Source organism: Sphingomonas colocasiae (assembly GCF_019880585.1).
Classification (GTDB): Bacteria; Pseudomonadota; Alphaproteobacteria; order Sphingomonadales; family Sphingomonadaceae; genus Sphingobium_A; species Sphingobium_A colocasiae.
Window position 1 is genome coordinate 112331 of the sequence record NZ_JAINVV010000012.1, and the last position, 57435, is coordinate 169765.

Genomic DNA, 57435 nt, shown 5'->3' on the forward strand with positions numbered 1-57435 from the left:
CGCGCGCACCGGAATCCCGGCCGCGGCAAGCGCCGCGTGCGCCTCGGCGATGCTGTGCTGGCCGAAATGGAAGATCGAAGCGGCCAGCACCGCGCTGGCATGACCCTCGACGATGCCGGCCACGAGATGGTCGAGCGCGCCGACGCCGCCGCTGGCGACGACGGGCACCGTCACCGCATCGGCGATGGCGCGCGTCAGCGCCAGATCATAGCCGTCGCGCGTGCCGTCCCGGTCCATCGAGGTGACGAGCAGTTCGCCGGCGCCGAGTTCGGCCAGGCGGACCGCGTGTTCGAGCGCGTCGATCCCGGTTTCGCGCCGGCCGCCATGGGTGAAGATCTCCCAGCGGCCGGTCGCCACCTGTCGCGCATCGACCGATGCGACGACGCACTGGCTGCCGAAACGGTCGGCCATGTCGGCGACGAGTTCGGGCCGCGCCACCGCGGCGCTGTTGACCGCCACCTTGTCCGCGCCGGCCAGCAGCAGCGCGCGGGCATCCTCCGGACTGCGCACGCCACCGCCGACGGTGAGCGGCATGAAACAGACCTCGGCGGTGCGGCGGACCATGTGGAGCAGCGTGCCGCGCCCTTCGTGGCTGGCCGAGATATCAAGGAAGCAGAGTTCGTCGGCGCCCGCCGCGTCATAGGCGCGCGCAGCCTCCACCGGGTCGCCCGCATCGCGCAGATCGACGAAATTGACGCCCTTGACGACGCGGCCGTTCGCCACGTCGAGACAGGGGATGACGCGGGCGCGGACAGTCATGCGCGAAGACCCGCCCCATCCCGTTCGGGCTGAGCCTGTCGAAGTCCTGTTCTTGTCTTTTGTTCCGGCGCCAAGGAAGGACAGGGCTTCGACAGGCTCAGCCCGAACGGATTCGGGAAACAGATCATACCCGCGCGACCGACAATGCCGCCGCCAGATCGAGCCGCCCGTCATAAAGCGCCCGCCCGGTGATCACGCCCTCGATGCCATCGCGCGCATGGATGGCGAGCATCCGGATGTCGCCGATGCCGGCGACGCCGCCGCTGGCAATCACCGGAATGTCGCAGCTCCGCGCGAGATCGACGGTCGCCTCGACATTGCAGCCCTTGAGCAGGCCGTCGCGGCCGACATCCGTGAAGAGCAGCGCGGCGACGCCGGCATCCTCGAACCGGCGCGCCATGTCGACCGCCGAAACCGTCGAGACATCCGCCCAGCCCTTGGTCGCGACCATGCCGTCGCGCGCATCGACGGCGACGACGATACCGCCCGGGAAATCCTTCGCGGCGGTACGCACAAGCTCCGGATTTTCGAGCGCGGCGGTGCCGATCACGATGCGCGAGACGCCCAGATCGAACCAGCGCTCGATCGCCGCCCGGTCGCGAATGCCGCCGCCCAATTGCACATGGCCGGGAAAACGCTCGACGATCGCCTTCACCGCCTCGCCATTGACCGACTGGCCGGCAAAGGCGCCGTCGAGATCGACGACATGGAGATGTTCCGCCCCCGCATCGGCGAACAGCATCGCCTGCGCGGCCGGATCGTCGCCATAGATGGTGGCGCGATCCATGTCGCCTTCGGCCAGGCGGACGACCTGGCCGCCCTTCAGGTCGATCGCGGGAAAGACGATAAGGCTCATGGTTTCCAGTCCAGAAAACGTTCGAGGAAGCTGAGCCCGTAACGCTGGCTCTTCTCGGGGTGGAATTGGACGCCGATCATCGTGTCGCGCCCGATCGCGGCGGTCACCGGGCCGCCATGGTCGGTCAACGCCAGCACGTCGGTGCCTTCAAAGGCGAAACCGTGCAGGAAATAGGCTTCGCCGGCTTCCAGCAGCGTATGGCCGATCGTCGGCGAGACGCTGTTCCATCCCATATGGGGCACTTTCAGCGCGGGATCGGCGGGAGCGAGCGCGGACACCGTGCCCCGGATCCAGCCGAGCCCCGCATGCCCGCCCAGTTCCTCGCCATGGTCGGCCATCAGCTGCATGCCGACGCAGATGCCGAGAAAGGGCCGTGCATTGACGCGCACCGCATCCTCCAGCGCCTCGCGCATGCCGGCCACGGCGTTGAGCGCCGTGGCGCAGGCGGCATAGGCGCCGACGCCGGGCAGCACGATCCGATCGGCGGCGCGCACGATCGCGGGATCCGCGGTCACCACGACACCCTCGGCGCCCGCCGCCTTCAGCGCGTTGTGAACCGAATGGAGATTCCCCGCGCCATAATCGATCAGCGCGACGGTCTCAGTCACCGGTGGCCGAGCCCCCGAGCGTACCCTTGGTCGAGGGAATCGCATCGGCCTTGCGCGGATCGATCTCGACCGCCTGGCGCAGCGCGCGCGCCAGCGCCTTGAACGCGCTTTCGATGATATGGTGGTTGTTGCGGCCGTAAAGCGCCTCGACGTGCAGCGTGATGCCGGCGGCGCCCGAAAAGGCGTGGAACCAGTGCTCGAACAGCTCGGTATCCATCTCGCCCAGTCGCGGCTGGCTGAACGCCGCCTTCCAGACCAGGAAGGGACGGCCCGAAATGTCGATCGCAGCGCGGGTCAGCGTCTCGTCCATCGGCGCATAGGCGGTGCCGTAGCGGGTGATACCGCGACGGTCGCCCAATGCGCGGCTGATCGCCTCGCCGATCGCGATTCCCGAATCCTCGGTGGTATGATGCTGGTCGACATGCAGATCGCCGACGATCTTCACATCGAGATCGATCAGCGAATGCCGCGAAAGCTGTTCAAGCATGTGATCGAGAAAGCCGATCCCGGTCGAAACCGTATAGACTCCGGTGCCATCGAGATTGACGGTGACGTCGATCTCGGTCTCCTTGGTCTTGCGGGCTATGGTCGCTGTGCGCATGATGCGCCCCTATAGCGCGCCGGAATGCTGGCGCAATCACTTGACCAGCCGCGCATCAGCGTTCACCACGGCGCGATGAGCGACGAAACGCCCGACAGCCTGATTCCCTATGACGAGATCGTGCAGGAAGCGCTGCGCGCCGTCGTCGGCCGTGTGCTGGGCGAAGTCGAACGATCGGGCGGCCTGCCCGGCCAGCATCATTTCTACATCACCTTCAAGACCGGCGCGCCCGGCGTGGACATTCCCCGCCATCTGAGCGAGCGATTCCCCGACGAGATGACGATCGTCCTGCAGAATCGCTTCTGGGACCTGAAAGTGGCCGAAGACGGCTTCGAGGTCGCGCTGAGCTTCAACCAGGTGCCCGCGCATCTCGTGATTCCCTTCGCGGCGGTGACGGGCTTCCACGATCCCGCCGTCAATTTCGCGCTGCAATTCCAGGCGCAGGGCGACGAAGCCTCCGACGCCGAGCACGAAGCCGAGAACGACCGCCCGGTGGCGGTGCCGGTCGAGGACGGATCGAACGTCGTCACCGTGGATTTCGGGCGGAAGAAATAATCCGCGCCGGCCTCTTCGGGGCTGGCATATCCTTTCCGTAAACGCCATTTGCCCTCCGCAGCCACGACGGAGGATGGAATGACGGCCACGCGCACCGAAACCGACAGCATCGGCGCCATCGCGGTGCCGGCCCAGGCCTATTGGGGCGCGCAGACCCAGCGATCGATCGAGAATTTCCCCTTCGGCGAGACCGAGCGGATGCCGATCGGCATCGTCCATGCCCTGGCATTGGTGAAGCAGGCGGCGGCGCGGGTGAACCGTGCGCACGGCCTGCCGGGCGAGATCGCCGACGCGATCGAGTCGGCGGCTGCCGAAATCGTCGCCGGCGATCATGACGACCAGTTCCCGCTCGTGATCTGGCAGACCGGATCGGGCACGCAATCGAACATGAATGTCAACGAGGTGATCGCGGGCCGCGCCAACGAACTGCTGACGGGCACGCGCGGCGGCAAGAGCCCCGTCCATCCCAATGATCACGTCAATATGGGCCAATCGTCCAACGACAGTTTCCCGACCGCGATGCACATCGCCGCCGCGCGCGCCGCAACCACGGCGCTGATGCCCGCGCTCGCGCGGCTGCACGACGCGCTCGATGCCAAGGCGAAGGCGTGGGACCATATCGTCAAGATCGGCCGCACCCATTTGCAGGACGCGACCCCGCTGACGCTGGGCCAGGAATTTTCGGGCTATGTCAACCAGCTCTACCGCTGCCGCAACCGGATCGAGCCGGCGGTGACGCACGGCATGTGCCAGCTCGCCCAGGGCGGCACCGCCGTCGGCACCGGGCTCAACGCGCCGGCGGGCTTCGGCGCGGCGATCGCCGCCGAACTCGCGGGCCTGACCGGCCTGCCCTTCTTCACCGCCGAGAACAAGTTCGAGGCGCTGGCGTCGAACGACCCGATCGTCCATCTCTCCGGCACGCTTTCGACGCTGGCGGTGGCGCTCACCAAGATCGCCAACGATATCCGCCTGCTCGGATCGGGGCCGCGATCGGGCATCGGCGAACTGATCCTGCCCGCGAACGAGCCGGGCAGTTCGATCATGCCCGGCAAGGTCAATCCCACCCAGTGCGAGATGCTGACGATGGTCGCGGCGCAGGTGATCGGCAACCATCAGGCGATCACCGTGGGCGGCCTGCAAGGCCATCTGGAACTCAACGTCTTCAAGCCGATGATCGGCGCCAACCTGTTGCGCTCGATCCATCTGCTCGCGGTCGGCATGGAAAGCTTCGCCGAACGCACCGTCGACGACATGGAAGCCGACGAGACGCGAATCGCCGAACTCGTCGATCGATCGCTGATGCTGGTCACCGCGCTCGCGCCCGAGATCGGCTATGACAATGCCGCGAAGATCGCCAAGCACGCGCATCTGAACGGGCTGACGCTCAAACAGGCAGGATTGGCGCTCGACCTTGTCGACGACGAGACCTTCGACCGCCTCGTCCGCCCGGAAACGATGATCGGGCGATAAGAGAATCTCCCCTCCCGCGAGCGGGAGGGGAAAACACGATCACCGCACCGTCATCAGATGCGCGCCCGATTCGACCTGCTCGAACACGCACCGCCGCCCAAGGAAACGCTCGATGATGTCCGCCGCGGTCAGCGCGTGCTGGCTCGGCTTGACCGTGGTGAAGCTGCCGCCGCCCGCCAGCGCGAAGGGCAGCAGCAACTGATCCGCCAGATAGGGTCCGGCAAAGGCGTCGCTCGCCAGATACCCCTTCATGCGCGACGCCGCGGTCTTGGCGACCGTTTCGGCGGTAACGCCGAGCTTGCCGAAACCGCTGACGATCTCGGTCACATGTTCGAAGCCGGCCTCGAGCAGCAGGATATTGCCCGGCCCCTGCTCGGCGGGAAGCTCACGTACCGCGAAAACCGCTTCCGGCCAGTTGAGCAGCTTGCGCGCCGCTGAAAGCTCACGCTGGGCGATCTCGAACGGCAGAGCCGCGAACAGTGCGGTCGCCGCGCGGTGCAGCGATGCGCCGCGCGACAGGCAATCGATCGGCGACAGCGGCGCCGGCGTGATCTCCACCTCGATCCGGCCGCCGCCGCGCGGATAAAAGCCATGCCGCGCCAGCCGCGCCTCGACATGCGGGCCCATGCGGTTGACGATCGGCAGGAAGCTGCGTTCGATGAAATCGAACGGCGGCGCGAGCATGTTATGCGTGCCGCCTTCGAGCACGATCCGCGACGGCCCGTCCGCCAGCATCAGCGGCGGCAGGATCGTCTGAAGCACCAGCCCCGTGCTGCCGGCGGTGCCGACCGAAAAGCGATATTCGCGGGGCGCGACGCGGCCCGGGCGGAAGGCGATTTCGGATGCACCGACCGCCAGCCCCTCGCATTCCGCATTGCCGAGCGTGCAGGCCGCCTCGATCGCGGTGACATGCTGGCGCATCAGGCCGGGCTTCTCACGCCCGCCGCGTATATTGACGATGCGGAACGGCTGGCCGGTGACGAGCGACAGCGCGCATGCATTGCGCACCACCTGTCCGCCGCCTTCGCCCTCAGATCCGTCGATGATGATCATTGTCTGTTTTCCAAATGATAATTGATGTCGGGCATCCACCAGAACATCCAGGGATCGGCCTTCCGATCCTCCGAAGTGCGGACATCGAAATCGCCACCGCCCTTCTCGACCAAGGCGAAGGCCGAAGACAGCTTGTGTATCCGCCGATCACCCACGGTCATGAGCAACCGCTCATCCTCGGCCGCGAGATGCAAATCTTCGAAATCGGGCAGATACGAGATCCGCAATCTCTTGAAGTGCACCTCGATCTTCCGGCCAGCGTTCGGCACGCTCAAAATTGCGCCGGTGACAGGCGCAAGCCCAAACTTCCGCGAACATGCTTCACCTCCCTGCATACAATCGAGCAGCCTCCTCAGCGAGCGGCACCCCACCGGATCCGCGGCGAGATGCCAGCCTCGCCAGTTTCGCCCAGGATCGGCATAACGCCATATGCAGAGGCGCCCGTCCGGGTGCCATTCCTTGACCCAGTCTCTCATGGTGCCGAACGATGCGCGCGAAGGGAGCGTAGGGCCGATCGACATTCAGTTCAGACCGAGTCGAAAATGGTGGTTTTTCGTGACCCGGAGCGCAGCGTACTTTCTGTACGTGAGCACCGGAAGCGCGGGAAACCGCCATTTGCAGGCCGGTATGGGCTGAATGTCGATCGGCCCTAGCCCTTCACGCACACCACCTGCTTCAGCCTGTGGACGATCTCGACCAGATCGGCCTGCGCGGCCATCACCGCCTCGATCGGCTTGTACGCACGCGGCGTCTCGTCGATCACGCTTTCGTCCTTGCGGCATTCCACCCCGGCCGTGTCGGCGATGTGCTCGGCGAGCGACACTTCCTTCTTGGCCTGGGTGCGCGACATCACCCGCCCCGCGCCATGGCTGCAGCTGTCGAACGATTCGGCATTGCCCAGCCCGCGCACGATGAACGACTTGGCGCCCATCGATCCCGGGATGATGCCCATCACGCCCTTGGCGGCACGCACCGCGCCCTTGCGGGTGACCAGCACATTCTCACCGAAGTGATTTTCGCGCTGGACGTAGTTGTGATGGCAATTCACCGCTTCCAGCTCGGCATCGAATGGCTTGGCGATCTGCTTGCGGAGCGCACGGATGACATTGGTCATCATCATCCGCCGGTTGAGCGCCGCATAATCCTGCGCCCAGCCGACCGCCTCGACATAATCGTCGAAATGATCAGTGCCTTCGGGAAAATAGGCGAGATCCTGATCGGGCAGGTTGATGTGCCATTTGCGCATGTCCTGCTTCGCCAGTTCGATGAAGAAGCTGCCGATCGCATTGCCGACGCCGCGCGAGCCGGAATGCAGCATCACCCAGACGCGCTGTTCCTCGTCCAGGCACAGCTCGATGAAGTGATTGCCCGTGCCCAGCGTGCCGAGATGTACGAGGTTGTTCGTGTTCTTCAGCCGCGGATATTTGTCGGTGATCCGATCGAAGCGCGCGACGAGCGTCGCCCAGGCCTCGACGATTGCCGGGGGCGGATCGCCCCACGAACCCGTGTCACGCTTGCCGCGCCCGACCGATCGGCCATGCGGCACCGCCTGCTCGATCGCCGAGCGGATGGCTTCCAGATTGTCCGGAAGGTCGCTCGCGACCAGCGAGGTCCGTGCCGCCATCATACCGCAGCCGATATCGACGCCGACGGCGGCGGGAATCACCGCGCCCTTGGTCGGGATCACCGAGCCCACGGTCGCGCCGATCCCCACATGCACGTCGGGCATCGCCGCGACATGCTTGAAGATGAACGGCATCTGCGCCGCGCGCGCAAGCTGCGCGCGCGCCTTGTCGTCGACGGGCACGCCGCGCGTCCACATCTTGATCGGCACGCCGCCCTCGACATGCTGGTAATCGTACATCGTCTCGGTCATCGCGACCTCCCATTCAAAATCTGGCGCCCCGCGTACCGCAAGGCGAAAAACTGGTCAGAGCGGCTGGACTCGAACCAGCGGCCTCCGGCTCCCAAGGCCGGCGCTCTCACGCACCTGAGCTACACCCTGTTTGTGCGTCGATCATTGCCGGCGACGAGCAATGGCGAGACATTTCCCTGAGCTATCCGGTTTCCCGGAGGCGGAGTTGAACCGCCGGCCTCCCGCAAGCGGGCGCTCTGTCCTGTAGTCCCGCCGGCATTCGCCGGCGCGCATCCGATGGCGACGAGGATTTGACGGACGTTTCCCGCTCTACCGCTGAGCTACGGACCGATTGACGGCCCGGCGGGATTCGAACCCGCGACCAGGGGATTAAGAGTCCATGTAGTCCGTCAGGCATTCGCCTGGATGCACATTCGTTCACGGCGACGAGTTGGTCGTGAAACAGCCTCATGCTCTATCCACTGAGCTACGGGCTTTCGCCCGGCCGGAATCGAACCGGCGACACTGAAGTCCGTGTAGTTCCACTGGCATTCGCCATGATGTCGACAGGGCCGTGGCGACGAGTTTCGGCGAGACGGCGGTCCTTAAGCTACGTTTCAGCGGCGGGATTCGAACCCGCATCTCCCGTGATCGCATCGCTGCTTTCCCAGGCGCTTTACTCGTCGGACCTGTCTTCTGGTGGATGTAGTCCCGCCAGCATTCGCCACGACCCTGTTGATCAAACCTCCACTTGCTTGATGATGCCGACCCAGTCGCGCGTCTCGCCGGAGACGAAGCGCGCGATCGTGTCGAACACCGCGTCGGAGAAACCCCCGACATTGATGATGTCGGCGCGATCCCGGGCCTGGGTCGTGCCGTAAGGCTGGATGTCGATGCAGACGAGCTTCGCCGCCGGATTCCGGCGCTTCAGCACATCCCATTCGCGCATCGTCGCGGTCGCGCCATAGCGGCTGGCGTCGATCCAGGACTCGTTGTCCGAAACGATCACCACCAGATCCACCGCGGCCTTTTCCGCATTGAGCATCGCCAGCGGCGCCGAAACATTGGTTCCGCCTCCGCCGATCGCCGCCAGCTTCGCCGCATTGACCGCGACGCGGGCATGCGGCGCGAGCGCCAGCGGAACCACCCGCTGTTCGAACGGCATCACCCGCGCCTGGCGGTTGGTCCGCAGCATCGCCGCCGCGACCAGCGCCGCGACATCGATGCACCGCACCTTCGACGAAGCGCCCTTGCGGTACCCCGTCACCGGCGAACTCATCGAACCCGACACATCGGGACAGACGACGATCCGGCCCGGCACCTTGGGCACGCCACGGAGCGAAAGCTCCAGCGCATCCTCGAGCGCCGCCTGGATCTTGAGCGGCACACCCGCATCGACCTGGCCCAATGCCACCATCAACTGATAGGGCATGGGCCGGACCTTGCCGAGCGCCTGCGCGTCGGACAGCCGCGCGGCGACCCTATCGGCCACGCCCTCGACATCGAACGCACCCTTGCGAGCGAGCATGTTGAGGTTCATCCGCAGCGCCTGCCAGCCCATGCGGGCCGCCAGTTCGCCCCATTGTTCCGCGCCGAGCGGAAAAGCAGTCAGCCATTCGAATGGCACCGCCGGCAACGGCAACGCGGGATCGCGCTTCCACGCCTCGAACGCGGCGATCTCGACGGGCAGCGCGGCGACGTCATAGGGACGGCCGATCAGCCAGCCGTAAAAGGCGCGCCGCGCGGCATCCGCCGGCTTGGGGTGGACCATCCTGACGATGTCCGCGAGCGACGGATCGCCGCCGGTGGCGGCCGCCATCAGATCGCGCATCGACGCCTGTTCCAGCCAGCGCTGGACCAGCCGCTTCGGGCGCGAGCCCAGCGAGCTACGGCCGACCTGACCCGAACGCATGATCTGCACGAAGTTGCGCAGCATGCGGCCATTGTCGATCACGCGCCCGAAAACACGGACAGCGAGATCGGGATCGGCGACCGTCAGATACGCGGCCAGCAAGGCCGGCATATCCTTCATCGCACCCGATGTACGGGCGTAGATGGCGGCCTGCGCGACGAAATATGGATCGGCCGCGCGGGCCGCGTCCAGCACATCCGCAAGCTGGCCATCGGCCCGCCCGTAGAAATTGTCGGCCAGCGTGCCGGTCGCCGCGAGCTGGGCAAGCTTCGCCTCCGGCCCATAGGCATAGGCGGGCGCACCCTGACGGTTCACGGCATCCGCGCGCGGCAAAAGCATCGCGACGGCGGAAGCGAAAAGGCTCTTGTTGGCCATGGGCATCTTCCTTGTTCTTGGGGCGGCCGGCCGATTCCGGCCGCCCCTCTGGCTGCACTGTCGGCACCCGCATGACGCGCCGTCCGACATGCTCTTCATCAGCACATGCCGTGCCAGTTCGATCAGCCCCGCCTGAAAATTCTAATATCTATCTGATATAAATTGATATTTATTCCAGTTTCACTGAAACCCGCAAAATCGCGTCAGGCAGCAACTTCCAAAAATCCTATCGCTACCGATAGGATTTTATCCTATAGGATAGGCATGAGACCGCTTGTGGTGATCGGATTCCTGGGATCGACGCTCGATGCGAGCAAATTCGGCCCGTCGCGCTGGAACAAGTGGCGCCCGTCGGTCGGGCTCGCCATGCATGACGATCTGCGCGTCGATCGCTTCGTCATGCTGCATGGCTCCCAGCATGTGCGGCTGGCCGAATATATCGCGGAAGACATCGCCGCCGTGTCGCCCGAAACCACAGTCGATCGCCGCCTGCTGAGCTTCGACAATCCCTGGGATTTCGAGGAGGTCTACGGCAAGCTGCTCGACTTCGCGCGCGCCGAGCCCTTCGATCCGGACAGCGAAGACTATCTGATCCACATCACCACCGGCACGCATGTCGCGCAGATCTGCCTGTTCCTGCTGACCGAGGCGCGTTACCTGCCCGGCCGGCTCCTCCAGACCCAGCCCAAGCGCGGCATGCCCACGGGTGCGCCGGGAAGCTGGAACGTGATCGACCTCGACCTGTCGCGCTATGACAGCATCGCGACGCGTTTCGCGGCGGCGAGCGCGGAAAGCACCTCCTTCCTGAAATCGGGCATCGACACGCGCAATGCTGGCTTCAACCGGATGATCGACGAGATCGAGCAGGTGGCGATCCGGTCGCGTGCGCCGATCCTGCTGATGGGGCCGACGGGTGCCGGCAAGAGCCAGCTCGCGCGCCGCATCTACGAACTCAAGCGGCTCAAGCACCACGTGAAGGGCCCGTTCGTCGAGGTGAATTGTGCCACGCTGAAGGGCGACGGCGCGATGTCCGCGCTGTTCGGCCATCGCCGCGGCGCCTTCACCGGCGCCGCCGCCGATCGGCCGGGCCTGTTGCGCACCGCCGACACCGGCACGCTGTTCCTCGACGAGATCGGCGAGCTCGGGCTGGACGAACAGGCGATGATCCTGCGCGCGATCGAGGACAAGCGCTTCCTGCCCGTCGGCGCCGACAAGGAAGTGGGCAGCGACTTCCAGCTGATCGCGGGCACCAATCGCGATCTGGCGCAGGCGGTGGCCGAAGGGCGTTTCCGCGACGACCTGTTCGCGCGGCTCAACCTGTGGACCTTCACCCTGCCCGGCCTCGCCGAGCGGCGCGAGGATATCGCGCCCAATCTCGATTACGAGCTCGATCGCCATGCCGAGCGCGACGGCATGCGCGTCACCTTCAATCGCGAGGCGCGCGACCGCTATCTCGCCTTCGCATGCGGTGCGGAGGCGCGCTGGCCCGGCAATTTCCGCGACCTCGCCGCCAGCGTCACACGCATGGCGACCTTTTCGCCCAAGGGACGGATCGATCTGGATTGCGTCGATGCGGAAGTCGCGCGACTGGGACGCCTCTGGTCGTCCGGCACGCAATCAACGGATGATCTCGATCGGTTATTGACGCCCGACCAGATCGCGGCGCTCGATCCATTCGACCGCGTCCAGCTCGCCCATGTCGTCGAGACCTGTAGCCGTAGCCGATCGCTGTCGGAAGCCGGCCGCACCTTATTCGCGGCGTCGCGATCGCGGCGGACCTCGGCCAATGATGCCGACCGACTGCGCAAATATCTCGCCCGGTTCGACCTGTCCTGGCAACAGATCACCGAGCGGTAGCGCGCGGAAACCCGCGGTTCCGGCGGCAGAATGCCCCATGCGTGCGATTCAGAGCCTTCACACCCTTTCCACCCCCGAAACCCCCTGCTAAAGCCCGCGCGACTCCCGCATTTGCGGGCTTTTCCATAACCCGCACGGGCCGCCTTGAACGGCGTATCCCCGCCCGTGCCGCACAGCGAAGGGGCAAAAGCATATGACCGCCATTGGCCAGGACACGCTCTCCACCCGCACCGCGCTTTCCGCGGGCGGACAGACGGTTCATTATTATTCACTGGCCAAGGCGGCCGGCAAGCTGGGCGATGTGAGCCGCCTGCCCTTCTCGATGAAGGTGCTGCTGGAAAACCTGCTGCGCTTCGAAGACGGCGTGACCGTCACCGTCGAGGACATCCAGGCGATCGTCGACTGGCAGAAGGACCAGCGCTCCAACCGCGAGATCCAGTATCGCCCCGCGCGCGTGCTGATGCAGGACTTCACGGGCGTTCCCTGCGTCGTCGATCTGGCGGCGATGCGCGACGCGATGAACGCGCTGGGCGGCGACGCGCAGAAGATCAATCCGCTGGTGCCCGTCCATCTCGTCATCGATCACTCGGTGATGGTCGACGAGTTCGGCACGCCCAAGGCGTTCGAGGACAATGTCGAGCTGGAATATCAGCGCAACGGCGAGCGCTACGAGTTCCTGAAATGGGGTTCGAAGGCGCTCGACAATTTCAAGGTCGTGCCCCCGGGCACCGGCATCTGCCACCAGGTCAATCTCGAGCATATCGCGCAGGCGGTGTGGACCTCGGTCGACGGCGCGGGTGAAACCGTCGCCTATCCCGACACCTGCGTCGGCACCGACAGCCACACCACCATGGTCAACGGCCTGGGCGTGCTCGGCTGGGGCGTCGGCGGCATCGAGGCCGAGGCCGCGATGCTCGGCCAGCCCGTTTCGATGCTCATCCCCGAAGTCGTCGGCTTCAAGCTGAGCGGCACCCTGGCCGAGGGCGTCACCGCCACCGATCTGGTGCTCACCGTCACCCAGATGCTCCGCGCCAAGGGCGTGGTCGGCCGCTTCGTCGAATTCTTCGGCCCGGGCCTCGACGCGCTCAGCCTCGCCGACCGCGCGACCATCGCCAACATGGCGCCCGAATATGGCGCGACCTGCGGCTTCTTCGGCATCGACGACAAGACGCTCGATTATATGCGCCTGACCGGCCGAAGCGAGGAACAGATCGCGCTGACCGAGGCCTATGCCAAGGCGCAAGGCATGTGGTGGTCGGCCGATGCACCCGATCCGGTCTTCACCGACACGCTCGAACTCGACATGGACAGCGTCCGCCCCAGCCTCGCCGGCCCCAAGCGCCCGCAGGACCGCGTCTCGCTCGACGCGGTGGACGAAGTGTTCAACGGCGACCTCTCCAAGGTCTATTCCAAGCAGCGCCCCGCGCGCGTCGCCGTCGACGGCAAGGATCACGATATCGGTGACGGCGACGTCGTCATCGCTGCGATCACGAGCTGCACCAACACCTCCAACCCGTCGGTGCTCGTCGCCGCCGGCCTGGTGGCGCGCAAGGCCAACAAGCTGGGCCTGAAGCCCAAGCCCTGGGTCAAGACCTCGCTCGCGCCCGGCAGCCAGGTCGTCACCGACTATCTCGACAAGGCCGGCCTGACCGAAGACCTGAACGCCGTCGGCTTCAACCTGGTCGGCTATGGCTGCACCACCTGCATCGGCAATTCGGGTCCGCTCGCCGCGCCGATCTCCGCCGCGATCAACGGCAACGACATCGTCGCCGCCTCGGTGCTTTCGGGCAACCGCAACTTCGAAGGCCGCGTCTCGCCCGACGTGCGCGCCAACTTCCTCGCCTCGCCGCCGCTCGTCGTCGCCTATGCGTTGAAGGGCACCGTGACCGAGGACATGACCGAAACGCCGATCGGCCAGGGCTCGGACGGCCAGGACGTGTTCCTGAAGGACATCTGGCCGACCAATGCCGAGGTTCGCGAGGTGATGGACGCCAATATCGATCGCGGCATGTTCCAGGCGCGCTACGCCCATGTCTTTTCGGGCGACGAGAAATGGCGCGCGATCGAGGTCGAGGGTTCGGACACCTATACGTGGCGCGCGGGCAGCACCTATGTCGCCAACCCGCCCTATTTCGAGGGCATGAGCATGACGCCCGCCCCGGTGCAGGACATCATCGAGGCGCGTCCGCTCGCGATCTTCGCCGATTCGATCACGACCGACCACATCTCGCCCGCCGGCAGCATCAAGGCCGACAGCCCGGCCGGCATCTTCCTGCAGGAGCATCAGGTCAGCAAGGCCGACTTCAACAGCTATGGCGCGCGCCGCGGCAACCACGACGTGATGATGCGCGGCACCTTCGCCAATATCCGCATCAAGAACGAGATGCTGCCGGGCGTCGAAGGCGGCTATTCGGCCTATAAGGGCGAGCAGATGGCGATCTATGACGCCGCGATGCGCTACAAGGCGGACGGCACGCCGCTGATCGTGATCGCCGGCAAGGAATATGGCACCGGCTCCAGCCGCGACTGGGCGGCCAAGGGCACCAACCTGCTGGGCGTGCGCGCCGTCATCGCCGAAAGCTTCGAGCGTATCCACCGCTCCAACCTGGTCGGCATGGGCGTGCTGCCGCTGCAGTTCGCCGAGGGTGTCGACCGCCAGACGCTGGGCCTGGATGGATCGGAGAGCTTCACGATCGAGAATGTCTCCGCGCTCCGCCCGCGCCAGACCGTCACCGTCAAGCTGACGCGCGCCGACGGCTCGGAGGAAAGCTTCGAGACGCTGTGCCGCATCGATACCGTCAACGAGCTCGACTATTTCCTCAACGGCGGCATCCTGCCGTACGTGCTGAGGAAGCTCGCGGCTTAAAAGAAAAGAGCGGGTTCGAAAGATCGGGCCATAACGATGGGTGCGGGTGATGAACCCGCACCCGTTGTCATATCATCGACCGCGCTTGAGTGCGGAAACCAATAGCCTTATATGACATTGTCATAGGAGGCCGCATGACCGATCGCGCGATCAAGCCCATCACCGTAACGCTCGGCGAGATGACCAAGCGCGCCCAGGCGCATGTCGCATCGGGGCGCTATGGCTCGATCAGCGAAGTGGTACGCGCGGGCCTGCGCGCGCTCGATCGCGAGGAAGCTGCACTCGACGCGCTGATCAAGGCCAGGGTCGAGCAAGCGCTGGCCGATCCGCGCCCCTTGCTGTCCGGGGAGGACGTGTCGGCCTCGATCGCGGCGCATCATGCGAACCGCCGGGCACGTGACGCATAGCATCCTCTGGCATCCGGCAGCACGCGACGATCTGCTGGAGCTTTACGACTGGATCGACGAGCGTGCCGATATGGATGTCGCGCACGGCTATGTCCTGCAAGTCGAGGCATTTGCGAACGGGCTTGCCGATTTCCCGGGCCGTGGAACCCCGCGCGATCATCTCGTTCCCGGAATGCGGACGATGACGTTCAGGCGCCGGACGATCGTCGCCTATCGCGTGGACGGCGAGGTGGTCCATATCCTGCGTATCGTCCGCGCGGCACGCGATATCGCCGCATTGCTCGGAACGGAGTGAAACCATGCGCAAGCCCGCCAGCGTCGATGCGCTCAGCAACCTGGGCCGCGTCCGCCTGTCCCGCTCCTTCTTCATGCGCGATTTCCTGTTTTCGGAGATCGCGGCGATCCACGGGATCGCGAACGTGCCCGACGATCCCGATCTCGCCATCGCGGCGGGCACGCGGCTGTGCGAGGACTTGCTCGAACCGCTGCAAGACGCCTTCGGCCGCATCGCGATCCGTGGCGCCTATCGTTCGGTGGAGGTCAACGGGCTTGGCAACCGGCTGATGCGCAAGGGCGCCAAGGGCTATAATTGCTCGATGAACGAGGCGAGCGCCGCCGACCATATCTGGGACCGGCGCGACGCCCATGGCTTCATGGGCGCGACGGCCTGCATCGTCGTTCCCGGCTTCATCGAACGCTTCGACCAGCCGGGCGACTGGACGCGGCTCGCGTGGTGGATCCACGACCATCTCGATTATTCGAGCCTGTGCTTCTTCCCGATCAACCGGGCGTTCAACATCCAGTGGCATGAAATGCCCGTGCGGCGGATCACCAGCTTCGTGCCCCCGCGCGGCTGCCTGACCAAACCCGGCATGGCCAATCACCAGGGCAGTCATGAGGAAGCATGGGCGGGGATATTGCCCTGAATCTTACTTCCGCGCAGCCGCGCTCCGCTCGCGGAGCGCCTTGAATTCGGATCCGTCCTTCCAGCCGGGCCAACGGCTGGATCCCGCAAGCTCGACGGCGAGGCGGCGGACCAGATCGATATCCATCACCGCCCCATCGAGATTCCAGTCGGGCGTCCAGGCATCGCAGGGCTGGTGGTAACAGCGGCCGGTATAGTCATCCACCCAGCGCTGGCCCGCCGCGCGACCGCCATCGACCATGTCCGACGCGCCCGCCAGACTCATCATCAGCAGCACCGGCACACCGCGCTTGGCGAAGGGAAAATGGTCGGCGCGGTAGAACAGCCCGCGCTCCGGCAGGTTTTCGGGTGTGACGGTGCGGCCCTGCGTCGCGGCGAGACGGGCCAGATCGTCTTCGAGCACCGTCTGCCCCTGCCCGACCAGGATGACGTCGCGCGCACGGCCCGCGGTCTGGAGCACATCGACCGTCAGGTTCGCGACCGTCCGGTCGAGCGGATAGATCGGGTTCGCCGCATAATAATCCGAACCGAGCAGCCCGCGCTCCTCGGCGGTCCAGGCCGCGAACACCAGGCTGCGCGCGGGTGGCGGCCCGGCCTTGAGGGCCCGCGCGATCTCCAGCAACGCGGCGATGCCGATCGCGTCGTCATTGGCGCCCGCACGGATCGTCCGCCCCTGCGCATCGGGCGCGCCGATGCCATAGGCGTCCCAATGCGCACCGAGCATCACCGTTTCCTGCGCGCGGGCAGTACCGGGAATCCGCGCCAGCACGTTGCGGCTCCGGACCACCTCACGCGTGACCGGGATATCGGTGGAGAAGCTCAGGCCGGAAAGCGGCACGGGGCGAAAATCGGCGCGGCGCGCGGCGACGCGCAACGCCGCCAGATCGAGCCCCGCATCGCGGAACAAGGCCGTCGATGCGTCACCGCTCAGCCAGCCCTGCACCTTCAGGCTCGTCACCTCATGGGCGGGCCGGACGATGCCGTAATTCTCGCCCCCGGCGCTCACCACGACATTCCAGCCATAGCCGACGCCCGCCGTATCATGCACGATCAGCGCACCGATCGCGCCGCGCCGCGCGGCTTCTTCGAACTTGTAGGTCCAGCGCCCATAATAGGTCATGGTCCGCCCGCCGAACCTGCCGACGGCATCTTCGCCGGGAACCGCCTCGAAATCGGGATCGTTGATCAGGAAGACCGCGATCTTGCCCTTGAGGTCGGCGCCCTTGAAATCGTCCCAGCCGCGTTCGGCCGCTTCCACGCCATAACCGACGAACACCAGCGGCGCGCCATCGACCAGCGCCCGGTCCGTCGGTTGCAAGGTGCTGAGATAGATGTCCTTGCCGGTCGTCAGCGGACGGAACGCACCGCCGCGCGTGGTGCCGAGCTTCGCCGGCGTGCCCAGCCGGGTGTGGAGCAGCGGTACATCCTGCGTCCAGCCGCCGTCGGTGCCGCCCGGCTCCAGCCCCAGCGCCTTGAAGCGGCCGATCAGATAATCGATCGTCTTCGCCTCGCCCGGCGTGCCCGGCGCGCGTCCTTCGAACGCATCGGAAGCGAGCGTCTTGACGGTTTCGGTGATGCGGCCGGCGTCGATGGGATTGTCCGCGGCCATCGCGGGCGCGGACAAGCAAAGCGCGGAGAGGAACAGGGCGGCGCGGCGCAGCATGTGGAGAACCCTCGGAAAACGATGCCCGCCAGCCTTACGCCGCCCGCGACGCGGGGCAAGCATCATCGCCATGCCATGGGCCGTTCAGCCGCCATGCAGCACGCTTCATCCAGATACCGGCATCCATCCAGGAGATCGCCGATGATCCGCGCCCTGTTCATCCTGCTTCCGCTTGCCGTGGCGACGCCGGTGCTCGCCCAGTCGGACCGCAATCCCCAGATCGACTATCCGGGCTTTCGCGAGCTGACCATGAAAGTGGAGGCGCAGCGGCGAGACCGGCTGATCGACTTCGCGCGCTTCAAGGCGGAAGCCGCCAGGCCGGGCGTGCTGATCCTGGATGCGCGCTCCGCCGACGCCTATGCGCGCGGCCATATCGCCGGGGCGGTCAACCTGCCCTTCACCGATTTCACCGCCGAAAGCCTGGCCCAGGCGATCGGGCCGGATCGCGATCGCCCGATCCTGATCTATTGCAACAATAATTTCCGCAACGACCGGCCGCCGGTGATGCTCAAATCCCGCCCGCTCGCGCTCAACATCCAGACCTTCATCAATCTGGTCGGCTATGGCTATGGCAATGTCTGGGAATTGAACGACGTGATCGATTTCAACGATCCGCAAGTCGGCTGGGTCAACACGGGTGGGTGAATCCCATTCGGACTCCTACAATCCGTTCGTGTCGAGCGCAGTCGAGACACTTAGCGCGGGCCCCGAACGTCCCTCGACTTCTCCGCGAAGCGGAGAAGCCTGTCCTGAGCGCCTGCCTTGGCAGGCAGTCGAAGGGCTCGGGACAAACGGTGAGATTTAGCCGCTAACGCGCCTTACCCAGCCTGATCTGATACAGCACCGGCCAGTTCTTGCCGGTCACGAACAGCCGGTCCTTGCGGCTGTCATAGGCGATGCCGTTGGCGACATCGTCGCGCCCGCGCCGGCCCGAGGCGGCCGACAGCGCCGAAACGTCGATCCAGCCCTTCACCTTGCCCGTCACCGGATCGATCCGCGCGATCCGGTCGGTCAGCCAGATATTGGCGAGGATCTCTCCCTTCACCCATTCGAGTTCGTTGAGCCGGGGAACCGGGCGGCCGTCCGCCGTCACCTGCAACCGGCGCTTCTCCTTGAGCGTATCGGGATCGAGGAAGCGCAGGAACGGCGTGCCGTCGCTCATCACGATCTCGCGATCGTTGCGCGTCAATGCCCAACCTTCGCCGCGATATTTGAACGTGCCGATCTTCCTGAAGGTCGCACGGTCCCAGATGAAGCCGATGCCGTGCTGCCAAGTCAGGCTGATCAGCTTGTTCTTCCAGTCGACCAGCCCCTCGCCGAAATAGCGCGCGTCGATCTCCGCCTCGCGCAGCACCTTGCCGTCCTCCAGCCGCACTTCGCGGACGACGGACTGGCCTTCGAGGCCGGTGCTTTCGAACAGCCGGCCATCGAGATAGATCAACCCTTCGGTGAAGGCGGTGGCGTCATGTGGAAAGGTGGCGACGATTTCCGGCTGCTCGACGGGAATCGGCGCGGGCGCCGCGCCGAGCAGCAGAAGCGGCAGCAGCGCCGCGAACAGCCGCCTCATGCGACCGCGTCCGCCAGCCAGGCCGGCAGGATCACGCCCGGCGTCGCAGCCAGCGCCTCGACACGCAGCCGCATCACCGCCAGGCCAAGCGCGGGATACCAGGCCATCGCGGCTTCGCCCGGATCCGCATCAACGCGCACGACCGCCAGGCGACGATTGACCTTCTGCCGCCAGTTCATCCGCGCGGTATTCTCCTGGCCGACATAGCAGCCCTTGGTGAAGCTGACGCCGCCCAGTTCGGCGGCATTGCATTCCAGCCAGAGCGTCTTGTCCTGGCCCAGCTCCGCCGCGCCTTCGGCGACGCCCAGCGACAGGCGGTGCGCGTGCCAGCCCGTCGCCGGCTCGCCCGGCGGCGCGATCCAGCGATGGCCAAGGCCGCCCAGACGGGGATCTTCCGGCGCATCGGCCTGCAGCGCCCAATGGACGGCAAGCGATTCGTCGCGCGCGATCGCGATCTGCCGGCGCAGCCGATAGAGCGACAGGCGGCGAATCAGCGCATCGGCCTGCCCGGCTTCGCAATCGATCAGCACATCCTCGCCATCGGCCCACAGGATGAAATCGAACAGCGCCTTGCCCTGCGCGGTCAGCAGGCCCGCCCAGACCGGCAATGCGCCGCTGACGTCGTTGGTGACGAGGCCTTGAAGGAAGCCGCGGACATCGTCTCCGGAAAGACGGACCACGGCGCGGTCGCTAAGGGTGGTGCCGGTCATCGCCACTAGTTAAGGACGGTCGCGAAGAATCCCAAGCCGGAGCTGCAATGACCGCGACAGAAAATACGCGACTGGAAATCAGGCGCCCCGACGACTGGCACGTCCATCTGCGCGACGGCGAGATGCTGGCCGCCGTCGCCGGCCAGACCGCGCGGCAATTCGCGCGCGCGATCGCGATGCCCAACCTGTCCCCGCCGGTCACCACGGTCGCCGCCGCCGCCGCCTATCGCGACCGCATCCTGGCGGCGCTGCCCGGCGATGCGGATTTCACGCCGCTGATGACGAGTTATCTCACCGACGGCGCCGATCCCGACGAACTGGCGCGCGGTTATGCCGAAGGCGTGTTCGCCGCCGCCAAGCTCTATCCCGCGCATGCGACGACGAACGCCGCGCATGGCGTGACCGATATCCGCGCCATCTATCCCGCACTGGAGGCGATGCAGCGCATCGGCATGCCGCTGCTCGTCCATGGCGAGGTGACCGATCCCGATATCGACATTTTCGACCGCGAAGCCGTGTTCATCGATCGCACGCTCGCCGGGCTGGCGCGCGACCTGCCCGAACTCAAGATCGTGTTCGAACATATCACCACCGCCGAGGCCGCGGATTTCGTGCTCGCATCCGGCCCGACGATCGGCGCGACGATCACGCCGCAGCACCTGATCATCAACCGCAACGCGATCTTCGCCGGCGGCATCCGCCCGCACGCCTATTGCCTGCCGATCGCCAAGCGCGAGCATCACCGGCTGGCGCTGCGCCGCGCCGCGACCTCGGGCTCGCCCAAATTCTTCCTGGGGACGGACAGCGCGCCGCACGCGATCGATCGCAAGGAAGCGGCGTGCGGCTGCGCCGGCATCTTCAACGCGCCCTTCGCGCTCGAAAGCTATGCGACGGTGTTCGAGGAGGAAGGCGCGCTCGACCGGTTCGAGGCCTTCGCATCGGAGAACGGGCCGCGCTTCTACGGCCTGCCGCTCAACGAAGGCCGCGTCGTGCTGGAGAAAGCCGCCGTGGCGGTGCCCGAAACCATCGGCGCCGGCGTGACCTCACTCGTGCCCTTCCATGCCGGCGAAACGCTTTCATGGCACTTCATAGGCAGGGTCGAATAGCGCTCGGTGGATCGATCGCCATTCAGGTCAGGCCGGAGCGAAAATGGTGACGACCGAGAACCGGCGCGCAGCGTACTTCAGTACGTGAGCACCGGAAGCGCAGGGCAGCGCCATTTGCAGCAAGGCATCACCTGAATGGCGATCGATCCTCAGAACGGGACCCAGCGTCCCTTCTCGCTGAACTTCATATAACCGATATTGGCGCCGAGCCGCAGGCCGGCGCCAAGCCGGATCGGAATCAGCACGACATCGCCGCGACGCAGATAGCTGGCGGTGAAGCCGCCGACGAAATAGGCGGTGCCTTCGCCCTGCGGATAGCGGCGATACAGCTCCTGGCTGTCGTAGAGATTATAGACGAGCACGAAGCTCTTCGAAGCATTGCCGCCCATGTCGAAGCCGATCGACGGGCCGGTCCAATAGACCTTGCGCTCGCCCTCCACCTTGTGATGGAGCATGCCAGATCCGTAGCGCAGGCCGACGACGATCGCGCCCGAGGCTTCGGAGCCGGTGATATAGGCGTTGGGCTCGCCCTGATCCTTCAGGATATCCTCGATGATCTTGGCAAGGCCTTGGGCGCCGCGACCGAACACGCCTTCGGCGGCGCCGATCAGGTCGCCCTTCTGGAAGGTGCCCTGCTGCGTGCCCACCGACGAAGCCGTCGTGGCAGCGGCCGATGGCGACGCCGGTTCGGCGACCGAATCGGCGGGGAAGTCGTCACGCGCAGGCGCGGCCGGCGCGGTATCGCTCGGCAGCTGGGTCTGCTGGTCGGGGGGCAGCAGATCGGCGTCGATCGCCTCGTTGGGATCGACGTCGCGCACCTGCGCCGTGGCCGGCACGGCGGCGAAAGAGAAAGCCGCGGCAACGATGATCGAGCGCGCGAACAGGGTCTTCAACATCTTCTACCCCCGGAACTATCCATTCCGCAGGTTATCGCCCCGATGCATGAGCCTGCAATGAACGGGCGGCGAACCGAGTCGATCACGCGCCCACCCGAGTCGAAATAGATGACGGGTATCGCCAAAAACTCGTTTTACCCCAGTTGATCCCCGCACAACCGCCCGCTATAGCCGCGCTTCGCTGCTGCTTCGGAGACGTGGGTGAGTGGCTGAAACCAACGGTTTGCTAAACCGTCGTATGGAGAATTCCGTACCGAGGGTTCGAATCCCTCCGTCTCCGCCACCTAGTCCTAAGTATTAGAGAACGAAGGACTTTTCCTCGCAAGAGTGGCGTAAATTCGCGCCATTTCCGCATATTCCGGTAGCACGGAGAGCGTTCTCCGACCCTCAAAACAGGCAAAATCTCCCCGCTTTCTCCGCGGCCTTGTGATGCAGTACGGAATCGGCTTTCGGCCGGTTTCGCGGGTTCGATCGCGCCTGTTTCTGCGAGAATGACCGTTCCCTGATACCCTGCGATTTACAGGGAATCGCGCCCGTAAACAGGCACCGACTGACCGCGCCGTCTCTCGGAACCCGCGCATATCCGCGATTCTGGCAGGTATTTCCCTGGAACGCGGAACAGGGAATTTGCCCTCGCGAACAGGGAACCTCTCCTCCGCGATCAGCGAATGGGTGCCGGCGATGCAGCGAAGGCTGAGCCGATCCTCGGCGTCAGCATATTAACCATCGCGATTGACATCTCACGCGCTCTGCGCTCTTCTCGGCCTCACCGGGGAACTCACCGAGAGTGGCATCACCGGAGCATTGTAATCGCTCGTCGCGAGGCGAGGGAGGTCATGCTCTGTCGTGATGCTTCGCGCCCGAGCCCCTTCCGAACCTTCCGCGAGCCACGCGGAGGTTTTTATGGCTTATCCAAGGAATGCCCCGTTCGATGCCGATGCCATCCGGCTGGGTATCGAGTATATGGCCCCCAAGGCGCTGCAGCGCCCGAACCGGTCCACGCGCAAGCACAGTGACCGGCAGAGCAGCGCACTGGAAGCAGCGCTCGACACGTTCGGCGTCGTCGCTCCGGTACCCGTCGATGCGGACAACCGGATCATCGATGGCGATGCCCTCGTCCAGGCCGCGATCAGGCTTGGGCTGACCGAGGTGCCGGTGGTCAGGATCTCGCACCTGTCGCCGGCCCAGCTTAGGGCGCTGCGCCTGACGCTCAACCGCCTCTCCGAACTCGGCGCTTGGGATATCGATGAGTTGCGGATGGAGATCGGTGAGATCCTGACGCTCGACGTCGACTTCCCGCTCGAGGTGATGGGCTGGAACACGGCCGAACTCGATGTGCTGATGACGCCGCTCGCGTCCGCTGACGCGAATGAGCCGGAAGAGGTGCCGCCAGTGCAACCCGTTGCAATTTCGCAGGCCGGGGATGTCTGGCAGCTGGGGCGGCACCGGCTGATCTGCGGCTCGTCGCTGGAGCCGGAGGTCTGGCGGATCCTGATGCAGGGCCGCCGGGCCAGGATGGCGTTCAGCGATCCACCATTCAATTGCCCGGTGGCAGGCCATGTGTCCGGACTGGGCAAGAAAACCCATCGCGAGTTCGCGATGGCCAGCGGCGAGATGTCCGACGCCGAGTTCGAGGCGTTCCTGAACACCGCGCTGACCCGGATGGCCGAACAGGCCGAGGACGGCGCGATCCTCTCGGTCTGCATGGACTGGCGCGGACTGCCTATATTGCACGCCGCGGCGCGGGCAGTGGGATTATCGGTTCTCAACCTGTGCGTCTGGAACAAGACGAACGGGGCGATGGGGTCGCTCTATCGATCGAAGCACGAGCTGATCTATATCTTCAAGGTCGGCAAGGCCCCGCACATCAACAATGTCGAGTTGGGCAAGCACGGCCGATATCGCACCAATGTCTGGGACTATGCTGGCGCCAACAGCTTCGGCAAGGGCCGGATGGCGGATCTGGCCGATCATCCGACGGTCAAGCCCACCGCACTGGTCGCCGATGCCATTCGGGACGTCACCCGTCATGGCGACATCGTGATCGACGGCTTTATCGGCTCGGGCTCGACGATCCTCGCGGCCGAACGCGCGGATCGCATCTGCTACGGCGTCGAGCTCGACCCGCTCTATGTCGATGTCGCAATCCGGCGCTGGCAGGAGGCGACCGGCAAGGAGGCGATGCTGGAAGCCGGCGGCCTGCCGTTCAGCGCGGTCAAGGCGGAGCGCTGTCCCGAAGACGGTGCATCGGTTGACGAGCCGGACGTCGATGAGTGCGACGACGAGACCGTTGTGCCGATCGCGCCGCCCTTGTCGCGCCCGCGCCCGTTCCGCCGCGCAGCCTGATCATGCGCCCGCTGCGGCGCCCTGCCGCGGCGGGCCTTTGCAATGTGGATTTCGAAGATGACTGATACAGCACGCAAACCCATTTTCCGCCAGCGCCCCCGATTGTCGCAGCCAGCAGCCTCCGCCACCCAGGATTATGAGGTCGGCTACGGCAAGCCGCCCAAAACCACGCGCTTCAAGCCCGGCCAGTCGGGTAATCCCAGGGGACGCCCGAAAGGCTCGCCGAACGTCAGGACCATCGTCCGGGACCTGATGAGCGAGAAGGTCCTGGTCGAGACCGGCCGGGGCAAGCGCAAGGTGCCGGTGATCATGGCATTGATCATGCGCAAGCGCGCCGAGGCGATGAAGGGCGATCACCGGTCCGCCGCCTTCCTGCTGACTCTTTACAGTGAGGCCGTACCCGACACGACGGAACAGCACAGCAAGAGCCAGAGCGCGGAAGAGCTCAGCGAGAGCGATCGCGCGATCCTCGAAGCCTATGAAGCCGACCTCGCCAGGCGGCTCGGAAAGGACGGGGAATGAACCGGCAACGCATATTCGAAGCCCTTCTGCGCCGTGACTTTTTCGTCTTCCTCCAGAAGGTCTTCGCGACGCTTCATCCCGACGATCCGCCGCTCGAGCGCTCGCCCTATCTGATGGCGGTCTGTCATGTGATGATCCTCGCCTTCACGGGTGAGATCCGCCGGCACGCGATCAACATCCCGCCCCGGCATCTGAAGTCGATCACCGTGGCTGTCGCGTTCCCCGCCTTCGTCCTGGGGCACCGCCCCTCCGCCAAGATCCTGGTCGCGGCCTATAGCGAGGAGCTCTCGCGCAAGCATGCGAAGGACTTCCGGACGATCGTCCAGTCCGACTGGTATCGAAGGCTCTTTCCCGAGATGGTCATCGACAGGGGATCCGACCGGCAGCTCGAGGTCGTCACCACCCGGACCGGAGCACGCCGGGCGGTATCGGTGGGTGGCACGCTCACCGGTCTGGGAGCCGACTATATCATCATCGACGACTGCATGAAGGCCGAAGACATCAGAAGCGCGGCGGTCAAGGACGGGCTGCGCCACTGGTATGAGAACACATTGCTGACCCGGCGGAACGATCCTGCCAATGGCGTGGTGATCTCGATCAGCCAGCGGCTCAGCGAGGACGATCTGACCGCCTATCTGCTGGAGAAGGGCTATGGCCATCTCAACCTGCCCGCCATTGCCGATGAGCGTGCCGAGATCCCGATCGGCGATGGAGAGTATTTCGTACGCGCTCCCGGCGACCTGCTGTTCCCGACGCGGTTTACGCAGGCGGTGCTCGACGAGTTTCGGCGCGAGCTTGGGCCCCAGATATTCTCGGCGCAGTTCCAGCAGAACCCGGTCACGCCCGAGGGCAATCTCATCCGGATGGAGTGGTTCGGCGAATATGAAGGCGTCATAGACCCGAAGCACCGGCATCGCTGGCACAAGATCGTCCAGAGCTGGGATACGGCCGAGACCGCGACACCGACCAGCGACTGGTCGGTCTGCCACACCTGGGGTTACCGGGACGGCCACTGGTTCCTGCTCGACGTGTATCGTGCACGCGAGGAATATCCCGACCTCAAGCGCTCGGCACTCCGGCTGCGCCAGCTCTGGAAGCCCGAGCGCATCCTCATCGAGGCGGCAAGCGTCGGCAGGGCGCTGGCCCAGGAACTCCGCAAGGAGCATCAATGCCTGGAAGTGAAAGGCGTGACGCCGCGCGGCGACAAGCAGACGCGCGTGGTGGGGATCACGGGTCAGCTGGAAAGCGGCCGGTTCCTGCTGCCGGTCGACGCGCCCTTTCTGCGGGAATTTCGGTCGGAGCTGCGCGCCTTTCCGACGGGGAGCCGGCATGACGATCAGGTCGACGCGCTGGCCCAGTTCGTCAAGTTCCAGTTTGATCGCCGCGGCTGGGTGGAAGAGGAATATACCTCCACCGGACGCCCGACGGGCAGCAACCGGCCGCGGGGGCAGCGACTGAACCGCCGCTACTAGCCGGCGGCGGCACCGATATACGCATCATACCCCGCCAGCATGGTCGCCACGACCGCTGGCGGGGTAACTTGTTTGAGGGGCCCTGCTGGCGGCGTTGCTGCCTCGTATCCGGCGAACGACCATTTCCACCACTCGCCGCCCCGCCACATCCGGACGCCCGAGCGAGCGGCATCAGTGACCATCAGGCCATCGACCGGTGCATTGTCTTCGAACGGCACCAGCCGCCCGCGCTCCTCGCCGAGCACCGCATCGACCTCGGCCACTTTGGGTGGCAGGTTCAAATCATGAGCCCGCTGCCAGGCCAGCCTGAACGCCCGCCATCGCTCTGGCCGGCAGGATGCGCAGGGCCGATGCCCGGCGGCCAGCGATGTAGCCTCATCGAGAAAGAACAGTTCGGTATAATGGCCCGGCCGCATCAGCTGGCGCCGGATGCCCGGCCAGCGCGGCAGGCAGGTGATCCAGGCGTCCCTGGCGGCGTGTCTGACGATCTGTCGGTTCGCATCGTGCAGGCAGCCGCGATTGCCCATGAACATGCCTCGCTCGGGGGTGGCGACGATCTCGCCGAACGGGTTGACCCGGTTGCGCAGAGGTCGCTTCGCCTCAGGCATCAGCGCGGACAAGCAGGCGTGGCCGCAGGCTGTTGGCGAACTGGTTGGCCGCGCTGGCCAGCAGCGCGATCTGGCGATCCTCTTCGGCCCCATCCCATGGCGTTGGCGAGGACCATTCCAGCTCGATCGCGGCCTGATCGCTCTTCTCGCTCCAGACGGGTCCCGGCAGCCCTGCATCCTCGAACTCGCGGTCGATCGCCTCGCGATCGGCGATGAGCCGTTCGTAGAGCGCGAGCCCTTCCCCACCCTTGAGGCCAAGGAATATGCCGACCTTGCGTTGCGGCAGGCTGCGCCACAGCGTGACATGGACATCGCCGGGCAGGTCCATGCGCATCCAGTTGTGTCCGGCAATGCGTGGCGGGGGCTGGCCGGGATCGTCGAGCCTGAGCTCCGCCTGGAATCGCTCGGCGAATGCGCGCCATTGCTGAGCCATCTCGGGATCGGCCTTTGTGCCGGCCGCGCGCGGCCGGGTCTCCGGTTCGGGTTCGATCCGCGACACGCTGACGCCCATGGCTTCGTTGCGGATGACCAGCCGCTCGATATTGGTGGTCTTCACCAGCACCCGGGGCTGGACCACGACCCGTTCGCGATCCTCGCTGTCGGTGAAGCGATAGTGCGGCATCTCGATCATGCCGAAGGAGAAGCCGAGATTGGCGTGGCCGTTCAGATACTCGCCGATGCGCGAGGTGCCCTCGGTGATGCCGTCACCCACGATCAGCAGCAGGAAGCGTCCCGCCGCCAGATCGCGCGAGACCTGATCGACCAGCCGCGCCTCGTCGATGGTGGCGCCGCTGTCGCGGACCAGTTCGTAGAGCACATTGCCGGGCCGCTTGGTCGCCGCCGAGATCTGGCGCTGCAAATCCTCATAGGAGAAATGCGCGAGTTCGCGCGCATAATCGAGGATCTGGCCGACCACTTCCCTGCGCGCCTGCGGATTGCGCCAGAGCTTGCACTCGACGATCACCAGCCTGCCATGCTCGTCCACCAGCAGCGCGTCGATGCGGCCGACGCCGGGGATGACCAGTTCCTTCGCGACCGAGATCAGACTGCCATAGCCCGGATCGATATCATGGACCGGCAGCATCGCCGGATGGTCGAACAGCAGGTCGCGCAGCATGTCCTCGCGGTTGGCGACGCCGACGGCTTCGCGCTGGACGATCCGGGGCGGTGCGCCATCGTTCAGGATGACGAGGTTGCTCATGATGGCGTATCCGCTTTTGCGATCTCGATCACCCGGCCGTCGGTGAGGATGAGCTGGACGGTGCCGGTGGCGGCGCCGATCAGCTGGGAGACGACCGAAGCGCCAAGCCCCTGCAGCGCCACCCCGTTCATCTGGATGATCACCATGCCGGATTTAAGCCCCGCGACCTCGGCGCGGCTGCCGGGCCGGACCTCCGCCACTTCGGCGCCGTCGGCATGGGCGGCGACCGAGAAGCCGAAGCCGGAGGATTTGGCGGTGGCTGCCATCGTCGATGCGGGCGGGAGGCCGAGGCGCTTGCAGGCGTCGGGGAGCGTCGACCATTCGCTCTGTTCGACCACGGCGTCGATGACGCTGTCATTGTCGATGATGACCGCAAACTGGCGGCGTCCGACATAGCCGCCAAAGCCGTTGCGGGCATTGACATAGCCGCAGCTTACATAGCCAAATCTCTTGCCTGCCAGTGAGGTCTTGAGCCCGTCCGCCTTGTAACCGCTCGGCCATTCGAAGCGGGCGCTCTCGGGATCGAGAAGCTTCGCGCGGATCGCCTGTTCGCCGAGTTCGCGGTAGCGGTCCCAGTCTGGCGCGGGCCCGTATTGATGGGGCGGCTCGGGTGCTTTCTTCGCCTCGGCCGGCACGGCGATGAGCGCGGCCAGCGGGATTGCGCAGGCGCTGGTCCAGCGCCGCGCGGATAGCTTCATGAACGTCATGACGTCTCCCCGTTCGGGCGACGTCTTCAGCTCGGGCCTCTTTCGTCGCGCCTATGTCCTCTCGGGGCGACGGCCGAAGCCGGATGTTGGAAACCTGAGGTAGCCCACAGGCGCATGCGCCTTTACCGGCAAGCCGGCTGGACATGCGCGCATGCCACCCGGCCGAGAATTCGACCGAGTTGGCTACCTTTGGGGTTTCCACGCCCCACCTTCCGGCTTTCACGGAAGGCGGGGCCAGATTGCTTGGTTCGGACAGGAAGACAAGTCTTTTAGACGCCCCTGTGCACCGAAACGTCGGTCAAAACGGGGCAGGTCGGTTTGGATATTTGGTCCATTTTGGATAGAAACGGGGTCAAGCGAATATGTGGGGAGGCCAATCCATGTCCGACACCGAAAACAACGCCGAAACCAGCACCGAAACCAGCGCATCCAGCATCGATGCCGTCGAGCTTGCCGCCGATCTGACCATGGCCTGGCTGGCCAATCCCAATACCCGTGCCGATGCCGCGGACGTGCCCAGCTTCCTCAAGCTCATGCATGGCGCGGTTGCCGAACTGGCGGCGGCCCAGGCACCCGCGGCGACCGCCGCCGTTGAAGCGCAGCCCGACCATGCACCGGCGGTGACGGTCCGGAAGTCGCTGGGGTCGAAGGATCACATCATCTCGATGATCGACGGCAAGCCCTATCGGACGCTGCGCCGACATCTGAGCACGCATGGGCTGACGCCCGATGCATATCGCGAGCGCTACAATCTGAAGCCCGATTATCCGATGGTGGCCGAGAGCTACTCCGAAGCGCGGCGGGCGATGGCGATGAAGATCGGACTTGGCCGCAAGCCGGGTGAGAAGGCGCCGGTGAACAAGGCGCCGGCAAAGGCCACCCCTGCCAAACCCGCCAAACCTGCCGCAGGCAAATCGCCGGCTGCCGCAAAGAAAGCGGCGCGGAAACATCTGAGCGGAGAAGGCTGAGCGGCTCCCTCCGTCTCGTCTTTCCGGACATGACCTCCGAGCAGGAGCGCTGGGCGTTCGCCAGCCAGCTCATCGACATCCATGGATCCGACATCGGCCGGTTCATGACAAAGCGTTTTTACGCCATGCTTGAAGCCGGTGACGAGAGTGGTCGGCGGTTCTGGGAGGACATCGCCGAGCGTGTCCTGGCGCTCACCGGCCCCACCACCGGAGCGAAGCGGCAATAGCCCGCGATTCGAAAAATGTCGTTTTCTTACAATACCGAATCTGCTTGCCTGACTAGCAGCAACCCGCGACCCGAAGAGACCTTTTAAACAGGGGGCCTCTTCACTTGGAGGCCCGGGCGGCTTGCCGCTCGGGCCTCCCTTTATCTCGGCGCCGGCCCCGAACCGGCGATAACAGGCATTCAATGGGCGGGGGCCAGATGACCGGAGCATGGTCGCCCTGGTGGCGATATGCTTTGGTCATTCATATGGCGGTTGCATCACCCGGGCGTATCCTATCTGTTTGAACGCGCGATCTGGTTCGTTGGAACGTTACGCGCCTCTGCTCGCCTGGAGTGGGAAGGAGATGTTCATGAGCAATTGGATTGGTGCGTTGATCGGTGCGGCGATCGATCGCCGTGATGGCGACAGCGGGATCAAGGGCGCCGCGATCGGTTATGCGGCTCAGGGGCTTGTGCGTGTTGTCGCACCTCTGGCGGTGACGTTCGCCATTGGATGGGCCGTGCAGAAAGGCGTCAAGGCTGGCATCGGCGCATTGCGGGAGGGACGGTCGAAGACTGACGCGGAACAGTCGAGCGCGGACTGATCCGCGTCCGCACACGATGCCACTTCACCTTTAGCTCGCTCACTGCCTGGCTGACAGGCCGGCCCTGGTCTCCGGCCTGCTGGACATGCTGTGGGGCTGCATGCCCGGAAGCCAACGGCGTGGGGCACCGGTTGGCAACAGGGTCCAGCTAGCCGATTGACGGACTTTCGCAAAGATGATTGTCGAGCGCGGGCACCATGCAAGGGTCGGCCCGAAGACAATTTGCACCCCATCAATTGACGCTGCTTTCGTCTCCTTCTGGGCCGCGAGTTGCCTGTCCGCTTTGAGGACTACGCCCCCTGTGAAGCGGACATGCATCATCGCCGTCCCGACTCGAATCGCTCCGCCGCAATCACGTCCAGCCAGCATCGGTCAGTCGAAATCATCCTCTAGGTCGGTCCCGAGTCCGACCTCGGTCAACAGCATCCGCCCAAGGCCCGACACCTCGACAGAGTGCTTGAAGTCCCCGCTCCTCGGATCGAACTCGGGCACCTGCCCCTTCTTCACGTTACCGTAGTTCTTCCTGAGCAAACCAAGCCTGATCAGGTGCGCTCGGCCAAGATCGAAGAGATAATTCCGCTCGATCTCGTCGCGACCCGACTGCATGTGGACTGGGTTGGGACGGTTTACCCGCTCGAATGCGTCCCGGTCGCGTCCACCGTATGAACGACCGTAGGCGTTGAGCAAATTGAGCTCGTCGTCGTCTAGTTCCCCGAGCAGAATAAGAAGGCGCTTGCGGCGAACCACGTCGGCGTCATCCTCGGCAAGGCCGCGCTGCACGGCCGCCACGATGCGCTCGATACGCTCGCGGGAAGTCGCGCGGGCAGCCTGGTAGCCACCCTCCTCTATCAGGTCGATCTTCTCAGCGTTGGACGCGAGCCCGTCGCGCAGGTCAGCATCGATCTGGTCGAGCCTAACGGAGAGTTGGCGAACGTAAGTTGCGATCCGGTCGGCGCGCTGACCGGGGATGGCAACGCCAATCACCTCGGCAAGCGGGCCACCGAACATCGGCACGAGGCCCGCTGCGCCCTTCGTCGCGGCGACGGCCTTGTCGACCCAGTTGTCATCGAGGTCGTCATCCGGCCGTTGGTCGCTGTCGCTCACACGTGCTCCTTCATTTGGTCGAGATAGTCGCCATGGCCCTGCCCCTCCGTCTCGGCGCGCAGCTGCCGCACAAAGTGCATTCCAGCCAACGGTGGATCAATAGGCTGCCGGTATTGAGGCGCCGACAAACGACCGCAATCGGGGCAACCGTGAACCGCTAGTATCTCTGATAGCAGGGCGCGTTGCTGCCGCGATATCAGCGATTGCATAGCTCGGCAGCTCGCGACCAGAGCCAGTCTTTCGCCGGTCGGATTTTGAACGGCAGTTTCTGACACAACTTGCCATTCGCCGCTCGCGAAGCCGCGAGGCAGCAACGCGCCTCAAAGTCGCTCATTCGATGGGACTTACCAAAGCCTGAAAGCTGCCAAGCGAGGGTGGCCAGTTGTCAGGCCTCGTAACGACTTTTCCTGACCGCCATCGTCAAACTGATCTCACGATGTAACATGAAGCTGGCCATTAATTGAGGTTGGTGGACACAACGAGACTCGACTTTGGTGAGCCGATATGTTGCCTTTTGAACCTGGAGGGAGCCATGCCACTAGAAAATCTGACCATTCGTCGCGCGAGCTTGCACGAAGTTCATCGCCGTGCTGACGATCGTAACATCGTGCCTCCGACGTATGCCACCGAACTTTTCGAGTTGAATGCCGCTGGTCTCGCGACTTTTCAGAAACGAGTTCAACAGGCTTTCCAGAGCGACGCCAAGTGCCTCCGCATGACGATTAACGCGCATGCCGCGGGCTCAGTCGCGGCGATCGGCGTTGGCCTGATTGCCGCGAACGACGCGGATTTCGTGACCCAATCGCAGGCAATGGCGGATCTTCTTGCAGCTGCGCAGACTTCTCGCGGATACCCAGGCGGCCTGGTCGTAACGTTCGACGGAACTGTGGGGCACCCGGTGCGACGCTTCTTCGGCATCATGAAAGCTGAGATGCATGAGGCGTTTCTGAAAGGCGAGAATCTGCAGGCCAGTTTTGTGGACAGCGTCTTTCTCAGCCCGAAGACGAAGCTTTACAAGATCGGACTGTTCGTTGCTGCGAATGAGCCGCCTCGAGCGCTCCCCAGGGGCTGGAACGCAACCGTATACGACAGTCAGTTGACTGCGGCAGCCCGCGACGGCGCGGCACTTTATTTCCACGAGACGTTTCTCGGCCTAGCGTTTCCAGAGAACAGCGCCCAGCAAACTAAGCACTTCTACCAGAAGACGCGTGAGTTCATCGCCTCGGCGGCGTTGCCTGAGGAAGAGAAGGTTGATCTCTACAATGGTCTATATTCCTATTTGAAGCTCGACCGCGAGCCGACCGTTCAGGTGGCCACATTCGCCGAGCGCTTCATGTCGGAGGAAGTCGGGGACGACTATCAGCGACACATGCGTCGCGAGCGATTTCCTGAAGAGGCGATCCAGAAAGACATATCCGAAATCGCCGGTGGGATGCGCATCCGCAAGCTGCGGTTTGGTGGGCAGATCACCTTGTCGGGCCCAGCGCAGGCGATCAGCGATCAGGTGCAGGTCACACCGATCGATGGCCCGGGGGGGGAGCAGTGGACCCAGATCACCGTTCACAGTCGGCTGGAAAGCCAGCAGTGACAAAGGAAGACGCGTTCTTAGCGAGATGGCAGGCAGAACGTGCCGCGTATTTGGCCTGGGGACAGCACATTTCGTTGGTGATCAGCGAGGCGTTGATTCCGGTCATCGCACCGGTCAGCGTCGGCTACTTTCTCAAGGCGCCCCCGGCGCCGCGCCTTAAAGACGATCAGAAGCTTGTTGAGAAGGCCTTCTACCGAAACAAGCCATACGCCGATCCTTATACTGACATAACCGATAAGGTGGGCACCCGGTTTGTCGTGCTGTTGGGAACGCAGGTCAAGATTGTGACCGAGGTTCTGGAAGCGGTAGAGGGCTGGACATGGAGCCGGGATCGCGACTATGAAGAGGAACAGAGCAAGAACCCGGTGGCATTCGAATATGCTGCCGTCCACTTTGTCGTCCGCCCTAACGCCGACACATTGGTGGGCGACATCTTGGTTCCCGCTGGCACGCCCTGTGAAGTGCAGGTAAAAACGATTTTGCAGCATGCCTACAGCGAGTTAACGCATGACACGATCTACAAGCCTCAGATCCAGGCAACACCGGTCATGCAGCGTAACGCGGCGAAGGCTATGGCGCTGCTGGAAGCTACCAATGACTACTTCGAGCGTGTGGCAACCGATGTCGCCGCCGCATTGAGTGCTGTGAGGGACATCACCAACGAACTCTCCACCGTCTATCGCGACGTGATTGGTCTGGAGCCCAGCCCAACCCTGCTAGAGGGCCTACTGCTCGAGGCGTATGAACCAACCGCTGAAGGCGACTATGCCGATCGCGCCCGGGCGATGCTTCGGGAACGGCCATTCCTAATCGACAGCATCAAGGCTAAGGTCGCTGAGCGGAATCCAATTTTTTCTCAGCCGGCGGTGCTGCTGGCTTACATGGACGTCGTCGATCTCGGGAAGCGTGCTCTCCGTCGATGGCCCCTGACACCTGCGGAGATGGAGCCGATACTGTCGGATTTAGGTCAGACCATCCATTGATCAACCGACGAAAATAGCTTCGGCGATCACCGCATCAACACACCGCGCGGCACCGGGACTTCAGTGCACGATTCACGGCGACGTTGTAGGCGGCCGAACGCTCGGATGTCGCCTCGTGTCGGAAGCCGACATTTGACGAACCGGGAGGTAATGGCCGCTTTGTTCCAGCCCCCGTGCCCGGCTCTCCCTCGGACACGGGGCCATCGGGGTTAGATCTCCGTATTCTCGGCGAGGGCAAGGGCATCTTCCACGTCGATTCCAAGGTAGCGGACCGTATTCTCGATCTTGCTATGCCCGAGCAAGATCTGAACGGCGCGAAGGTTGCCGGTGGCCCTGTAGATTATCGATGCTTTCGTTCGGCGAAGTGAGTGCGTGCCGTACTCGCTTCGCATTAGGCCGACACCTGTCACCCATTCGTCGACAAGCCGAGCATACTGCCGTGTGCTCAGGTGTCCATTGTGATCAACCCGGCTTGGGAAAACATAGTCGTCCACCGTGCCGCCCCGGCGTTCGAGCCATGCCAGCAAGCTCGCTCGAGCATCTGGCAGCAATTCGAACTGAACGGGCCGGCCCGTTTTCTGCTGCATTACGATTGCGCGCGTTCGGATCTGCCCTCCGCTGACAAGGTCGCCGATCTTCATTTGTACCAAGTCGCAGCCTCGAAGTTTGCTGTCGATCGCCAGATCGAACAGCGCCCGATCTCGCAGGCGACGGTGCTGATTGAGGTAAAAACGGATTTCCCAAATCTGCTTCGGTTTCAGAGCCCGCTTTGCACCCACGGTCCTTCCGGCATTCCAAACCGGGCGCTTGGTGGCGGTGAGTTCTGTTTCAGGCGTCTCCATGATCGTTCTCCTATGGCCACATTGGCCATCTGGAGAACGCTTGCCGACGAGGATGCGCAGGATTTGCTGTGGGGCTCGTGCCGACCAACACAAGCCGTTCCACGGCGCGTGTGTAAATGGCCGCTCCTGCTGGAACCCGCCATTCCTGTCCCTTTAAGCGTTCCGGCACCAAAGCGCCCTAAAATCGGTCGTTCCGCTAGACCGTCGGCGACACCGGAAGCAGCCGTTGTTTATGGCGCACGACGACGGCTGTGAACGGCGACCTTTAGGAACAATCTAGGCTGTACGGGATAGTGGTTCCGGGCGAACTAATCCGACCTTAAATTTTATATTCGGGATGGTGCTGATCCGCAGCGAACCAAGCGCGCGAGTCAATCCGTTTTGGAGAGGAATTTACGTTATCGGAACAGTACTCAATCGCTAAGGAGTGAAACCGGATCGAACCTCCGATAGGATGGGCTACGGGGCGCCGATGCCCGCAAGGTCGACGGTATAAGCTCGGGCGCGCTTGAGGAGGGCAAGACAGCATTATGACGGCGATCGGGCTTTCCGCAATTCTTCCCAATATCGGCAGCGGCCTCAACAATAGCGGCTTCCTGTTCGGGGCCGGGACCTCGCTCGAGGCGGGCTATCCGATGATGGCAGGGCTCACCCGCGACGTGGTGGGCGCGCTGTCGAGCGACGAGCGCGCCGCTCTCGACGAGGCGTTGGCAGTCACCGCGATGGTCTATGACCCTGCCGCCGGCGAACCCAATATCGAGCTGATCGCGGATCGGGTGATCGCCCATTCGATCAATTCGGGCGAGCCGCGTTTCGCAGCCCTCGAGGCGCAGCTGCGGGCGCTGGTGACCGACGTCATCCTGAGCGTTGCGAGCCCCAAGCTCGACCATCATGTGCGGTTCCTCGAGCAGCTCAAGGCTCGGACCTATGGCCGTCCATGCTGCATCTACATCTTTACCACCAATTATGACGTGCTGTTCGAGCTGGCCGGCGCGATCACGGGAGTGGTTGTCGAGACTGGTTTCGTCGGCTCGGTCGAGCGCTTCTTCGACCCGCAGCGCTTCACCACCGCCTGCGGGTCTATGCTCGCCCATTCCCGGTTCAGCGAGCATCCCGCGCTGACTGTGCGGCTGGTCAAGCTGCACGGCTCGGTCTCCTGGTTCGCCCGCGATGGTGCGATTTTCGAGCGGCATCCCGATGCGATTGCGGGCGGCGACAAACGCATCATGGTGCTGCCTCGCCGGGGCAAGGTGATGGATACGCTCCAGCATCCCTATGACATGCTGTTCCGGGTGACCGCTCAGGCACTCGGTACCCACTGCAAATATCTGGCGAGCTGCGGCTTCAGCTATGGCGACGACCATATCAACGCCAATCTGCTCGTCCCGGCGGTGGTCGATGCCCGGATCCGGCTGTTCGCGCTCTCGGCGGCGGAAAGTGCGGGCATGGCCGCGATGAAGGGCGTGCCGGCGTTCAGCGCGGGCTTCGATGGCGCCGGCATCGCCCAGGGCGTCGCCCATGACACCGGCACCGACCTGTGGAAATTCAGCAAATTCGTGGAGCTGTTCGCATGACCGACCCGGCAAGCGCCTATCGCATCGGCAAGGTGATGGCAGTAACCGGCGACCAGGTCTTCGTGGCGTTGGCCGATCCGGACATGGCCGAGCCCGCCTCGGGCGTGCCGCCGACGATGACAGTCGACATTCCCAGCGCCGCGGGGCCGACACCGCTGTTGATCGGCCAGCCGGGGACCTTTGTGATGGTATCGCTGCCCGCGGGCTTCCTGCTCTGCATGGTCACCGGTATCGAGATGAAGGAAGAGCGGATATCGTCCGCCGACCTCAAGCAGGCCGACCAGGAGGCGACCCTGCTTCTCGACCGGGTGTCGCGCAGCCTGGCGACGGTGCCGGTCGGCACGATCGACACCAGCGGCCTGTTCGAGCGCGGCACCGACACGATGCCGACCGTCAATGCGCCGGTCTTCGCGGTCGATGCCGGCATGATCGACCGGATCTATGCCGGCTATGCCGAAGGCGACTTCTCGCTGGGCGCCCTGTCGCTGATCCCGGGCCAGGCGGCGAAGATCAATCTCGATGCCTTTCTCACGCGCCATGCCGCCATCCTCGGTCAGACCGGCGGCGGGAAGTCCTGGACGGTGGCCTCGGTCGTCCAGAAAATATGCGAGTTACCCCAGTCGACGATCGTGATGTTCGACCTGCATGGCGAATATGGCGCGACCTTCGGGGATTGCGCCGACGTGATCTCGGCGGCCGATCTCGAGCTACCCTATTGGCTGATGAACTCCGAGGAGTTGCTTGGCCTGATGGTCGACCGCAGCGAGTCCGCGGCGCCCAACCAGATCGCCAAGTTCAAGGAGCTGCTCCAAGCCGCCAAGGAAAGCCATGGCGAGAATCTGGCGCTTGGCATCCCCAAGATCACCATCGACACGCCGGTCTATTTCGATTTCGCCGCGCTGGTCGATCGGTTCCGAGCGCTCGATGTCCAGATGGTCCAGGGCTCGACCAAGGACATCAAGGGCCCGCTCCATGGCCAGTTCACCAGGCTATTGATGCGGATCGATTCGCGATTGAACGACCGGCGCTACGACCTCATCTTCAACCCAACGACCTATGCGACCAGCGCGTCGATGGACGTGCTGTTCCGCCGGCTGCTCGGTGAGACGACAGGCGCGCGCAAGAAGGTCGTGGTCATCGACATGAGCAACGTGCCGTTCGACGTGCGCGCCTCGGCAATCTCGCTGATCCTGCGCTGCCTGTTCGACTTCGCTTATTGGTACCGGCGTCTCAACCGGGTCAAATATCCGATCGCGGTCTTCGCCGATGAAGCCCATCTCTATCTGAGCGATCGCGACAGCAATGCCGAGGCGGCGCGCAGCTCGGCCGAGCGGATCGCGAAGGAAGGCCGCAAATATGGCATCAGCCTGACCGTGATCAGCCAGCGGCCGCGCGAATTGTCGAGCACGATCCTTTCGCAATGCGGCAGCTTCCTGTGCCTGCGCATCTCCAATCCCGACGACCAGGCCTATGTCCGCAACCTGCTGCCGGACTCGGTGCGCGGAATCACCGCGATGTTCTCGACACTGCGGCGTGGCGAGGCGATCCTGCTGGGGGATTCGGTGATGATGCCGACGCGGATCCGCATCGACCGTCCCGAACCCGCGCCCGAAAGCGACGATGCGTCTTTCGCGCGGGCCTGGGCGTTGCCGCCCGTCGATATCGACATGCCGGCGGTGCTCGCCGCCTGGCGCAACCAGAGCGTCTGAGCCGGCGATGACCGCCGACCTGCGCGCGCCGGGAGGACAGTGATCCGATGCGGAGCACTACCCAGAAGGGCAATGCGTTCCGCGATGCGGTCGCGCAATTACTGCGAACGGCGGGCTTCCGCGCCGAGACCGAAATTCAAATCGGCTACAAGAATGCCGATGTCGCGGGGATCTGGTCGCGCGACGAGATGGCGGGCGAGCAGCGCTATGCCTTCGAGGCGAAGGACTATGAGGGCACGCTGCCGCTCGGCCAATGCACCAAGTTCGCGCATGATTATGCGAACCTCGTCGCAGAGGACGAGATCGATCACGCCTGGCTCATCTCGAAAGGCGCGATCTCGCCCGAAGGCCGCAAGGCGGCGCAGAGCCGGCGCGGGCTCCAGGCGATGACCTTCGCCGAACTGCAGCGCCGGCTGCTGCTGCTCGATCCCTACCTGAAGGACCTGATCGGAGCGCACGATGCGAGCCGCCTGGCGGATTATTATATCCCGCCCGAGACCCCGCAGGGCGAGGATCTCGAGGCGCATGTCCGCGCCTGGATCCAGGCGGCCGATGCGCCGCCGCTGTTCGTGCTCGGGCCCTATGGCAAGGGCAAGTCCACCTTCGCCAATTATCTCGCGGCGACCTTCGCCAGAGAAGCGATCAGCGATCCGACCGCGCGCGCACCAATCCTGGTCCGGCTCGGGGAGATCGCCGACGAGCAGTCGCTCGAGGGGTTGCTCGGCAAGGTGCTGGCCAGCCAGCACCGCGTGCAGGGCTATCATTTCGAGACCTTCCGAGAGCTCAACCGCGTCGGCCGCTTCCTGATCATCTATGACGGCTTCGATGAGATGAAGCATGGCCTGACGCCGGCCAAGTTCCAGCAGGTGCTGACGGAGTTGATGAAGCTGGACGAGGGCGACGCCCGCATCCTCGTGCTGGGGCGCGATACCGCCTTTCATGACGAGGCGGAATTCCGCGCCGTCATCGACGGAATGGTTGTCACCGGCGCGGGGCGATCGGTGCCGGCGCTCGATCGCCGTCCCTATCGTCATGTCGACATTCGCGGGTTTACGCCCGAGGAGGCGCGCCGCTTCGTCGAGCGTTATCTGCCGATCCGGATCGAACGCGAGGGTCGCTCCCCCGATCCCGCCTGGATCGCCGGCCGGGTGGCCGAGCTTGTCTCCGGCCAGTATGATGAACTGCTCAAGCGGCCGGTCCATGCCCAGATGCTGTGCGAGATCGCGGTGCATCCCGACCAGCTGCGCCCCAATATGTCGGTCTATGAGCTGTTCGACACCTTCGTCCATTATCTGCTTCACCGCGAGGTCGGCAAACGCGGCCGCGACAGCGATTTCCCCATCGAGGTCCGGCGGCGCTTCAACGCCAGCCTTGCTTGGTGGCTGTGGGAGCGCGGCGGCGCCTCGACCACGACGCTGAGCGACATTCCGCAGGCGCTGTGCGACGATGCGGTGCGCGATATCCGCCACGGCCTCACCCGCGACGAGATGCGGCGCGAACTGATCCAGGGGTGCCTGGTCCAAAAAGGCGCCACGACAATCTATTTCCACCGCTCGTTGCAGGAGTTTCTCGCGGCCGAGCATCTGATCGAGACCGACCTGCTGATGCGCTCCACGCCGCCGATGGGCTGGCTGCAGGCGGTCACTTCGGCGCTAACCCCCGAGGTGATCGAGTTCATCGTCGCCGGGATCGATGTCTCGCCGGGACGGCGGCACCGGGCGGTCGACTGGATCGGTTCACTCGGCACGGCGGTGGCCTATCGCGTACCCTTTGCCGGCTTCGATCTATTCATCCAGCTCGCCCGGGTCACCGTCGCCGATCTCGGTGCGCTGCCATCGGCACCCTGGCTGATCTGGCTCGCTTTTTTCCAGCGTAGCGGCGCCAAGGATTTCACCCATCGCGGCCGCAACACCTTCGCGGTCCTCGCCGATTTCCTGATCGCCGCGCGCAGTGCGTCCCGTGAGCTGCAGGCGGCGGTGCTCTACGCGGTAGTGCGCACGCTGTTTCATCCGGTCGAGCGCAATGGGCTGGCAGCGGCGCCGGTGTTCGCCGCGATGATCCCCGTCGCGCGGTTGCGCGAGGCGGTGTCCCAGGCCCAGGTCAAGAAATCCGAACGGCAGATCATCAACTATGACGAGGATTTTCTGTTATGGGCGTTGCTGCGGAGCTGGAGCGTCACGACCGACGATCAGGATCGCCAGGTGCTGGTCGTCGACCTGCTCCAGCTGCATCAGGATGTGCTGGGGATTTCGCCCAACGGCTTCGCCCCGGATGAGGATCCCGGCCAGACCTCGATCAGCATCCCGGTGCAATCGCTGTATCGGGCGCTTGCCGCGCAGCGGCCCGCGGTGAGCGAGCGCGACATCGAGGCGCTGCGGCCCTTCTTCAACGACGCGGCGGTGCGCGCGGCTTTCGCGCCGATCCAGATCGAGCATCGCCAGGCGCCGCAGATCATCGAGGGCGCCCCGATCAACAAGCGCAAGAGCAAGCCTATCCTGGGCTTGCGCTAGGCCCGCCTGCAGGAACGGTCGGGAACTCCGCTTGAGCTCGTTTTTCACCGCGAGCGATGATGGCGTACTATTGGAGGATTTGATATTGAGCACGCGCCAATTCTGGCGGAACGAGCATAAGTTCGTTCTGGGACGCCGTCTCGCGTTTCGAAGAGCCGCTTCGCTTAGCTTTAATCTGAAACCTGCCATTCCGCTATCGGCCCAGCTTTACTCGTAATTCGTCGCTGCTGCGAACCAGCGGGAACGTCCGATTTTGACGAAGGCCGCCGTTCACGGAGGCCATCAGGAACGACCTTTGTTTCCCAGGACCTTCCGGCAGCACGCGACGGAAGCGCGGTCAGCGCGGTCCGGTCAGCGCGAGGATGTAATCGAGGGTGTGCCTATCGAGCTTGTCCGGCGTCGTTCGCAGAAGACCGGCAGCGGTGTCGAGCGAGATGAGATTCTCGACAAGCGCGCGCGCGACGACCCAGGAAAACCGTCCGACCACCGAAGGTGGGAGGTTGCCGATCGGAAAATAATCGACGGTGAAATCCTCCGTTGCCCGCATCTCGTCCGACGCTTCGGCCGGCTGGCCGGGGCGCGGCATGACGACGCGGACGCGGTTGACATTGCCGACATGGGCCTGGGCCGCGCTCACGGAGATGCCGAAATGCCGCGAGACCTCATAGACGGCGGAAGGGACGTCATTGGCGGTCTGGACGATCCGGTCGACAGCAGCCGGCGGCGCGAGCAACGCGATCGCGAAGGCATTCGCGCGGATTTCGACCGGATCGCGGCGTTCGGGGCTATTGACCTTGAGATCGTCGTACCGATCAACGGTAAGGCGGTTGAGGTGCTCGGCGGGATCCCAGAGGAGATGGCCGAGCTCATGTGCAAGCGTCATGCGCCGGACCCAGACGTTCTGGTTGGCGCCATCGATGTTGACGACAATGCCGCGCTCCGCGCCGTGCGCGATGGTCGCGCCGGCGAAGCTCGCGCCCATCTTGGTCTGCACAAGCGGAATGTCGAGCGTGTCGGACACCAGCGCCCGCATGCTCTCGATGGGAGCTTCAGGATCGAGGTTCAGCAGGTCACGGGTCTGGGCGGCCAAGCGGTAGCCGTTCAGATAAGTGGGATAGCCGTAATCGCCATCGGGCTCGAAGCGATCGCGCACGAAGATTGGTCCGCGTTTGAGCTGGGCCTCAAGCGAGCGCTGGCGCGCGATCACCCAGGCGCCTTCGGCAAGCGCCGCGACCGCGGTCGGTGAGAGCCGGAACGGGTAATCCTGACCATTGGCGAGTTCGCGTAAGCGGACCCCGAGATCCTCGCCGTTGGGCTGATCCCGCACGCCCAGGTAGCGCTCATCGATCGCAAGCGGGATAGCAAGCCGCTCCAAGGTCCAGATCGAGGAGATCTTGCCGGGCGTCTCGGCCCTGACGATATCGTCGACCGGCACCTTTGCCAGCCGCGCGAGATGCTCGCGCGCATATCCGAGCGCATCACGGTAGCGCGTCAAGGTCCGCGCGGGCTCAGCGCGTTCCCGCACGAGTACTGCCTGTCCCTTCTCGACGGCGGTCAGGAGGGTGCCGAAACCGTAGTTGTAAAGCGCCTCCGCCGCCGCCATGCGATGCCCTGTCGCTTCGGGACTTGCCTCGGCAAGCATGGTCTGTCCCCGCACGAATTCGCGGCGCGAGTTCATGGCGCGCGCCTCGGCGGTATCGCCGGCAACGTCGGCACCGAATACCTTGTCGAGATCGGCTGATGAGACAGCGGTCATAGCGAGATCCATTCAGGATCGATGTCGGTTTCGAACGTATTCGGGCGATTGGTATCCTGATTGTACCCCATAGACCACACATTGTAGCCGGATTCGGCGAACGCAATCTCGATGGCTTTCAGTTCCTCAGCCGAACGCAGGCGATAGCGTCCCGAACTGCCAGTGATCGCGATGGTTCTCTCGTCCAAGACCGCGACCTCTCCACCAACAAAAGCTGAGCCGCCGCCGGTAAGATTGCTGTGCTTGGCGAAGCCTGCGCCGCGCTGCTGACCGAAGATGCACGCTTCGGGGGCATGAAGAACATCGTCCGCCGTCACGATCCAGAGATGCTGACCAGCGGGTTTTCCACCGAAGACCGGGCGCGCGGCGGGCTCCTCCAGGCGGTCATCGACCGGCCCGTCGACCCAACTTTCCAAGCCATCCTCCGCAACCATCTGATCGGTGTCGCCGGCAAATCTGGCGGCATTCGGGTTCATCGGCTGATCGGGCTGATGCGCGGCGCGATACTTGCCGAAAGAAATGACCGTGCGCGCATTGGACGCCATCAGCGAATCTGCTCCCCAGAGCCGTTCAAAATAAAAGCCTGTCCGCTCGGTAGCTAACGTCGCCCGCACAAACAATCACCTGCAAATCGCTAATATCCGATTTCGATGAGATCAATCCAAGATCCGAATGACGATCTTGCCGAGATGATAAACGGCTTCCATCCCGAAATAGGCATCCTCGGTCTCGCTGGAAGAGCCGGTCGATTTCCGACTTTATGCCCGTGGAGACGACCGACTTCAGCGCGGCGACAGGGCCGACGTCGATACGCTGCTGGGTGATGCGCTTGCGCAGATGACGCGGGTGTCGATTGGGCCATCAAATTCGGTAAGCCTCCCATAAGTAATATGCGCCCGTCGCCGCGCACCGCTCGGAGCATGTGATTGAGTGTGGGGGGGGCCGCGACGTTCGCTGCAATGTCCGCATCTGGGACGAAGGCCAACCGCCAGTATCAGTTAAAACGTGACCGCACGGTATTGCGGCTGCTTTCTCGATTCTTCGCCTTAAGAACTGCCCAGGAGGACGCGGCCCATTCTCTGTCGTTCTGACGTGTCAGTCAGATGGACACACGGCGTGTCTGCTCTTGGCATAACCTGCCGTCTGAGACATCGCATGAGAACGATGGCTTCGTCCCCAATTACAGCCTTCCGAACGCATTTCGCCCAGCGTCCGCTTTCAGGCGATCGGCACGAGAGCCTAAGCGACCGGCATTAGGGCGCGTTGCGGTCCGAAAGCTTTTGCATAACAAATGGAAAGTGCGTTCCTTTGACAGTCGGTGGCGGCAGAAGATGCAACATTCACCGGGGCCAAGCGCTTGAGACACGCCGGGATGATGCGACCGCATTACGCACACAGCAACCGAGCGGACGCAGGGCTTCGATGAGGCAAAGCTGAGGGTACGCTCCTATTCGGCCGTCCAGCCTCCATCCACGAGCAATGAGCTTCCAGTCACAAGCGCCGAAGCATCGCTCGCTAGGTATAAGAGCGCGCCCATCAGGTCCTCCGGTCGGCCAAACCTGCCGACCTTGATTTTCTGCAGGATGCCGGCCCTGAATTCGCTGTCTGCCAGAAAAGGTTTGGTCATTGGCGTCTCGATAAAGGTCGGTGCAATCGTGTTGGATCGGATACCGTGCGGGGCCAGGTCGAGCGCGAAGGCCTTGCTCATCCCCTCGATCGCCCATTTTGACGCGCAATAGAGCGAGCGGTTCGGCGCACCGACATGGCCCATCTGACTGCCGATATGAATCAGGCTGCCGGGGCCTCCTGCGGCGATCATTTGTCGCACGCAGGCCTGGCTGACAAAGAACACCGATTTCAGGTTGAGATCGAGCACCGCGTCATAGTCATCCACGTCTACATCGGCCACCGACATTGGCCGGTTCGTTCCGGCATTGTTGACGAGGATATCAAAGGCAGGGCGATCGGCGAAGAAGGCCGTGACGGCGGCCAGATCGGTGACGTCGAGTACCGCCGGCACGGCTTGGCCACCCGCATCCCCAATCGCGCGCGCCACGCTCACGATCTCGTCGACCGAGCGTGCAGCCAGCGTCACCTGCGCGCCGGCTTCGGCGAGGGCGGCCGCCAAAGCGACACCAATGCCGCGGCCCGCGCCAGTGACCAGCGCGCGGCGCCCGTCCAACCGAAAGCTCGGCGTTGCAGGCAGCACCATCTCAGGCGGCGACCGGTTCGGCGCGACCGGCATAGGGTACGTCGCGGTGGCCATAGCGGCGGACGCGGATATTGGCCTGTTCGCCATGGCCGGCAAAGCCCTCCAGCGCGCACAGCCGGCTGCAATATTCCCCGACCAGCGCGGAGGCTTCGTCGGTCAGCACGCGCTGATAAGTGCAGGTCTTGATGAACTTGCCGACCCACAGGCCGCCGGTATAGCGCGCCGCCTTCTTCGTCGGCAGCGTGTGATTGGTGCCGATCACCTTGTCACCGAAGCTGACATTGGTGCGCGCGCCCAGGAACAGTGCGCCGTAATTGGTCATATGGGCCAGGAAATAGTCGGGATCGGCGGTCATCACCTGAACATGCTCGGACGCGATCTCGTCGGCGATGCGCACCATCTCCGCATCGTCCTCGGCAACGATCACCTCGCCGAACGCATCCCAGGCGCGACGCGCGATATCGCGCGTTGGCAGGATCTCCAGCAGCCGCTCGACCTCCGCCATGGTTTCGCGCGCCAGTTTCTCCGACGTGGTGAGCAGCACCGCCGGACTGTCCGGCCCATGTTCGGCCTGGCCGAGCAGGTCGGTGGCGGCAAGCTCGGCATCGCAGCCGATCTCGTCGGCGATCACCAGCGTCTCGGTGGGGCCCGCGAACAGATCGATGCCGACGCGGCCGAACAACTGGCGCTTGGCCTCCGCGACAAAGGCGTTGCCGGGGCCGACCAGGATGTCGACAGGGGCGATCGATCGGGTGCCGATGCCCATCGCCGCCACCGCCTGGATGCCGCCCAGGCAATAGATCTCGTCGGCGCCGGCCATCGCCTGCGCCGCGACGATCGCGGGGGCGGGCTTGCCCTGGAAGGGCGGGGCGCAGGTGACGACGCGTGGCACGCCCGCCACCTTGGCTGTGATCACGGACATATGGGCGGAGGCGAGCAACGGATATTTGCCGCCGGGCACGTAGCAGCCCGCCGCGTTCAGCGGCAGATGCCTGTGGCCGAGCACGACGCCGGGCAGCGTCTCCACCTCGACATCCTTCATGCTGTCGCGCTGGATCCGCGCGAAATTGCGCACCTGTGTCTGGGCGAATTCGATGTCGCGGATATCCTGCGGGTTCAGCGTGTCGATGCACGCCTGGATCTCGTCATCGGTCAGGCGATAGCTGTCGCGATCCCATTGATCGAAGCGGATCGAAAGCTCGCGAACCGCATCGTCGCCGCGTGCCTCGATATCGGCAAGGATCTCCTCAACTGTATCGCGTACCTGGCGGCTGGTTTCCGCCTTCGCTTCAGCGCTCGCGCCGCGCTTGATCCAATGTGCCATATGATCCTCGCTGATCTCGAAATACGGAAAAAAGAAATGGGCGGTCAGGCCTTCATCCGCCGCCATCCCCAGACCAGGCAGATGACGGCGGGGATAAGCGCCAGTTGCGACAGAAGCAGCGCCTGTTGCACCGATTGTTCGGCGCTGACGCCCCAGACCATCAACTGGTCGCTCAGCGCGCCCACCACGAACGGCGCCATCGCGGTGCCCAGGAAGACTTGGGTGACGATATAGATGGCCGATGCGGTGGCGCGGATATTAGGTGGCACCTGGCTGCTGACATTCGCTGCGGCCGGCGCCAGCCACATCGCGCTGAAGAAATTGAAGGGCACCGTCCAGGCATAGGCGACGCTGGTCGAAGCGGTGAGCAAGCAGGCAATCAGCGCCGCCGACGCGCACGAGATGGCCGCCGCCGAGAAGACCAGCCGGACCCGCTCGCCATGACTCAGGATCAGTCGGTCGGTCAGCATCGCTCCCAGCGTGATCCCACTGAACCCGGCTACCGCATAGGAGAGGCCGAGCATCAACCCGACATCGGACGGCGTCGCCCCCAAGGTGCGCTGAAAATAAACCGCCAGCCATGCGAGAGGACCGATCGTCAGGAAGCAGCATCCGGCAAAGCCGCCAAAGCCCAGCAGCAGCGACCGATTGCCGAAGATCGACTTGAACCCGTCCGGATCGACCGCGCGGAATTTCTGGGTCCAGGTGCAGACGGCATAAAGGCCGAAGGCCAGCACGCCCCATTGTAGGTGATCACCGGTCAGTCGTCCGACCAGCGCGCCGCCAAGAGCGGTCGTCAGCGCGATGGCGAGATTGGTTAACAATGCCCGCCGCCCGGCCACACGGTACAGCACCATCGCGCCGGTTGCGGGGAGCATCGTCAAAGTCTCAATCGCGATGGCGCGCATCGGCCGTCGCTCCGGCGCGATAGTTTGCCCGTCGAGCGCGCCGCGTATCGGCTCGCGCAGCGCCGCAACGAACAGCGCGAGCAACAGCCCGGGGCAGCCGACGATCACGAACGCCGCCTGCCATGCCTTCAACTGTAACGGCGCCAGGGCGGGATCGGGATAGGCGCTGGTCCAGGCCGAAAGCACCCAACCGCCCAAGGTGAGGCCCAGGCCCGCGCCGATGAACAGACCGCTGGTATAGATAGCGATGGCGGTGGTGCGCTGGTGCTTGGGGAAATAATCGCACAGCAACGAATAGACCGCGGGTGAGGCACTGGCCTCGCCCACCCCCACGCCCATGCGGCACATCGCCAGGAAGCCGAAGCTGCGCGCCGCGCCGGACAATGCGGTCATCACGCTCCAGGCGGCAAGGCCGATGCTGACCAGCCGGGTGCGGTTCACGATGTCCGCCGCCTTGCCCAGCGGGATGCCAAACACCGCGTAGAACACGGCGAAGGAGATCCCTAGGAGGAAACCGATCTCGGAGTCCGAGATGCCGAGATCATGCTTGATGCTTTCGGCCAGGATCGAAAGGATCTGCCGGTCCAGCAGATTGAAGACATAGACCAGCATCAGGATAAAAAGCACATAGGCCTTGTAAGCGCCGCTGGCCGGCCTTGGCTGGTCGACATTGGTCGTCAAATCACGCGCTCCAAACCTGGCGGGCGGCGGCCGTGCGGCCGGCCACCCGCCTATCTGTCAGAATTGGAAACCGAATGTCACGCCGATGGTGCGGGGGGCACCAAGATAGGCCGCCCGGAACGTGCCGATATCGGTCCCGGACGAATAGAAGATCTTGTTCGTCAGGTTCTTGGCGTACAGCGAGATGCGATATTTCCTGTCGGCAGTGGTGAAGCCCAGATTGGCGCTCAACAAGCCGTAAGGCGCGAAGAAGAAGGTATTCGCATCATTGCCGGCCCGTTCGGCGGTGTGATCGAAGGCGATCTGGGCATTGATGCTTCCTGCGGATCCGATCGCCGTTTCATAGGCGGCGGCGAGCGAATAGACCCATTTGGGCACCCTGGTGAGCTTCAGATTGCGCGCCAGCGCCGGATCCGGAATGCCGTCCCCGGTCAGATCCAGGCCGTTATATTCGCCGTATTTGGCATCGGTATAGGCCAAGCTGCCGCTCAGCGAGAGACCGTCCACGGGCACCACCACCAGATCCGCCTCGACACCTTGGATGCGTGCGCTGGCCGCGTTGATCGTGCGTTGCCGTGCCTGATCGTCGAGCACCTGGCGCTGCAGGTTGCGGAAGTCGTTGCGATAGAGCGACAGGTTGGCGCGGACATGCCGGTCGAGCCACTCGCTCTTGATGCCCAGTTCATAGGCATCGACATTTTCCGGATCATAAGGGCCTGCCGGGCCGATCGAGTTGCGCAGGTTATAGCCGCCCGAACGGAAGCCGCGCGTATAGGACGCGTAAAGGGTCAGATCGTCGGTCGGCTGGAATTTCAGCGCCGCTTTCGGGGTGAAGTCGCGCCAGCTGGTGCTGTCGTCGGTACCGATATTGCACACTGTGACCGTCGCGTTGCACTGGCCGAAATTGGCGACCCGGGCATGTTTACGTTCGATCGTGTAGCGCCCGCCGAGCGTCAGGGTGAAGCGATCGATGAAGCGCCAGTCGGCCTGAGCGAACACGCCGCCCGCCGTGTGGTTCAGCAGGCCGCGGCCGCTTGGCGTGCTGCGGCCGGTATTGCTGGTGATGACGCGCGCTTCCTTATAGTCGATCGTCTGGTGGAAGATGTTGGCGCCGACCGTCAGATCGATGCGCGATCCGATCTCGCCGGCATAGACGATCTCGCCGACCAGTTGCTCCTGCCGCAGCCCGGTGGGATCGACGAAGTGGAACAAGGGGGCCGCAGTGCCGTCCAGCTCGGCCTGATTGTCCACCTTCAGCTTGCGATAGCCGGCATTGGCGGTGATCCTGCCGCTGCCCACATCGAACACGGCCTCGCCGGTCACTTGCCGCCACTGGGTTTCGGTATGGGTGTAGAAATCGGTGACCAGATCGAACTTGCCGGCCGGCACCGGCGGGGTGATGCTCGCGGCCGGCGCCTTGATCAGCAGGTTCTTGATCGGCGTACCCTGGTCGGTTTGCTTGCCGACCTCGCCGATCAGCGTGACGGTGACGCCGTCGTTCGGCTTCCATTCCAGCACCGGGCGGATGATCAGGTTATCCATTGCCGCGATGCGCTTGCGGGGATTAGCCGCGTTGGAGAAAAGTCCGTCACGATCGCGATAGAGGATCGCAATCTTGCCGTTTAGCGCCCCTTTGACGATCGGCGCCTCGATCGAGATCTTCGCCGACTTGTCGTCGAACGAAGCATAGCCCAGTTCGCCGCGCACCTGGAATTCACCCGATGGGCGCCGCGTGCGCACCAGCACGGCGCCGCCCGTCACGTTACGGCCAAACAGCGTGCCTTGCGGGCCACGCAGGATTTCGACCGAGTCCAGATCGAACAGATCGGTGAGAGCGCCGATGTTGACGCCCTGATAGATGCCATCGACGAACACGCCCACGGTCGGATCGTCCGACGGATTGGTGGTGTTTATGCCAATGCCGCGGATGTAGAAATTGGCGGAGGCGGGGAAAGTGCCGTTCGTATCGAGTTGCACGCCCGGCGAGCGTCGGCCCAATTCGACCAGATTGACGATATGGCTGGATTCTATCTGACTGCCGGTGAAGGCAGAGACTGAGACGGCGACGTCCTGCAGCGCTTCCGCCCGGCTTTTGCGCGTGCCCGTTACCACGATCTCTTCAAGCTCGCCGCTCCGCGCGGACGCCTCGGGCGCCGAAGCCTCCTGCGCCCATGCCGGCCGCGCCAGCAGCATCGGCGCCAGCGCCACGCTTGCCGCCAATGCGGCCCGGATCAGGTTCGCACGATAATGCCCCATGTAATCTGTCATCATAACCCCTTCCCTTTGTCTATCATTGTCGGTTTGAATTGTGCTTCATGATTCATGATCACCTCCGAAAACGCCGCGCGTGATCGCGCCGGCCAGCCGGAAATGCAGTTCGGTCGCGGCGATCTCCATGGCATCGGCTGCGTCGTGCAGGCCGATTCGCTCGCCCCCCTGCGTGCCGATCACGGTCACCGCCTCCCCGATCGCCGGCGTGTCGATGCCGCTCAGATCGACGATCGAATGGAACAGGGTACGGGCAATCACCGGCGCGCGGCGACCGCGCACCAGCACGCTGCCCAGCGCGGCGCCGGTGGACAAGCCGTCATTCCAGCCCAACGGGAACACGCCGGTCGCGCCGCCGGCCGGCAGCATCACGCCGGATCCATAGCCCACCGACAGGCTTTGCGCCTCAGCGATGCGGTTCACCTGGATGATCGGGCTGGTGACGCTGCGCAGCACCGGCGCGAAGCCCGGCGCCACCGCTGCCGGCACCATGCCATAGAGCAGGCTGCCGGGATGGGCCCCCGGATAGGGCAAGCCGGGTCGCCAAACCAGGCCATGGCTGGCGGCCGCCATCAGCAGCTGATCGTCGCCGAAGGCGGCCCGCAGCATCGCGCCGAAGCCGTCGAAACGCCGCAGCCCTTCATCGAATGCCGCGCCGGCACGACTGCCGAAATGGGTGTAGCCACCCAGGCATCGTGGCCGGGTGCGTTGCCCCTCGCGCGCTAGCAAAGCGTCGAAGGCGGCATGGTCCAGTCCGAACCGGCCGAAGCCGCAATCGAATTCCATCATGAAGCGGGCGCCTTCCAGCCCGTCCAGCGCCTGATAGGCCGCAACGCTGTTGACCGTGACGATCACGCCTTGGCACGCGACCCCAGCGAGCAGCGCCGGTGGACAGGCCGTGAACAGCAGGATGGGATGGGCGGGTGCGAGAGCCTTGGCGCGGAGCGCTTCCTGGATCGTGCCGACGCAGAAGCCATCGACCCCGGCATCGAGCCCGAGGCGGATCGCCCGCTCGATGCCGAAGCCATAGCCATCGGCTTTCACGACCTGATAGAGCGCGGCCCCCGGCGCCATCAGCGTGCGGGTGCAGTCGACATTACCGGCGAAGGCGCGCACGTCGATCGCGATGACGTTGCCGCGGCCGTCAGCGTACTCGTCCTTTCGCGACTGGAGCAGTGCCTGCACTATATCCTCCCATAACAGCCGTGAGACGTGAGCCATGACTCATGCCTCACACCGATTTGTCATACGCACTGTCGTTGCGCAACTCATTTCTGGAAGCTGCGCATTTCCGCCATTCCTAGATAACATCGCTACCTCTCTGCCAAAACCCTCTTGCGTGCGACCGCGATTTCTGCGAGCGAATCTATGAGTGATGATTCACAGCTCACGCTCGAATCGCAAAAATCTTTTCAGGAATCGCCATGACGCAACAACGAAGCTACCGGGTAGGTGCGGATATCGGGGGGACGTTCACGGATATCGTGATCATGTCGTCCACGGGCGAGATCTTCAAACGCAAGCAATCTTCCACCCCGGATGATTACTCGCGCGGGATCGTGATCGGCCTTGGCGAACTAATGGAGGCGGAGGGCATTCCCGCCGACGCCATCGTCGAGTTGGTCCATGCGACGACGGTGGCGACCAACACCGTGCTGGAAGGCAAGGGCGCGCGCACCGCGCTGATCACCACCCGGGGATTCCGGGATGTGCTGGAGATCGGCCGTGTTCGCGTGCCTCGGTTGTACGATCTGGATTATGAAAAGCCCAAGCCGCTGGCGCTGCGCCGCCACCGTTATGAGGTGGACGAACGGGTGCTGGCCGATGGCGGGATCCTGACCCCGCTGGACAGCGATGCGCTGGGCGCCATCGCTGAAGACATAGTAGCCGAGGGGCTCGAGGCAGTCGCGATCTGCCTGCTCAACAGCTACGCTAATCCGGTTCACGAACGGGCGATCCGCGACGCACTGGAAGCGCTGCTGCCGCCTGACATCTTCGTGACCTGCTCGTGCGATGTGCTGCCCGAGATCCGCGAATATGAACGCACCAGTACCACCGTGGTGAACGCCTATCTGGGCCCGATCGTTCGGAAATATCTCGATGCACTGTCGGGGCGGTTGCGCAAGATTGGCGTTTCCTGCCCGATCCGCATCATGAACAGCGCGGGCGGGCTGATGAGCATCGACGCCGCGTCGCGCAAGCCCGCCTATATCATCGAATCGGGCCCCGCCGCGGGCGTGATCGCTGGCGCCTACATGGCCAATCTGGCCGGCTATCCCGATGTGATCACGGTCGATATGGGCGGCACCACCGCAAAGGCGGCGCTGATCGAGGCGGGCCAGCCGGCCCGCACCACCGAATATGAAGTGGGCGCCGGCATCAACGTGTCCAGCAAGCTGGTGAAGGGCGGCGGCCATTCGGTAAAGCTCCCCTTTATCGACGTGTCGGAGATCGGCGCGGGCGGCGGCAGCCTGATCGGCTTCGACGGCGGTGGGCTCTTGACCGTGGGCCCGGAAAGCGCGGGGTCCGTGCCCGGCCCGGTCTGCTACGACAAGGGCAATGACACGCCGACACTGACCGATGCCTTCATTACGCTGGGTTATCTGAACCAGGATGCGATTGCGGGCGGCGCAGTACGACTGAACGCGGCCAGGGCGCGCATGGCGCTGGACAAGGTCGTCGCCCAGCCGATGGGGCTGAGCACCGAAGATGCAGGGCTGGGCGTGCAAGCGATCGCCACGGCCACGATGTCGCGCGCGGTGAAGGCGGTCTCCACCTATTGCGGGCGCGATCCGCGCGATTTCGCGCTATTCGCGTTCGGCGGCAACGGCCCGATGATTGCCAACGAGATCGCCCGCACCATGGGCATCCGCACCGTGATCATCCCGCCCAGCCCAGGCGTATTCAGCGCGATGGGCTTGTTGTTCTCGGCGATCGAGCATGAATTCACCGCCACCGATTTCCGGCTACTGGTGATGGATGCGGGCGACAGCTTCCTGGCGGGCTTCAACCGCTTGGACGGCCGCGCGCGCGATGCGATGTTGGCGGAAGGCTATGCGGACGCGGCGCTGGAAAGCGAATGGTTCGCCGACCTGCGCTATCAGGGCCAAGCCTATGAACTGACCACGCCGGTTCCCGCGGGCCAGGACGGCGCGGCGTTGCTCGCCACTGCGCTCGACAATTTCCATGCCGAGCATAAACGCACCTATGGCCATGCCAATTCCGCCAATCCAGTGGAACTGGTCAGCTACCGCGTGAAGATGCGCGTGGTGCGCGATCAATCTGACGATATGGACCATTGGGCGGTGGCGCCCAACGATGCGCCGCATGACGCGCGGCGCGCGGTCTTCCCGGACGAACCCCATCAGGAGATCCCGGTTTTCAATCGCGGCCATCTGGTTGCGCAAGCGCGGCCAGGGCCATTCATCGTGGAAGAATATGATTCGACCTTCGTCGTTCCGCCCGGCTGTACTGCACATGTCGACAGCTTCGGTAACATCGTCGTGACCCTGGGGAGTGAAATCCGATGATCGCATCCGATCCGATCACGCTGGAAATCGTGAAAAATGCGCTCAGTTCGCTGGCAGACGAGATGGCGCTGGTGATCCTGCGCAGCGCCTATTCGCCGATCGTGCGCGACTCCATGGATTATTCGACCGCGATCTGCGACCGCAATGGCGAGATCGTGGCGCAGGGGCTGACCAATCCAATCCATCTGGGCGCGTTCCCCGATGTAATGCGCATCCTGGTCGAACAACATCTGGACGGCATGAAGCCTGGCGACGCCTTTCTGGTGAACGATCCCTATGGCGGCGGCGGCATGCATTTGCCCGACGTGTTCCTGATCAAGCCGCTGTTCATCGACGGGGCGCTGGAAGGGTTCGCCGGAACGTTGGTCCATCATTCCGATATCGGTGGGCTGGCGCCGGGTAGCATGGGCCTGCAAGCGACCGAGATCTTCCAGGAGGGACTGCGTATCCCGATCGTGAAACTGTTCGACGCGGGCACGATCAACGGGACCACGATCGCTTTCCTGAAGGCGAATTCGCGCACACCGATCGAATTGATGGGCGATCTTTCCGCGCAGATCGCCTCGGTAGACGCGTGCGAGCGCGGCTATGTGCAACTCGTGCGCAAATACGGCAGCGCGTCGTTTCGTGGCTTCCTGGTCGAACTGCACAACTATGCCGAACGGCTGATGCGCCAGCAGATCGCCGCGATGCCCGACGGGCGCTACGACTATGTCGATTATGTCGACGGGCTGGGCGATGATCCCCGGCCGATCCGCTTCGAAGTGTGCATCACCATCGCCGGCGACAGCGTGAACGTGGACTGGACCGGCACGAGCCCCCAGGTTCAGGGCGCTATCAACGGTCCGATGCCGACCACTACATCTATGACCTATGTCGCGCTGCGCGCGGCGATCCATGCCGATATTCCAAATTTCGCCGGCTATATGCGCCCGGTGCGGGTGAGCGCGCCTTTGGGCACGATCGTCAACCCGACGGCGCCCGCCGCCTGCGCCGCGAGAGGCGTGATCGCATATCGCATGCTCGACACGCTGTTCGGCGCGCTCAACAAGATACCGGGCAGTCGCATTCCGGCGCTGGGCGAAGGCGGCCCATCCGTCGTCTCGTTCAGTGGGTGGGACGAAGGGAAGGCGTGGATCATCACCGACGGCATCCTCGGAAGCTGGGGTGGCCGATCGGGCAAGGACGGGGTGGATGGGATATCCAGCCCGGGCACCAACCTGTCCAACCAGCCGATCGAACTGATTGAGGCGCGCATGCCGCTGCGCGTGCTGAGTTATGCCTTTGCGCAGGACAGCGGCGGCGCCGGCAAATATCGCGGCGGTCTGGCCATGGTCAGATCCTATGAGATGCTGGCGGACGAGGGGCTGGTGCAGCTCCGTTCGGATCGGCGCGATCATTTGCCGGTCGCCTCCAGCGGCGGGCTGCCAGGCAGCCCATCCTACACTTGGCTGGAAGATGGCGGCGCGGCGCGGCTTTTGCCGGTGATGCCGATGGGCCCGATCGCGATCTCGGCCGGCGCCCGGCTAGTGCATCTGGCGGCTGGCGGCGCGGGGCTGGGCAATCCCTTCGATCGCGATCCGCAGGCGGTGCTGGGCGATGTGCTGGACGAGCGGATCAGCCCGGACATGGCACGCGATGCCTATGGCGTGGCTCTGGATACGGCCGGGCGATCGGTGGACGCGGCCGCAACAGCGGTGCTGCGCGCAGCGGCGACCACGGCCGAGCAACTGACCGCTCAGCAACAGGCGATCTTTGCGCGCACGAACAACGCGGCACGGCTGCTCGGCTGACCGGAGATGGGCGGCCGATTGCGGCCGCCCCCTTCGCATTTGACATCTCATGAGCCGCCGTTCACGACGCTCTGCATGACGTCCAAGAAACCGTTCACCGTTGCCGAGCATCAGTCGTTCGACACCCTGATGATGGCTGCGTGCCAGGTGATCGGCCGACACGGATACAAAGGCGCGTCGGTTGCGCGGATCGCGGAAGAGGCCGGCATCTCGCAGGGCCATTGCTACAAGTTTTTCAAGTCCCGCGACGATATCCTTGATCACGTAATCATCTGGATTATGGCGCAGTTCGAGAACTGGTCGCGCAAGCCCTCGCGCGAGGGGCTGGGTTATCTGGAGAGCGAGCATCACGCGCTCGAGCAATTCTTCTCATACCAGAAGAAATATCCCTTCTTCTTTCGCATCATGCACGAGGCAGAAGTTGAAACCCCGACTGCTTGGAAAAGCTTCGCCGATCGGCGCCATGCTCAATATGTCGACTCATTGCGATCGGCGATCGATAGCGGCGAGATCCGGGGCTATGGCCCCGATCAGGTCGACGATTTAGCGCGCTTCCTGTCCGCCGTTCGTCGAGCCATCGTCTTTGGCGCCTATGAAGGCACGATCACGGATAAGATCAAGGTGATCGCGAATTACGACCTATTCCTTCGACAGGCATTAGGATTCCCGATCTAGGTTGTGAGCCCAACCACTGGCCTCCGACTTGCAACTTTCGTGCGAACGCAGGCAGGAGAGGACATGCAGAAAAGCATTTCCCAAGATCTCCGCGAACTGATCGCCAAAATGCCCCAATGGCTTCGAACTGATTTGTCGTCAGCCGATCCCGGGTTACGCGAGCGCGCGGAGGACACGCTGCATGCCATGCTGACTGCGGCTCTGGATGCGGGACAAGCGCCCCTGCACGAACATCACGCTCCGCGCTAAGCTCGTCCAGCGAGATACAGCTTGGCCTGTCCATCCCAATCGACAGGCACGCCCGCGGGAGCAGTGAGCGATGCACCATCCACGCCGGCCTTGGCAGTGCCTGCCATGATCGCCTCGACCACCGCCGGCGACAGAAATGCCAATCTCACAACGCGCGTCATGTAAGAGGCGGTCACGCCTTCCCGCACCGCCAGCACATCGATCGTCATATCGCCTTGCCGCAACACACGCCACCAGCGCCGAGCCCGCCCGATCAGCCGCAACAGCTTCTCGTCCGTAGGCGCAGCGCTAGCCGCGACGCCATTGTCCTGCACAAGCTGCACCACCCGCCCGGTCCGCGTCAGCCGCACCGAGGTGCCGAGCATGATCATGGGTGTGGCGGGATCGGCTTCGATGCCCAGCCGGTTCGCGATTGCCACAGGATCGACGTCGATCTCGACACGGCTGGGCAGCACACGCACCTGCATCAGCAGTTCCGCCAGCCCGGCCCGCACCTTGCCCGAGAGCGCCTGCGTCACCTGAGCACAGGCCTCCTGCATCACACCGATCCGATGCGGCGCGATATCGACTTTGAGCCTCGCCATGAGGTTGAGCGGATCGGCGAACAGGGATTTCACTTCGTTTACGACCAGCGCCTCGATCTCACGCGCCGGGATGCGCAGACCATGGTTGCTGATCCTGGCTGTTTGACCACCATGCTGAAGCGCCCGGCTCACATAATAGCGATAGCTGACGTTGTTCTTGCGCGCATGGGCCGCCACCAGCGGGTCCCCTGCCTCATCGACGATCCTGCCGGCGAGGATGCTGGGACTGGCCTGCCTGATCCTGCGCTTGCCCCTGACATTGTCGGCAAGCTTCGCCTGTACCGCGTCCCATAGATCGCGCTCGATGAGCGGCGGGTGCTGGCCGGTATGGGATTTCCCCCGGTGCCGGATCTCGCCGATATAGATGGGATTGGAGAGGATCGCGTAGATCTGTCCCCGGGTGAACCGGCACCCGCCGAAGGTGGCGCCCGATTTCCGCGCGCGGATCGGCGAGAGGATGGTCTCGCGAT

At 64.2% G+C, this 57435-nt stretch carries 49 protein-coding genes and 4 tRNA genes (2 of these 53 only partly in view); 25 read left to right on the forward strand and 28 right to left on the reverse strand.

Features of this window, described 5'->3' with window-relative positions; translation table 11 throughout:
* The 4 genes from hisF to hisB form a co-directional block, all read right to left on the reverse strand.
* Window positions 1–759: the 5' portion of an imidazole glycerol phosphate synthase subunit HisF gene (gene hisF / locus K7G82_RS24385; RefSeq protein ID WP_222992571.1), read on the reverse strand. Its footprint begins 42 nt before the window's first position; only the first 759 of its 801 coding nucleotides appear in the window; its start codon is at window positions 757–759; its stop codon lies off the left edge, out of view.
* Between the two features lie 124 nt (window positions 760–883).
* Window positions 884–1615: a 1-(5-phosphoribosyl)-5-[(5-phosphoribosylamino)methylideneamino]imidazole-4-carboxamide isomerase gene (hisA, locus tag K7G82_RS24390; RefSeq protein ID WP_222992572.1), complete on the reverse strand. Its 732-nt coding sequence runs from the start codon at window positions 1613–1615 to the stop codon at window positions 884–886.
* Window positions 1612–2223: an imidazole glycerol phosphate synthase subunit HisH gene (hisH, locus tag K7G82_RS24395; RefSeq protein ID WP_343228636.1), complete on the reverse strand. Its 612-nt coding sequence runs from the start codon at window positions 2221–2223 to the stop codon at window positions 1612–1614. Before hisH ends, hisA begins: the two co-directional genes overlap by 4 nt.
* The gene (gene hisB / locus K7G82_RS24400; protein ID WP_222992574.1) at window positions 2216–2824 is read right to left on the reverse strand and encodes an imidazoleglycerol-phosphate dehydratase HisB; all 609 of its coding nucleotides are present in this window, start codon (window positions 2822–2824) and stop codon (window positions 2216–2218) included. The genes hisH and hisB overlap by 8 nt, the downstream gene beginning before the upstream one ends.
* A gap of 75 nt (window positions 2825–2899) precedes the next feature.
* Between hisB and K7G82_RS24405 the strand changes: the two genes are divergently transcribed.
* Together K7G82_RS24405 and fumC are read left to right on the forward strand one after the other, a co-directional pair.
* Complete coding sequence (locus K7G82_RS24405) at window positions 2900–3379, forward strand: SspB family protein (protein WP_222992753.1); 480 nt, start codon at window positions 2900–2902, stop codon at window positions 3377–3379.
* 78 nt (window positions 3380–3457) lie between these two features.
* Entirely contained in the window at window positions 3458–4849 is a 1392-nt protein-coding gene (fumC, locus tag K7G82_RS24410; protein WP_222992575.1) for a class II fumarate hydratase, read from the forward strand.
* Between the two features lie 39 nt (window positions 4850–4888).
* On the opposite strand, the gene rtcA is transcribed toward fumC, so the two are convergent.
* The 7 genes from rtcA to K7G82_RS24445 all read right to left on the reverse strand — a co-directional run bounded on the left by rtcA (window position 4889) and on the right by K7G82_RS24445 (window position 10044).
* Window positions 4889–5902 carry an RNA 3'-terminal phosphate cyclase gene (rtcA, locus tag K7G82_RS24415; RefSeq protein WP_222992576.1) on the reverse strand — a complete coding sequence of 338 codons (1014 nt, stop codon included), beginning with the start codon at window positions 5900–5902 and terminating at the stop codon, window positions 4889–4891.
* Window positions 5899–6378, reverse strand: coding sequence for a hypothetical protein (locus K7G82_RS24420; RefSeq protein WP_222992577.1), 480 nt, complete (start codon window positions 6376–6378; stop codon window positions 5899–5901). The genes rtcA and K7G82_RS24420 overlap by 4 nt, the downstream gene beginning before the upstream one ends.
* Window positions 6379–6551: 173 nt before the next feature.
* Window positions 6552–7778 (reverse strand): RtcB family protein, encoded by a 1227-nt coding sequence (locus K7G82_RS24425; RefSeq protein WP_222992578.1) that lies wholly within the window; start codon window positions 7776–7778, stop codon window positions 6552–6554.
* A gap of 51 nt (window positions 7779–7829) precedes the next feature.
* Window positions 7830–7907: transfer RNA gene (locus tag K7G82_RS24430), tRNA-Pro, on the reverse strand.
* 61 nt (window positions 7908–7968) lie between these two features.
* Window positions 7969–8105: transfer RNA gene (locus K7G82_RS24435), tRNA-OTHER, on the reverse strand.
* 10 nt (window positions 8106–8115) lie between these two features.
* Window positions 8116–8254: transfer RNA gene (locus tag K7G82_RS24440), tRNA-OTHER, on the reverse strand.
* 242 nt (window positions 8255–8496) lie between these two features.
* A complete protein-coding gene (locus K7G82_RS24445) occupies window positions 8497–10044 on the reverse strand; it encodes a vWA domain-containing protein (protein WP_222992579.1) in 1548 nt (515 codons plus the stop codon).
* 264 nt (window positions 10045–10308) lie between these two features.
* On the opposite strand from K7G82_RS24445, the gene rtcR reads away from it, so the two are divergent.
* The 5 genes from rtcR to K7G82_RS24470 all read left to right on the forward strand — a co-directional run bounded on the left by rtcR (window position 10309) and on the right by K7G82_RS24470 (window position 16100).
* Complete coding sequence (rtcR, locus tag K7G82_RS24450; protein ID WP_222992580.1) at window positions 10309–11901, forward strand: RNA repair transcriptional activator RtcR; 1593 nt, start codon at window positions 10309–10311, stop codon at window positions 11899–11901.
* 193 nt (window positions 11902–12094) lie between these two features.
* Entirely contained in the window at window positions 12095–14767 is a 2673-nt protein-coding gene (acnA, locus tag K7G82_RS24455; RefSeq protein ID WP_222992581.1) for an aconitate hydratase AcnA, read from the forward strand.
* A 134-nt stretch (window positions 14768–14901) separates the two neighbouring features.
* Complete coding sequence (locus tag K7G82_RS24460) at window positions 14902–15174, forward strand: type II toxin-antitoxin system ParD family antitoxin (protein ID WP_222992582.1); 273 nt, start codon at window positions 14902–14904, stop codon at window positions 15172–15174.
* Window positions 15164–15469: a type II toxin-antitoxin system RelE/ParE family toxin gene (locus tag K7G82_RS24465; protein ID WP_222992583.1), complete on the forward strand. Its 306-nt coding sequence runs from the start codon at window positions 15164–15166 to the stop codon at window positions 15467–15469. Before K7G82_RS24460 ends, K7G82_RS24465 begins: the two co-directional genes overlap by 11 nt.
* Before the next feature lie 4 nt (window positions 15470–15473).
* The gene (locus K7G82_RS24470) at window positions 15474–16100 is read left to right on the forward strand and encodes a hypothetical protein (RefSeq protein ID WP_222992584.1); all 627 of its coding nucleotides are present in this window, start codon (window positions 15474–15476) and stop codon (window positions 16098–16100) included.
* Window positions 16101–16103: 3 nt separating this feature from the next.
* Here K7G82_RS24470 and K7G82_RS24475 read toward each other — a convergent pair whose 3' ends face one another.
* Window positions 16104–17762 (reverse strand): M28 family metallopeptidase, encoded by a 1659-nt coding sequence (locus K7G82_RS24475; protein WP_222992585.1) that lies wholly within the window; start codon window positions 17760–17762, stop codon window positions 16104–16106.
* 141 nt (window positions 17763–17903) lie between these two features.
* Between K7G82_RS24475 and K7G82_RS24480 the strand changes: the two genes are divergently transcribed.
* A complete protein-coding gene (locus tag K7G82_RS24480) occupies window positions 17904–18407 on the forward strand; it encodes a rhodanese-like domain-containing protein (RefSeq protein ID WP_222992586.1) in 504 nt (167 codons plus the stop codon).
* A gap of 163 nt (window positions 18408–18570) precedes the next feature.
* Here the strand turns inward: K7G82_RS24480 and K7G82_RS24485 are convergent, their stop codons facing one another.
* Window positions 18571–19329, reverse strand: a complete 759-nt coding sequence (locus tag K7G82_RS24485; RefSeq protein ID WP_222992587.1) for a glutaminyl-peptide cyclotransferase — start codon at window positions 19327–19329, stop codon at window positions 18571–18573.
* Window positions 19326–20039 carry a CAF17-like 4Fe-4S cluster assembly/insertion protein YgfZ gene (gene ygfZ / locus K7G82_RS24490; protein WP_222992588.1) on the reverse strand — a complete coding sequence of 238 codons (714 nt, stop codon included), beginning with the start codon at window positions 20037–20039 and terminating at the stop codon, window positions 19326–19328. The genes K7G82_RS24485 and ygfZ overlap by 4 nt, the downstream gene beginning before the upstream one ends.
* Before the next feature lie 47 nt (window positions 20040–20086).
* Between ygfZ and pyrC the strand changes: the two genes are divergently transcribed.
* Complete coding sequence (pyrC, locus tag K7G82_RS24495; RefSeq protein ID WP_222992589.1) at window positions 20087–21145, forward strand: dihydroorotase; 1059 nt, start codon at window positions 20087–20089, stop codon at window positions 21143–21145.
* Between the two features lie 149 nt (window positions 21146–21294).
* Here pyrC and K7G82_RS24500 read toward each other — a convergent pair whose 3' ends face one another.
* Window positions 21295–22041, reverse strand: coding sequence for a DUF1134 domain-containing protein (locus K7G82_RS24500; protein WP_222992590.1), 747 nt, complete (start codon window positions 22039–22041; stop codon window positions 21295–21297).
* A gap of 191 nt (window positions 22042–22232) precedes the next feature.
* Here K7G82_RS24500 and K7G82_RS24505 point away from each other — a divergent pair.
* From K7G82_RS24505 to terL, 4 genes are all read left to right on the forward strand, one after another.
* Window positions 22233–22324 (forward strand) — tRNA-Ser (locus K7G82_RS24505).
* Window positions 22325–22944: 620 nt separating this feature from the next.
* Window positions 22945–24387 (forward strand): site-specific DNA-methyltransferase, encoded by a 1443-nt coding sequence (locus K7G82_RS24510; protein WP_222992591.1) that lies wholly within the window; start codon window positions 22945–22947, stop codon window positions 24385–24387.
* 57 nt (window positions 24388–24444) lie between these two features.
* A complete protein-coding gene (locus K7G82_RS24515) occupies window positions 24445–24909 on the forward strand; it encodes a DUF5681 domain-containing protein (RefSeq protein WP_222992592.1) in 465 nt (154 codons plus the stop codon).
* Complete coding sequence (gene terL / locus K7G82_RS24520; RefSeq protein WP_222992593.1) at window positions 24906–26381, forward strand: phage terminase large subunit; 1476 nt, start codon at window positions 24906–24908, stop codon at window positions 26379–26381. The genes K7G82_RS24515 and terL overlap by 4 nt, the downstream gene beginning before the upstream one ends.
* Here terL and K7G82_RS24525 read toward each other — a convergent pair.
* The 3 genes from K7G82_RS24525 to K7G82_RS24535 are packed head-to-tail and all read right to left on the reverse strand — an operon-like array spanning window position 26378 to window position 28897.
* The gene (locus K7G82_RS24525) at window positions 26378–27001 is read right to left on the reverse strand and encodes a hypothetical protein (RefSeq protein WP_222992594.1); all 624 of its coding nucleotides are present in this window, start codon (window positions 26999–27001) and stop codon (window positions 26378–26380) included. The two genes, terL and K7G82_RS24525, sit on opposite strands and share 4 nt — an antisense overlap.
* Complete coding sequence (locus tag K7G82_RS24530; RefSeq protein ID WP_222992595.1) at window positions 26982–28190, reverse strand: PDDEXK family nuclease; 1209 nt, start codon at window positions 28188–28190, stop codon at window positions 26982–26984. The genes K7G82_RS24525 and K7G82_RS24530 overlap by 20 nt, the downstream gene beginning before the upstream one ends.
* Window positions 28187–28897: a PDZ domain-containing protein gene (locus K7G82_RS24535; protein ID WP_222992596.1), complete on the reverse strand. Its 711-nt coding sequence runs from the start codon at window positions 28895–28897 to the stop codon at window positions 28187–28189. Before K7G82_RS24535 ends, K7G82_RS24530 begins: the two co-directional genes overlap by 4 nt.
* Before the next feature lie 380 nt (window positions 28898–29277).
* Here K7G82_RS24535 and K7G82_RS24540 point away from each other — a divergent pair, with 380 nt between their 5' ends.
* From K7G82_RS24540 to K7G82_RS24550, 3 genes are all read left to right on the forward strand, one after another.
* On the forward strand, window positions 29278–29865 hold the full coding sequence (locus K7G82_RS24540; RefSeq protein WP_222992597.1) for a Ros/MucR family transcriptional regulator: 588 nt from the start codon (window positions 29278–29280) through the stop codon (window positions 29863–29865).
* Between the two features lie 29 nt (window positions 29866–29894).
* Window positions 29895–30092 carry a DUF6961 family protein gene (locus tag K7G82_RS24545; RefSeq protein ID WP_222992598.1) on the forward strand — a complete coding sequence of 66 codons (198 nt, stop codon included), beginning with the start codon at window positions 29895–29897 and terminating at the stop codon, window positions 30090–30092.
* Window positions 30093–30435: 343 nt separating this feature from the next.
* Window positions 30436–30675, forward strand: a complete 240-nt coding sequence (locus K7G82_RS24550) for a hypothetical protein (RefSeq protein WP_343228637.1) — start codon at window positions 30436–30438, stop codon at window positions 30673–30675.
* 372 nt (window positions 30676–31047) lie between these two features.
* Here the strand turns inward: K7G82_RS24550 and K7G82_RS24555 are convergent, their stop codons facing one another.
* Window positions 31048–31779 (reverse strand): hypothetical protein, encoded by a 732-nt coding sequence (locus K7G82_RS24555; protein ID WP_222992599.1) that lies wholly within the window; start codon window positions 31777–31779, stop codon window positions 31048–31050.
* A gap of 532 nt (window positions 31780–32311) precedes the next feature.
* Here K7G82_RS24555 and K7G82_RS24560 point away from each other — a divergent pair.
* Window positions 32312–33367 carry a nucleoid-associated protein gene (locus K7G82_RS24560; RefSeq protein WP_222992600.1) on the forward strand — a complete coding sequence of 352 codons (1056 nt, stop codon included), beginning with the start codon at window positions 32312–32314 and terminating at the stop codon, window positions 33365–33367.
* Window positions 33364–34350 (forward strand): GTP pyrophosphokinase, encoded by a 987-nt coding sequence (locus K7G82_RS24565; RefSeq protein ID WP_222992601.1) that lies wholly within the window; start codon window positions 33364–33366, stop codon window positions 34348–34350. The genes K7G82_RS24560 and K7G82_RS24565 overlap by 4 nt, the downstream gene beginning before the upstream one ends.
* Before the next feature lie 209 nt (window positions 34351–34559).
* On the opposite strand, the gene K7G82_RS24570 is transcribed toward K7G82_RS24565, so the two are convergent.
* A complete protein-coding gene (locus tag K7G82_RS24570) occupies window positions 34560–35192 on the reverse strand; it encodes a tyrosine-type recombinase/integrase (protein WP_222992602.1) in 633 nt (210 codons plus the stop codon).
* Window positions 35193–35722: 530 nt separating this feature from the next.
* Here K7G82_RS24570 and K7G82_RS24575 point away from each other — a divergent pair.
* Genes K7G82_RS24575 through K7G82_RS24585 form a run of 3 tightly spaced genes read left to right on the forward strand, consistent with a single transcriptional unit; the run spans window position 35723 to window position 40985 of the window.
* Window positions 35723–36766 carry an SIR2 family protein gene (locus K7G82_RS24575; protein ID WP_222992603.1) on the forward strand — a complete coding sequence of 348 codons (1044 nt, stop codon included), beginning with the start codon at window positions 35723–35725 and terminating at the stop codon, window positions 36764–36766.
* Window positions 36763–38475: an ATP-binding protein gene (locus K7G82_RS24580; protein WP_222992604.1), complete on the forward strand. Its 1713-nt coding sequence runs from the start codon at window positions 36763–36765 to the stop codon at window positions 38473–38475. The genes K7G82_RS24575 and K7G82_RS24580 overlap by 4 nt, the downstream gene beginning before the upstream one ends.
* A 47-nt stretch (window positions 38476–38522) precedes the next feature.
* Entirely contained in the window at window positions 38523–40985 is a 2463-nt protein-coding gene (locus K7G82_RS24585; protein WP_222992605.1) for an NACHT domain-containing protein, read from the forward strand.
* A gap of 337 nt (window positions 40986–41322) precedes the next feature.
* Here the strand turns inward: K7G82_RS24585 and K7G82_RS24590 are convergent, their stop codons facing one another.
* The 7 genes from K7G82_RS24590 to K7G82_RS24620 form a co-directional block, all read right to left on the reverse strand.
* Window positions 41323–42741, reverse strand: a complete 1419-nt coding sequence (locus tag K7G82_RS24590; protein ID WP_222992606.1) for an ImmA/IrrE family metallo-endopeptidase — start codon at window positions 42739–42741, stop codon at window positions 41323–41325.
* Window positions 42738–43286: a hypothetical protein gene (locus tag K7G82_RS24595; RefSeq protein ID WP_222992607.1), complete on the reverse strand. Its 549-nt coding sequence runs from the start codon at window positions 43284–43286 to the stop codon at window positions 42738–42740. The genes K7G82_RS24590 and K7G82_RS24595 overlap by 4 nt, the downstream gene beginning before the upstream one ends.
* 902 nt (window positions 43287–44188) lie before the next feature.
* Window positions 44189–44986, reverse strand: a complete 798-nt coding sequence (locus tag K7G82_RS24600) for an SDR family NAD(P)-dependent oxidoreductase (RefSeq protein WP_343228638.1) — start codon at window positions 44984–44986, stop codon at window positions 44189–44191.
* On the reverse strand, window positions 44955–46277 hold the full coding sequence (gene hisD / locus K7G82_RS24605) for a histidinol dehydrogenase (RefSeq protein WP_222992608.1): 1323 nt from the start codon (window positions 46275–46277) through the stop codon (window positions 44955–44957). The genes K7G82_RS24600 and hisD overlap by 32 nt, the downstream gene beginning before the upstream one ends.
* Before the next feature lie 44 nt (window positions 46278–46321).
* Complete coding sequence (locus tag K7G82_RS24610; RefSeq protein WP_222992609.1) at window positions 46322–47866, reverse strand: MFS transporter; 1545 nt, start codon at window positions 47864–47866, stop codon at window positions 46322–46324.
* A gap of 57 nt (window positions 47867–47923) precedes the next feature.
* Complete coding sequence (locus tag K7G82_RS24615; protein ID WP_222992610.1) at window positions 47924–50137, reverse strand: TonB-dependent receptor; 2214 nt, start codon at window positions 50135–50137, stop codon at window positions 47924–47926.
* A 42-nt stretch (window positions 50138–50179) separates the two neighbouring features.
* A complete protein-coding gene (locus K7G82_RS24620) occupies window positions 50180–51355 on the reverse strand; it encodes an alanine racemase (RefSeq protein ID WP_222992611.1) in 1176 nt (391 codons plus the stop codon).
* A gap of 203 nt (window positions 51356–51558) precedes the next feature.
* On the opposite strand from K7G82_RS24620, the gene K7G82_RS24625 reads away from it, so the two are divergent.
* The 4 genes from K7G82_RS24625 to K7G82_RS24640 all read left to right on the forward strand — a co-directional run bounded on the left by K7G82_RS24625 (window position 51559) and on the right by K7G82_RS24640 (window position 56381).
* Window positions 51559–53664, forward strand: a complete 2106-nt coding sequence (locus K7G82_RS24625; protein ID WP_222992612.1) for a hydantoinase/oxoprolinase family protein — start codon at window positions 51559–51561, stop codon at window positions 53662–53664.
* Window positions 53661–55457: a hydantoinase B/oxoprolinase family protein gene (locus K7G82_RS24630; protein WP_222992613.1), complete on the forward strand. Its 1797-nt coding sequence runs from the start codon at window positions 53661–53663 to the stop codon at window positions 55455–55457. The genes K7G82_RS24625 and K7G82_RS24630 overlap by 4 nt, the downstream gene beginning before the upstream one ends.
* A 75-nt stretch (window positions 55458–55532) precedes the next feature.
* Window positions 55533–56132 (forward strand): TetR/AcrR family transcriptional regulator, encoded by a 600-nt coding sequence (locus tag K7G82_RS24635; RefSeq protein ID WP_222992614.1) that lies wholly within the window; start codon window positions 55533–55535, stop codon window positions 56130–56132.
* Between the two features lie 63 nt (window positions 56133–56195).
* Entirely contained in the window at window positions 56196–56381 is a 186-nt protein-coding gene (locus K7G82_RS24640; RefSeq protein ID WP_222992615.1) for a hypothetical protein, read from the forward strand.
* Here K7G82_RS24640 and K7G82_RS24645 read toward each other — a convergent pair.
* On the reverse strand, window positions 56378–57435 hold the 3' portion of the coding sequence (locus K7G82_RS24645) for a recombinase family protein (protein WP_222992616.1). It continues 613 nt past the right edge of the window; only the last 1058 of its 1671 coding nucleotides appear in the window; the start codon falls outside the window, past its right edge; the stop codon is at window positions 56378–56380. The two genes, K7G82_RS24640 and K7G82_RS24645, sit on opposite strands and share 4 nt — an antisense overlap.

What these genes read in the sequence shown, in the direction of transcription:
- hisA (WP_222992572.1), bottom strand. Translation starts at nt 1,615, where the DNA reads ATGAGCCTTATCGTCTTTCCCGCGATCGACCTGAAGGGCGGCCAGGTC.
- hisB (WP_222992574.1), bottom strand. Translation starts at nt 2,824, where the DNA reads ATGCGCACAGCGACCATAGCCCGCAAGACCAAGGAGACCGAGATCGAC.
- K7G82_RS24405 (WP_222992753.1), top strand. Translation starts at nt 2,900, where the DNA reads ATGAGCGACGAAACGCCCGACAGCCTGATTCCCTATGACGAGATCGTG.
- fumC (WP_222992575.1), top strand. Translation starts at nt 3,458, where the DNA reads ATGACGGCCACGCGCACCGAAACCGACAGCATCGGCGCCATCGCGGTG.
- rtcA (WP_222992576.1), bottom strand. Translation starts at nt 5,902, where the DNA reads ATGATCATCATCGACGGATCTGAGGGCGAAGGCGGCGGACAGGTGGTG.
- K7G82_RS24420 (WP_222992577.1), bottom strand. Translation starts at nt 6,378, where the DNA reads ATGAGAGACTGGGTCAAGGAATGGCACCCGGACGGGCGCCTCTGCATA.
- K7G82_RS24425 (WP_222992578.1), bottom strand. Translation starts at nt 7,778, where the DNA reads ATGACCGAGACGATGTACGATTACCAGCATGTCGAGGGCGGCGTGCCG.
- K7G82_RS24445 (WP_222992579.1), bottom strand. Translation starts at nt 10,044, where the DNA reads ATGGCCAACAAGAGCCTTTTCGCTTCCGCCGTCGCGATGCTTTTGCCG.
- rtcR (WP_222992580.1), top strand. Translation starts at nt 10,309, where the DNA reads ATGAGACCGCTTGTGGTGATCGGATTCCTGGGATCGACGCTCGATGCG.
- acnA (WP_222992581.1), top strand. Translation starts at nt 12,095, where the DNA reads ATGACCGCCATTGGCCAGGACACGCTCTCCACCCGCACCGCGCTTTCC.
- K7G82_RS24460 (WP_222992582.1), top strand. Translation starts at nt 14,902, where the DNA reads ATGACCGATCGCGCGATCAAGCCCATCACCGTAACGCTCGGCGAGATG.
- K7G82_RS24470 (WP_222992584.1), top strand. Translation starts at nt 15,474, where the DNA reads ATGCGCAAGCCCGCCAGCGTCGATGCGCTCAGCAACCTGGGCCGCGTC.
- K7G82_RS24475 (WP_222992585.1), bottom strand. Translation starts at nt 17,762, where the DNA reads ATGCTGCGCCGCGCCGCCCTGTTCCTCTCCGCGCTTTGCTTGTCCGCG.
- K7G82_RS24480 (WP_222992586.1), top strand. Translation starts at nt 17,904, where the DNA reads ATGATCCGCGCCCTGTTCATCCTGCTTCCGCTTGCCGTGGCGACGCCG.
- K7G82_RS24485 (WP_222992587.1), bottom strand. Translation starts at nt 19,329, where the DNA reads ATGAGGCGGCTGTTCGCGGCGCTGCTGCCGCTTCTGCTGCTCGGCGCG.
- ygfZ (WP_222992588.1), bottom strand. Translation starts at nt 20,039, where the DNA reads ATGACCGGCACCACCCTTAGCGACCGCGCCGTGGTCCGTCTTTCCGGA.
- pyrC (WP_222992589.1), top strand. Translation starts at nt 20,087, where the DNA reads ATGACCGCGACAGAAAATACGCGACTGGAAATCAGGCGCCCCGACGAC.
- K7G82_RS24500 (WP_222992590.1), bottom strand. Translation starts at nt 22,041, where the DNA reads ATGTTGAAGACCCTGTTCGCGCGCTCGATCATCGTTGCCGCGGCTTTC.
- K7G82_RS24510 (WP_222992591.1), top strand. Translation starts at nt 22,945, where the DNA reads ATGGCTTATCCAAGGAATGCCCCGTTCGATGCCGATGCCATCCGGCTG.
- K7G82_RS24515 (WP_222992592.1), top strand. Translation starts at nt 24,445, where the DNA reads ATGACTGATACAGCACGCAAACCCATTTTCCGCCAGCGCCCCCGATTG.
- terL (WP_222992593.1), top strand. Translation starts at nt 24,906, where the DNA reads ATGAACCGGCAACGCATATTCGAAGCCCTTCTGCGCCGTGACTTTTTC.
- K7G82_RS24530 (WP_222992595.1), bottom strand. Translation starts at nt 28,190, where the DNA reads ATGAGCAACCTCGTCATCCTGAACGATGGCGCACCGCCCCGGATCGTC.
- K7G82_RS24535 (WP_222992596.1), bottom strand. Translation starts at nt 28,897, where the DNA reads ATGACGTTCATGAAGCTATCCGCGCGGCGCTGGACCAGCGCCTGCGCA.
- K7G82_RS24540 (WP_222992597.1), top strand. Translation starts at nt 29,278, where the DNA reads ATGTCCGACACCGAAAACAACGCCGAAACCAGCACCGAAACCAGCGCA.
- K7G82_RS24545 (WP_222992598.1), top strand. Translation starts at nt 29,895, where the DNA reads ATGACCTCCGAGCAGGAGCGCTGGGCGTTCGCCAGCCAGCTCATCGAC.
- K7G82_RS24550 (WP_343228637.1), top strand. Translation starts at nt 30,436, where the DNA reads ATGTTCATGAGCAATTGGATTGGTGCGTTGATCGGTGCGGCGATCGAT.
- K7G82_RS24560 (WP_222992600.1), top strand. Translation starts at nt 32,312, where the DNA reads ATGCCACTAGAAAATCTGACCATTCGTCGCGCGAGCTTGCACGAAGTT.
- K7G82_RS24570 (WP_222992602.1), bottom strand. Translation starts at nt 35,192, where the DNA reads ATGGAGACGCCTGAAACAGAACTCACCGCCACCAAGCGCCCGGTTTGG.
- K7G82_RS24575 (WP_222992603.1), top strand. Translation starts at nt 35,723, where the DNA reads ATGACGGCGATCGGGCTTTCCGCAATTCTTCCCAATATCGGCAGCGGC.
- K7G82_RS24580 (WP_222992604.1), top strand. Translation starts at nt 36,763, where the DNA reads ATGACCGACCCGGCAAGCGCCTATCGCATCGGCAAGGTGATGGCAGTA.
- K7G82_RS24585 (WP_222992605.1), top strand. Translation starts at nt 38,523, where the DNA reads ATGCGGAGCACTACCCAGAAGGGCAATGCGTTCCGCGATGCGGTCGCG.
- K7G82_RS24590 (WP_222992606.1), bottom strand. Translation starts at nt 42,741, where the DNA reads ATGACCGCTGTCTCATCAGCCGATCTCGACAAGGTATTCGGTGCCGAC.
- K7G82_RS24595 (WP_222992607.1), bottom strand. Translation starts at nt 43,286, where the DNA reads ATGGCGTCCAATGCGCGCACGGTCATTTCTTTCGGCAAGTATCGCGCC.
- K7G82_RS24600 (WP_343228638.1), bottom strand. Translation starts at nt 44,986, where the DNA reads ATGCCGGTCGCGCCGAACCGGTCGCCGCCTGAGATGGTGCTGCCTGCA.
- hisD (WP_222992608.1), bottom strand. Translation starts at nt 46,277, where the DNA reads ATGGCACATTGGATCAAGCGCGGCGCGAGCGCTGAAGCGAAGGCGGAA.
- K7G82_RS24615 (WP_222992610.1), bottom strand. Translation starts at nt 50,137, where the DNA reads ATGATGACAGATTACATGGGGCATTATCGTGCGAACCTGATCCGGGCC.
- K7G82_RS24620 (WP_222992611.1), bottom strand. Translation starts at nt 51,355, where the DNA reads ATGGCTCACGTCTCACGGCTGTTATGGGAGGATATAGTGCAGGCACTG.
- K7G82_RS24625 (WP_222992612.1), top strand. Translation starts at nt 51,559, where the DNA reads ATGACGCAACAACGAAGCTACCGGGTAGGTGCGGATATCGGGGGGACG.
- K7G82_RS24630 (WP_222992613.1), top strand. Translation starts at nt 53,661, where the DNA reads ATGATCGCATCCGATCCGATCACGCTGGAAATCGTGAAAAATGCGCTC.
- K7G82_RS24635 (WP_222992614.1), top strand. Translation starts at nt 55,533, where the DNA reads ATGACGTCCAAGAAACCGTTCACCGTTGCCGAGCATCAGTCGTTCGAC.
- K7G82_RS24640 (WP_222992615.1), top strand. Translation starts at nt 56,196, where the DNA reads ATGCAGAAAAGCATTTCCCAAGATCTCCGCGAACTGATCGCCAAAATG.